Source organism: Paenibacillus sp. BAC0078 (assembly GCF_054483875.1).
In genome coordinates this window covers 343,006-400,676 of the sequence record NZ_JBTLRW010000003.1, presented here as the reverse complement: position 1 = coordinate 400,676, position 57,671 = coordinate 343,006, and the positions used below count along the sequence as shown (strand labels likewise).

Annotated in this window: 41 protein-coding genes (2 of these 41 only partly in view); 34 read left to right on the top strand and 7 right to left on the bottom strand. The window is 50.4% G+C overall.

All coding sequences use genetic code 11. The features are described from left to right. The 5 genes from ACX1DY_RS08625 to ACX1DY_RS08605 form a co-directional block, all read left to right on the top strand. A protein-coding gene (locus ACX1DY_RS08625) for an S-layer homology domain-containing protein (protein WP_458963769.1) crosses the window boundary here: on the top strand, positions 1-3,376 show its 3' portion. It extends 1,754 nt beyond the left edge of the window; 3,376 of the gene's 5,130 nt are visible here — the last part of the coding sequence; its start codon lies off the left edge, out of view; its stop codon occupies positions 3,374-3,376. Between the two features lie 37 nt (positions 3,377-3,413). Beyond that, complete coding sequence (locus ACX1DY_RS08620; protein WP_458963768.1) at positions 3,414-5,471, top strand: glycosyl hydrolase 115 family protein; 2,058 nt, start codon at positions 3,414-3,416, stop codon at positions 5,469-5,471. Positions 5,472-5,673: 202 nt separating this feature from the next. Further along, a complete protein-coding gene (locus tag ACX1DY_RS08615; protein WP_458963767.1) occupies positions 5,674-6,210 on the top strand; it encodes an RNA polymerase sigma factor in 537 nt (178 codons plus the stop codon). Further along, on the top strand, positions 6,207-7,355 hold the full coding sequence (locus ACX1DY_RS08610) for a hypothetical protein (RefSeq protein WP_458963766.1): 1,149 nt from the start codon (positions 6,207-6,209) through the stop codon (positions 7,353-7,355). Before ACX1DY_RS08615 ends, ACX1DY_RS08610 begins: the two co-directional genes overlap by 4 nt. Positions 7,356-7,515: 160 nt before the next feature. Then, the gene (locus tag ACX1DY_RS08605; RefSeq protein WP_458963926.1) at positions 7,516-8,541 is read left to right on the top strand and encodes a LacI family DNA-binding transcriptional regulator; all 1,026 of its coding nucleotides are present in this window, start codon (positions 7,516-7,518) and stop codon (positions 8,539-8,541) included. 160 nt (positions 8,542-8,701) lie between these two features. Here ACX1DY_RS08605 and ACX1DY_RS08600 read toward each other — a convergent pair whose 3' ends face one another. Next, positions 8,702-9,655 carry a sugar kinase gene (locus ACX1DY_RS08600; RefSeq protein ID WP_458963765.1) on the bottom strand — a complete coding sequence of 318 codons (954 nt, stop codon included), beginning with the start codon at positions 9,653-9,655 and terminating at the stop codon, positions 8,702-8,704. A 343-nt stretch (positions 9,656-9,998) separates the two neighbouring features. Here ACX1DY_RS08600 and ACX1DY_RS08595 point away from each other — a divergent pair, with 343 nt between their 5' ends. Next, a complete protein-coding gene (locus ACX1DY_RS08595) occupies positions 9,999-10,640 on the top strand; it encodes a bifunctional 2-keto-4-hydroxyglutarate aldolase/2-keto-3-deoxy-6-phosphogluconate aldolase (protein WP_458963764.1) in 642 nt (213 codons plus the stop codon). An 82-nt stretch (positions 10,641-10,722) separates the two neighbouring features. Here the strand turns inward: ACX1DY_RS08595 and ACX1DY_RS08590 are convergent, their stop codons facing one another. Both ACX1DY_RS08590 and ACX1DY_RS08585 read right to left on the bottom strand, forming a co-directional pair. Next, positions 10,723-12,339, bottom strand: a complete 1,617-nt coding sequence (locus ACX1DY_RS08590) for a type 2 periplasmic-binding domain-containing protein (RefSeq protein ID WP_458963763.1) — start codon at positions 12,337-12,339, stop codon at positions 10,723-10,725. Positions 12,340-12,357: 18 nt separating this feature from the next. Beyond that, positions 12,358-14,697 carry a helix-turn-helix domain-containing protein gene (locus ACX1DY_RS08585; protein ID WP_458963762.1) on the bottom strand — a complete coding sequence of 780 codons (2,340 nt, stop codon included), beginning with the start codon at positions 14,695-14,697 and terminating at the stop codon, positions 12,358-12,360. 207 nt (positions 14,698-14,904) lie between these two features. Here ACX1DY_RS08585 and ACX1DY_RS08580 point away from each other — a divergent pair, with 207 nt between their 5' ends. From ACX1DY_RS08580 to holA, 5 genes are all read left to right on the top strand, one after another. Then, on the top strand, positions 14,905-17,472 hold the full coding sequence (locus tag ACX1DY_RS08580) for an S-layer homology domain-containing protein (protein WP_458963761.1): 2,568 nt from the start codon (positions 14,905-14,907) through the stop codon (positions 17,470-17,472). Positions 17,473-17,722: 250 nt separating this feature from the next. After that, positions 17,723-17,953, top strand: coding sequence for a hypothetical protein (locus ACX1DY_RS08575; protein ID WP_458963760.1), 231 nt, complete (start codon positions 17,723-17,725; stop codon positions 17,951-17,953). Between the two features lie 215 nt (positions 17,954-18,168). Beyond that, entirely contained in the window at positions 18,169-18,717 is a 549-nt protein-coding gene (locus ACX1DY_RS08570) for an RNA polymerase sigma factor (protein WP_458963759.1), read from the top strand. After that, on the top strand, positions 18,714-19,946 hold the full coding sequence (locus tag ACX1DY_RS08565; protein WP_458963758.1) for an anti-sigma factor family protein: 1,233 nt from the start codon (positions 18,714-18,716) through the stop codon (positions 19,944-19,946). Before ACX1DY_RS08570 ends, ACX1DY_RS08565 begins: the two co-directional genes overlap by 4 nt. Before the next feature lie 243 nt (positions 19,947-20,189). Beyond that, positions 20,190-21,209, top strand: coding sequence for a DNA polymerase III subunit delta (gene holA, locus ACX1DY_RS08560; protein WP_458963757.1), 1,020 nt, complete (start codon positions 20,190-20,192; stop codon positions 21,207-21,209). Between the two features lie 385 nt (positions 21,210-21,594). Here the strand turns inward: holA and rpsT are convergent, their stop codons facing one another. After that, positions 21,595-21,867 (bottom strand): 30S ribosomal protein S20, encoded by a 273-nt coding sequence (rpsT, locus tag ACX1DY_RS08555; protein ID WP_019909173.1) that lies wholly within the window; start codon positions 21,865-21,867, stop codon positions 21,595-21,597. 179 nt (positions 21,868-22,046) lie between these two features. Here rpsT and gpr point away from each other — a divergent pair, with 179 nt between their 5' ends. The 6 genes from gpr (at position 22,047) to ACX1DY_RS08525 (ending at position 29,185) form a co-directional block, all read left to right on the top strand. Then, entirely contained in the window at positions 22,047-23,057 is a 1,011-nt protein-coding gene (gene gpr / locus ACX1DY_RS08550) for a GPR endopeptidase (RefSeq protein WP_458963756.1), read from the top strand. 189 nt (positions 23,058-23,246) lie between these two features. Further along, entirely contained in the window at positions 23,247-24,644 is a 1,398-nt protein-coding gene (locus ACX1DY_RS08545) for a stage II sporulation protein P (RefSeq protein WP_458963755.1), read from the top strand. A 32-nt stretch (positions 24,645-24,676) separates the two neighbouring features. Continuing rightward, positions 24,677-25,168, top strand: a complete 492-nt coding sequence (locus ACX1DY_RS08540; protein WP_458963754.1) for a hypothetical protein — start codon at positions 24,677-24,679, stop codon at positions 25,166-25,168. A gap of 103 nt (positions 25,169-25,271) precedes the next feature. Continuing rightward, positions 25,272-27,086 carry a translation elongation factor 4 gene (lepA, locus tag ACX1DY_RS08535; protein WP_458963753.1) on the top strand — a complete coding sequence of 605 codons (1,815 nt, stop codon included), beginning with the start codon at positions 25,272-25,274 and terminating at the stop codon, positions 27,084-27,086. Between the two features lie 342 nt (positions 27,087-27,428). After that, positions 27,429-28,601, top strand: coding sequence for a radical SAM family heme chaperone HemW (gene hemW / locus ACX1DY_RS08530; protein WP_458963752.1), 1,173 nt, complete (start codon positions 27,429-27,431; stop codon positions 28,599-28,601). 92 nt (positions 28,602-28,693) lie between these two features. Next, complete coding sequence (locus ACX1DY_RS08525) at positions 28,694-29,185, top strand: N-acetyltransferase (protein ID WP_458963925.1); 492 nt, start codon at positions 28,694-28,696, stop codon at positions 29,183-29,185. A 105-nt stretch (positions 29,186-29,290) separates the two neighbouring features. Here ACX1DY_RS08525 and ACX1DY_RS08520 read toward each other — a convergent pair whose 3' ends face one another. Then, positions 29,291-30,022 (bottom strand): hypothetical protein, encoded by a 732-nt coding sequence (locus ACX1DY_RS08520; RefSeq protein ID WP_458963751.1) that lies wholly within the window; start codon positions 30,020-30,022, stop codon positions 29,291-29,293. Positions 30,023-30,220: 198 nt separating this feature from the next. Between ACX1DY_RS08520 and hrcA the strand changes: the two genes are divergently transcribed. The 4 genes from hrcA to dnaJ all read left to right on the top strand — a co-directional run bounded on the left by hrcA (position 30,221) and on the right by dnaJ (position 35,065). Further along, on the top strand, positions 30,221-31,252 hold the full coding sequence (gene hrcA / locus ACX1DY_RS08515) for a heat-inducible transcriptional repressor HrcA (protein WP_458963750.1): 1,032 nt from the start codon (positions 30,221-30,223) through the stop codon (positions 31,250-31,252). Positions 31,253-31,300: 48 nt separating this feature from the next. Continuing rightward, positions 31,301-31,873 (top strand): nucleotide exchange factor GrpE, encoded by a 573-nt coding sequence (gene grpE, locus ACX1DY_RS08510; protein WP_458963749.1) that lies wholly within the window; start codon positions 31,301-31,303, stop codon positions 31,871-31,873. A gap of 107 nt (positions 31,874-31,980) precedes the next feature. Beyond that, positions 31,981-33,819 carry a molecular chaperone DnaK gene (dnaK, locus tag ACX1DY_RS08505; RefSeq protein ID WP_458963748.1) on the top strand — a complete coding sequence of 613 codons (1,839 nt, stop codon included), beginning with the start codon at positions 31,981-31,983 and terminating at the stop codon, positions 33,817-33,819. Positions 33,820-33,943: 124 nt separating this feature from the next. After that, positions 33,944-35,065 (top strand): molecular chaperone DnaJ, encoded by a 1,122-nt coding sequence (dnaJ, locus tag ACX1DY_RS08500; protein ID WP_458963747.1) that lies wholly within the window; start codon positions 33,944-33,946, stop codon positions 35,063-35,065. 153 nt (positions 35,066-35,218) lie between these two features. Here the strand turns inward: dnaJ and ACX1DY_RS08495 are convergent, their stop codons facing one another. Beyond that, entirely contained in the window at positions 35,219-39,319 is a 4,101-nt protein-coding gene (locus ACX1DY_RS08495) for a S8 family serine peptidase (RefSeq protein ID WP_458963746.1), read from the bottom strand. A gap of 613 nt (positions 39,320-39,932) precedes the next feature. Further along, positions 39,933-44,432: a S8 family serine peptidase gene (locus ACX1DY_RS08490; protein ID WP_458963745.1), complete on the bottom strand. Its 4,500-nt coding sequence runs from the start codon at positions 44,430-44,432 to the stop codon at positions 39,933-39,935. A 269-nt stretch (positions 44,433-44,701) separates the two neighbouring features. Between ACX1DY_RS08490 and ACX1DY_RS08485 the strand changes: the two genes are divergently transcribed. The 13 genes from ACX1DY_RS08485 to ACX1DY_RS08425 form a co-directional block, all read left to right on the top strand. Beyond that, complete coding sequence (locus tag ACX1DY_RS08485) at positions 44,702-45,073, top strand: hypothetical protein (RefSeq protein WP_458963744.1); 372 nt, start codon at positions 44,702-44,704, stop codon at positions 45,071-45,073. A 40-nt stretch (positions 45,074-45,113) separates the two neighbouring features. Further along, a complete protein-coding gene (locus ACX1DY_RS08480) occupies positions 45,114-45,293 on the top strand; it encodes a YfhD family protein (protein ID WP_019909200.1) in 180 nt (59 codons plus the stop codon). Positions 45,294-45,421: 128 nt separating this feature from the next. Beyond that, entirely contained in the window at positions 45,422-45,796 is a 375-nt protein-coding gene (locus tag ACX1DY_RS08475; protein WP_458963743.1) for a hypothetical protein, read from the top strand. 130 nt (positions 45,797-45,926) lie between these two features. Next, a complete protein-coding gene (locus ACX1DY_RS08470) occupies positions 45,927-46,742 on the top strand; it encodes a DUF2935 domain-containing protein (RefSeq protein WP_458963742.1) in 816 nt (271 codons plus the stop codon). A gap of 404 nt (positions 46,743-47,146) precedes the next feature. Then, a complete protein-coding gene (locus tag ACX1DY_RS08465) occupies positions 47,147-48,058 on the top strand; it encodes a methyl-accepting chemotaxis protein (RefSeq protein ID WP_458963741.1) in 912 nt (303 codons plus the stop codon). 381 nt (positions 48,059-48,439) lie between these two features. After that, a complete protein-coding gene (locus tag ACX1DY_RS08460; RefSeq protein ID WP_458963740.1) occupies positions 48,440-49,003 on the top strand; it encodes an RNA polymerase sigma factor in 564 nt (187 codons plus the stop codon). After that, complete coding sequence (locus ACX1DY_RS08455) at positions 48,963-50,627, top strand: DUF4179 domain-containing protein (RefSeq protein WP_458963739.1); 1,665 nt, start codon at positions 48,963-48,965, stop codon at positions 50,625-50,627. The genes ACX1DY_RS08460 and ACX1DY_RS08455 overlap by 41 nt, the downstream gene beginning before the upstream one ends. Positions 50,628-50,840: 213 nt before the next feature. Further along, complete coding sequence (locus tag ACX1DY_RS08450) at positions 50,841-51,440, top strand: DNA-3-methyladenine glycosylase I (RefSeq protein WP_458963738.1); 600 nt, start codon at positions 50,841-50,843, stop codon at positions 51,438-51,440. Between the two features lie 159 nt (positions 51,441-51,599). Beyond that, a complete protein-coding gene (gene prmA / locus ACX1DY_RS08445) occupies positions 51,600-52,652 on the top strand; it encodes a 50S ribosomal protein L11 methyltransferase (RefSeq protein WP_458963737.1) in 1,053 nt (350 codons plus the stop codon). Positions 52,653-52,654: 2 nt separating this feature from the next. Further along, the gene (locus tag ACX1DY_RS08440; RefSeq protein WP_458963736.1) at positions 52,655-53,347 is read left to right on the top strand and encodes a site-2 protease family protein; all 693 of its coding nucleotides are present in this window, start codon (positions 52,655-52,657) and stop codon (positions 53,345-53,347) included. Positions 53,348-53,491: 144 nt separating this feature from the next. Continuing rightward, positions 53,492-54,256 (top strand): RsmE family RNA methyltransferase, encoded by a 765-nt coding sequence (locus ACX1DY_RS08435; RefSeq protein ID WP_458963735.1) that lies wholly within the window; start codon positions 53,492-53,494, stop codon positions 54,254-54,256. Positions 54,257-54,259: 3 nt separating this feature from the next. After that, entirely contained in the window at positions 54,260-55,603 is a 1,344-nt protein-coding gene (gene mtaB / locus ACX1DY_RS08430; protein WP_458963734.1) for a tRNA (N(6)-L-threonylcarbamoyladenosine(37)-C(2))-methylthiotransferase MtaB, read from the top strand. Positions 55,604-56,032: 429 nt separating this feature from the next. Continuing rightward, positions 56,033-57,671: the 5' portion of an Ig-like domain-containing protein gene (locus ACX1DY_RS08425; protein WP_458963733.1), read on the top strand. Its footprint extends 608 nt past the window's final position; the window shows 1,639 of its 2,247 coding nt (coding positions 1-1,639); the start codon lies at positions 56,033-56,035; its stop codon lies beyond the right edge, outside the window.

Below are 57,671 nucleotides of genomic sequence, written 5' to 3'. Positions count from 1 at the left end.
AGGAAACGGCATGAGCGGCGTAACGGTAAGCGATTCTTCCGGCAGCGCCCTGCAAGCTGTTACAGACAGCTCTGGCTATTATGCAATACCCGGCGCAGCTGTAGGCAGTGCAATCAATCTGAAGGCGGTGAAGAACGGCTACTCTGAAAGTGAAACCGGTGTCTTCACAGTTGCGGCAGGCAACGTCATTACCCGCGATTTCCAGCTTGTTTCCAATGCGGCAACCGGTTCGGTGACTGGAAAAGTGCTGGACGGTGAATTGGCCGCGGCAGCAGGGGTCACTGTAACGCTGAGTATGGAGGGAAACGCAAGCCAGACGGCTGTGAGTGATCTTAACGGAAGCTACAGCTTCCCTGCTGTCGAACTGGGGGAGAATTATACCTTAACCGCAGTCAAGGAAGGTTATAGAGCGGCGCTGGTATCTGGAATTAAGGTGGAACCGGCGCTTGCTACTTCCGTGCCTGATCTTTATGTAGTCAGCAAACAATCCACCTTGCTTACTGCCTCCGATTACAATGAGCTGGCAACGGGAGCACAGCCCTCCGCGCCTTGGACGGTAACGGCGAACGGAGGAAGCGTTGGCGCTGCCGAGGTGCCGAGCACTGCCGACAAAAGCATTAAGCTCACCCGCAGCAGCAACAGCGGCAACACTTCAATGTCGCAGACCTTTGCTGCCGGAACACTGAAAGGCGTAGTCACCCTGTCAGCCGATGTTATGAAGCTGGACAATGCAGGTGCCACGAATTGGATCAGCTTGCCTTATGTCTACAGCAGCGCAGGAACGGCAAGTGTGAACGTTGGAGTAGCTCTGGCTTTTTCCAAAGGGCAGATCGTTGCTTACAAAGGGGGAACCTCCACAAATCTAATGCCTTACGAGGCCGGAAAATGGTACAATCTGCGGCTCGTGATGAATACCGGCTCCGGTAAATATGACCTCTATATCAATGATGTTATGGTCCTGAATCAAGCAGCTTTTCGCAATAAAATTGCCGACATCGGCCGTATTGACTATTATGCCAACAGCACCAACTATGGCACGGCTTACATCGACAATGTGCGGTTCTATCAAGGCATTCCTTATGAGCGCAATGATGCTGGACTAGCAGATTTGACGGCTGATGTTGGTCCGCTCGTCAAGCAGGGCGAAGGCTACAGTCTGGAGGTTCCTTACTTTGTGGACTCCCTGCGGCTGACAGCGACGGCAAGCAGTCCGAATGTATCTTCTCTGACGGTGAACGGAAAACCGGCCGTAAGCGGACAGCCTGGGGAAGAGATTATGCTGGCTGAAGGAGCCAATACGATTCCCGTAGTGGTTACTGCTGAGGATGGCAGTACAACCAATACGGTAAATGTAACGATTAACCGTACGCCTGCTGCACTCGATTCTACCCTGCAAAACCTGCAGGTTACGGGCAGTGGCGGTGAGGAGCTGCTGCTGTCACCGGCATTTTCTTATGATAGAGATAGTTATACGGTGACTGTGCAGGACAACGTCTACGGATTGAAGGTGACGCCGGTTGCCGGAGCACCGGGCACTGAGATTCGCGTGAACGGCACTGTTCTGGACAACGCCGAAACCTCTGTGGAGATACCCCTCAGAGAAAGCATTAGTGAAATCACTGTGGCAACGGCCTCGGCGGACGGGACAGATTACAGGACTTATTCAATTACAGTCTATTGGGAAGGAACCTATGATCCCGGGGACCCCGAAATTACCGATTCCTCGGTAAGTCCGTTAAGCGCTGTTTTTGATAAAAATCCGGCGAACAGCCAGGCTGTTGCGCTTGAAGTGCAATGGAACGGCAACAGCCTTACAGCTATTCGGAACGGTGAAGCGCAGCTTAGTGAAGCGGACTACACCGTAACAGGTAATGTGTACAGCATCGGTGTTTCTTATCTGCTTCAGCAGCCGCTGGGCGTATCCTCCCTGGTCTTTGATTTCAATCAGGGAAAGGACGCCACTGTGGACATCCAGATTAAAGATACCACGGGTGAGAGTGGTGGCACTGATCCGGGAACTGGAACTGACCCGGGAACTGGCACTGATCCTGGAACCGGCACTGATCCTGGAACTGGTACTGATCCTGGAACTGGCACTGATCCTGGAACTGGCACTGATCCTGGAACTGGTAGTTCTGGAAGCAGCGCTGTGACTGATGTGCCGTCTGTGACTGTCAGCAGCGGCAAGCTGACAGCGAACCCGCAGTCCGCTGCCGGATCGGCAGCGGTGCAGGTTGTTGTTACACAGGAAGCGCTGAATCAGGCGCTTGCTTTGGCGGCGGCACAAGGCGATGACAGCAAACGGGTAATCATTGCGGTGAATCAGGTTGCAGGTGCTGCTGCTTATGAAGTATCGCTTCCCGCAGCAGCCTTAAATGCCGCGGCAAAAGGGAAAACCCTGGAGATCCAAACGCCGGGCGGGGCGGTTGTGCTTCCCGGCGGCATGCTGACCGAAGGTCAGGCGGTTCAAGGGGGAACTGCGGTGCTGAGGATTTCTGCAGGGGATGTCACTGCCCGATCTTCGGAGATCACTTCGGCAAGCGGGGGAAGACCGGCGGTTGACCTTGGTCTTAGCATTGATGGAAAAGTTATTCATTGGCAGAATAGCTCCGTGCCGGTTCAGGTCAGCATTCCTTATACGCTCACTGCGGCTGAACTTCTCAATTCCGAGTATCTGACGGTATGGTATATTGATGAAAACGGCTTGAGTTATCCGGTAACAAGCGCTAAATATAGTAAACATACCTCGGGATCGGGGGCGGTTACCTTTACCGCGCAGCATTTCAGCACCTATGCTGTCGTGATGAACCGCAAATCGTTCACGGATGTAGGGGCTGCACACTGGGCGAGCAAGCCAGTGACGGTACTTGCTGCAAAAGGGATTTTAAATGGCGTCTCTGCAGCGTCTTTTGCTCCTACTGCGCAAATCAGCAGAGCCGATTATACCCTCATGCTGGTCCGTGCCCTTGGATTGGCCGGCCAGGCGGCGGCTTCCACATTTACAGATGTGCTGCCAGGTAGCTATTACTATGATTCTGTAAATACAGCCAAGGCACTGGGGATTACGAATGGCAACCCAGACGGAAGCTTTGACCCTAATGCATCCATTACCCGGCAGGAGATGATTGTTATGACCGAGAGGGCCATTACTCTCTCAGGTGCTTCCCTCCCTGCCGCCAGCAGCAATTTATCTGCGGGAGCAGCCGGAGCAGAGATTCGTGACCTTGCGTCTGTGGCAGATTACGCGGTGGAAGCAGTGAACCGGATGCTGCAGAGCGGATGGCTGCAGGGCTACAATGGGATGATTCACCCCGGAGGTACAGCCAGCCGCGCAGAAGCGGCGGTTCTGCTGTACAATATTTACAATGAGATGTAAAAAAATATTATAGGAGTAATAGGGAGATGGAGAGACGATGAATATAGCCAGAGAACTGACAATCTCAGCCTCAAGCCTATACGATATTCAGACTGCCTGGACACGGCCGCTCGAACATGCCTGGAGCATGATTGCAAGAGACCATGAAGCGGTGTTCGGCCAGGCACCGGTGCAAGGAACGGCAGCCTCCATCGTGGTGCGTTACGCACAGCAGGAAGATGACTGCCCGGAGTGGCCGGAGGGCTTCAGCTTTCGCTTTTCCGTCAGTGAGGCTGCTCCGGTATTGAATATTGTCGGCCGCGATGAACTTGGGGTGATCTACGGATTGCTTCATTACAGCCGATATGTACTCGGCGTAGACCCCTTCTGGTTCTGGTCGGAGCTTCTCCCAGCCAAGCAGGAATTCATCGTTTTGCCTGCTGAGAATTATGACAGTATCCAGCCGAAGGTTCGCTACCGGGGCTGGTTCGTCAATGACGAGGTTTGCCTGATCGGCTGGAAGGAGCAGTATCCTCCAGGTGAGGAGGTGTGGCAGCCGGTTTTTGAAGCGCTGCTGCGCTGCGGTGGCAATATGGTCATTCCAGGTACGGATCTGCCGCGGACCGGCATCCATCACCGGCTTGCCGTGGACATGGGGTTATGGATAACCCACCATCATGCCGAACCGCTTGGTGCGGAGATGTTCCTCCGGGCTTTTCCGGGCAAGCAAGCCAGCTACAAGGAATATCCCGAGCTGTTCGAGCAGCTCTGGCGGGAAGCCATCCAGCGCCAGAAGGACGAGAAGGTGTTGTGGGTGCTCTCCTTCCGGGGCCAGGGCGACAAGCCATTTTGGGAGAATGATCCGGGATTTGATACTCCGGCGAAGCGCGGGCGCTTGATCTCAAGTGTCGTCCGCAAGCAGTATGACATGATAAGCGAAGCTGTTAAGCAGCCGGTCTGCTGCATGGCGATGTATGGTGAGATTGCCGAGCTGTACAAGCAGGGGCACATCGAGGTTCCCCCGGGTGTAATCAAGATTTGGGCCGACAACGGTTATGGCAAAATGGTCTCGCGGCGCCACGGCAATCTGAATCTGCGTGTGCCTGCGCTGCCCGCTGCGGGCGATGAAGGGAAGAACGGAGTCTATTATCACGTAACCTTCCATGATTTGCAGGCATCGAACCATTTGACGTTGTTCCCCGCTCCAGCGGGACTGATTGTAGATGAGCTGGAGGATGCTTTTACTGCCGGGGCGGACGAATATTTGCTGGTCAACTCCGGCAACATTTTGCCGCATCTGTATACTTTGGATCTTGCGGCACAACTGTGGACACAGGGAACCGCCGACTCTGAAGGGCAGCTTCAATCCTTCGTAGAGCGGTTGTATACCACCAATCGGCAAGAGATTGCGGGCCTATACACAAGTTATGCTGAGTGTACAATCGCCTATGGACCACACGCGGATGACCGCGCCGGGGATGAATTCTATCATCATCCCGCCCGGCAGATCATGGGCCATTGGCTGAAGGGACTCGAAGCCGCAGATGAGCGGCTGAAGTGGGCCGCAGGCAGCGGAACCTTCCTGGAGCAGGTCCACTGGTTCAGAGAGAAAGCGGAAGCGGCCGCTCCCGGCTGGGAGCAGATGAGACGGCAGTGCCTGCTGCTTATGGAACGGATGCTGGAAGCTGAACGCAGCAGGCTGCACCATCAGCTGCTAGTGCAAATCGAGCTGCACTGGAGCGGCTGCCGGGGCCTGGCGGCAATCTGCAGAGCCTACGAGTGCTATCGTGAAGAGCAATATCCACAGGCCTTCATTCACGCTTCGCATGCAGTCTGGAATTACAGTGAAGGCAAACAGGCGCTTCTTAACGCAGAGAGCGGACGCTGGGAGCATTTTTACCATGCCGATTGGCTGACCAACCTGGATAATACCATTGATCACGCTAATACAGTCCGCAAATTCCTGCGGATTCAGGGAGACAGTCCCGACATGTTCCTTTGGTACAAAGAGTATTTAATGCCCGAAACCGAAAAGCATATCTATCTGGAGAATACGCATCGCAATCCGCTGCCCGATGATGAATTGGCCCGGCGCTTAGAAGCGAAACTGGGATAGCACGCATTGGATTCAAGTTTCAAGATCCCCCAAGCAGAAAGCGCTGCTTGGAGGATTTTTTGTTTGAATTAAGCAACTAACATGCGTCACGCTATGCCGTACATAATTTTTTCACTTTATTTACGTTCTAAATTGTTTATTTCTGGATTCCAAGGGAACCATTTGCGTTCTGAAGAGTCTTATTGGGCGAGAGGTGAGAGAGATGCAGAGTGAAGAATTACCCTATGCTGTGGCGTATGTTCCGGCCATGACATTGCGGGAAATGATGGAGACGTATGGCTCTGATGTGTGGAATTATGCTTTTTTTCTGACGCGCAGCCGAGAGCAGGCGGACGACATCAGCCAAGAGGTATTCCTGAAGGCTTATAAGAACATCGGCAAATACCGCGGCCACTCCACTCTGAAGACCTGGCTGCTGACGATTACACGCAATACGGCCTTCAGCTTCAGACGGAACAGCTTCTGGCGCAGATTCACTCCACTTGGAGACCGGCAAGGACCCGGACAGGCACCTTCTGCGGAAAAAGAAGCGATTGGCAACCAATATGCTAACCGGATCTGGGAGATCATCATGGCGTTGCCGGATAAGCACCGGGAGGTGCTGGTGCTTGATATCCAGCAGAGCTTGTCGATTGCGGAGATGTCCGCTCTGCTTGGCGTGGCTCAGGGGACGGTCAAGTCCCGGCTGGCCCGGGCCAGAGAGAAGGTAAGAACGGCGATGAAGGAGGAGGACTTATGACAACTGGACATGAAAGCGAAGAGAACAGTGTAATGGCTGGTGAAAAGGAATGGTATGCCAAAGCAGGCCGCAGTCCTTTTGTGGAGGATGGTTTTACTCCGGAGCTGATGGCCCGGATCGAAGCGGCCGCCGATAGTCACCGGACGGCAAAGCGCCGATTCCGTTCCGGCAAAAGCTTGGGGTTCACGTGTCTGGCTGCACTCCTGCTGTTCGGCGTTCTGGTATGGCCGCTGGACGAGTGGGGCAAAGGGGATTTCACCGGGAAGCTCTCTTCGCTGTGGCACACAAGCACTGGCGCAGCGGTTCAACCTTCAGCTTCTCCACAGACGTATAATCCGCCAATCGGGTCAGCAGAATTTGAGATCGGCGGTATGAAGTACTACATGCCTTTGCCGCTGGATCGAAATAAGGGAATGGCTAAAGCTGTTGAAACATCGGCAGGCGTCGTATGGTCACCTCCGCCGCCAATGGTTGATTACATGAAGCCGGATTATACGCACAATACAGAACCCTACACACTTTATTTGACCCCTAAAGGGCATTCGGAGTTATCGGCCGCTTCAGCCAAAAGAATATATACATTCCCGCTGTATGCAGGAGGGGCGCAGACTTATTTTTACCTAGGGGACATCTATGGTGCAGGAGATTATCTTCTCTTTATCCACAGCGCTTATACGTTGGGACCGACGAAGAAGCCTAACACAGGCAAGATTTCCGTTATAGACATCAGAAAGGCTGAGGAGGGGGAATTGATTGTTCCCAGAGAGCTCCCGGCGGTTGATTCATCTTATGGTTTGTACAAATCCTTCATGGCTATTGATCAGGACAGGGAAGAAGTGTTGTACGTTTATTACACGCAGGATGGAAAAGGTGGTTATGTGCAGCATAACAAGCTATATGACATAGCTACCGGGAAAATACAAGTGCTGAGAGGGAGCATCACTACAGAGAAAAAAGATAAGCCAGCGTTGCATTCTGGAGAAACCTTTGAAGACATCCAAATAGGTTCTGTTACAGCAATCTACGAAGTCAAAGGGGAGAAGCGCAAGGTTGATCTTACTTTTCTTCTTGGACAGCAGTGGTTCTACGATTGGTGGTATGAAGAATACGGCGAAAAGTTCGACCCGTCTACAATGAACAAATAATGGTGTCAACATAAACCTTGATTTTGATTACTAGATAATTTACTAAAAAAAAGCTATACTTTTTGATATTATCAGAAAGTATGGCTTTTCTGCGTTGACCTGTTCTTGCTGAACGTGCCGTGGAAGCCGGTGTTTTTCTGTACAGAGTGGAGCGGAAATGATGAAGAAGCTGACGATTGAAGATGTCGCCCAAAAGGCGGGAGTGTCCAAAAGCACGGTCTCGCAATTTTTGAATAAACGGTTCAAGTATATGAGCGAAGCGACTAAAAACCGCATTGCCGAGGTCATTGAGGAGCTGAATTACCAGCCGAACGGCCTGGCCCGCAGTCTGAAGCAGAACCGGACGCACATGGTTGGCATTATTGTGGCTAACATTGATTATTCACTGTCTATCCAATGCGTCAGGGCGATTGAAAATGAGCTGCAGCGGCATGGCATACAGGTGATTATCTGCAACAGCGATGAGAATGCGGACAAAGAAAACACCCACGTGGAGGCGCTTGTGGCCCGCCAGGTGGATGGACTGATCATTTTTCCGACAGGGGATCATCCGTCTCCCTACACCCGGCTGATTGAAGCAGAATATCCGCTTGTATTCATGGACCGGCTGGTAGAAGGCATTACCACTCAGAGTCTGCTGCTCGACAACGAAATGGCAGTCAAGACAGCGATTAAAGAGCTGACAGGGCAGGGGCATGAGGCGATTGCCATCCTGTCGCTGCCGCTTGGCGAGCATGCGATTACTCCCCGCAAGGAACGGATGAGCGGCTACAGAAAAGCAATGGAGGAGGCGGGGCTGGCTCTGAACGACCAGTATGTGCGCAGTGTGCCAAGAGAGGCGATTGCCTCGGCGCTTGATGTGCTGCTAAGTCTGCCGCAGCCGCCGACGGCGCTGCTCGCAGCGAACGATCTTGTGCTGGGGGAAATTCTTAAGTATGCGAACCGCCACTCCATTACCATTCCCGGCCAACTGTCTGTAATCGGGATTGACGATGCCGAATTTGCCCGGATCTATAATCCGGCTATTACGACGATCCGCCAGCCCGCCTACGAGATGGGGATGCAGGCAGCCAAAATCATGCTCTCTTTGATCGAGGATCAGGGAGCGTCCATGCCGATTACGTACCGCTTTCCGCCTTCGCTGCAGCAGGGACAATCCGTACAGGCGCCAGCTCCCAAGAAATAAAACGGTTTGGCAGATAGCCAGCTGAACAACAATGCCCTTGCGGGAAGAAAGCAAACTGCCCGCAGCAAAAAGCCCTTCACAGCCTAGTTGAGACTGTGAAGGGCTTTTTACGTGAATGCCGCTAGCTTGACGGCAGAGCGCTCTGCTATAGTTCCGCCGCCTAAACGCCCGCCTTCATGAAGGCTTCCAATCCGTCGCGGACCGGAAGTCCATCCATGTCGCCAGGCGACATGACGGCGAGTGCGCCGATGGCGTTGCCGCGCTTAACGGCTTCGGCTACAGTCAGCTTTTCCAGCAAGGCGCTGATCACGCCGACTGCAAAGCCGTCACCTGCGCCGACGGTATCGACTACCGTCTCTACTTTGAAGCCAGCGACGTACCCTTCTTCACCAGCCGCTGTTTTGTAATAAGCGCCTTCAGGTCCGAGCTTGATCACGACAAGAGAGACCCCGCGGTCCAGGTAAAAGCCGGCAATTTCCTCCGGTGTATCAAGACCGGTAAGGGTTCTGCCTTCGCTGAGTCCAGGGAGGAACCAGTCGCAGCGGGTAGCAAGATCGTTGATCGTGTTCACCATAGTCTCCTTATCCGGCCATAGCGTAGGACGCAGATTCGGGTCGAGGGAGACGGTTTTGCCGCGCTGCTTCATAAATTCCATCGCATGTACAGAAAATTCGTGACAGGTTTTCGATAATGCCGAAGAGATGCTTGTCACATGCAGATGCCCGGCGGAAGCAAAATAAGCTTCGTCGAAATCCGCCAGGCTCAGCTTGGAGGCCGCGGAATTTTTACGGAAATATTCAACCTTGGGGTCGCCGGTCAGCACCTTGGATTTGATCAGCATCCCGGTTGGGAACTCTTTAGTAAACGAAATGCTGCCGGTATCAATCTGCTCTTTGGTCAGCGCACCGACTATGAACTGGCCAAAGTTGTCTTCGCCAAGCTTCGTTACGTAGCCGGTCTTGTGTCCAAGACGCGATAACCCGGTCGCCACATTGCTCTCCGCACCGGCCAGCGCTTTGGAAAAGGAAGTAACCTCGTGCAGCGGGCCTACCTCATTGGCATAAAACATTGCCATCGGCTCCCCGAATGTAACTGCTTCCAGTTGTTTATTCATGAATAGATCCTCCTCAGGGTAATTCTATAAACCCCTGTATAAATGATTTGTAATTTGAAATTATCACATAAAACGGTTTTGTACAATAATGCATCACTCATCTGCCGAAAATAAATTTCTGCATTAATCTGGGGATCATTATATAAATCCTTTTCTAACAAGGAGTTTTTGGAGTGCTGATGAAGTTTGTTGATCTGTTCACACAAATATATATTGACTGCAAGCAACATTATTATTACTATTTTCTTATAGGTTTTCAGTATGAGGTTAGTAAATTAGATAAAATTATTTATCTAAATAAATATTCTTATTCCAAGGATTGAACCAAGAAAGGGAGTTTACGATGAAGAAGATAAAAGTATTGCAGAATATCTCTTCCGTTGGCGTAGTAGCAGTAATTCGTGCCGACAATGCCGACGATGCATTCAAAATGTCCGTTGCCTGCATTGAAGGCGGACTTAACAACATTGAGGTCACCTTTACAACTCCGGATGCGGATGTGGCGATCAAGCGGCTGGTTGCAGAATACGGAAGCCGTGCGGTTATCGGAGCCGGTACAGTACTTGACCCCCTTACTGCAAGAATCGCCATTCTGGCGGGATCGGAATTTGTAGTTAGTCCTTCTTTTGAAGAAGAAACCGCCAAAATGTGCAATCTCTACGGAATTCCGTATATGCCGGGCTGCATGACGCTGAACGAGATGAAGGAAGCGCTGAAGCTGGGCGTGGACGTGCTTAAGCTGTTCCCGGGCAGCGCCTTCGGACCGGATTATGTCAAAGCCGTCAAAGGACCTATGCCACATGTCAACATCATGCCTACCGGCGGTGTGGATTTGAACAACATGGAGAAATGGATTGCGAACGGCTGTATCGCCGTAGGCATCGGGGGCAACCTGACCGCACCGGCCAAGGAAGGCCGCTACGACCAGATCACCGAGCTGGCCGCCAAGTATGTGGCGAAATTTAAGGAAATTAAGGGCGCTTAACTAACAGCATTCCTTAGGTAACATCAAAAAGCCGCAGGACGATGAAAATCAGTCCTGCGGCTTTTTTTGTTGATGATCCATATCACTCATTCGCTTCCTTCAGCACTTCCGCACCGCCTGAGTCCATAAATTCCCGTACGAAATTATCAAATTCACTTAGGGGCTTCTCTCCGGTAATAAAGGAGATGTAGGCTTTGTTCTTCAGCTTGATCAGCTCTGGACCGTACTTGGCAAGAGAGGGGGTTGCTACCTCCAGCGCGTTGTAGATGCCGTCCTGTTCCAATCCAAGAGTGGATGCCCATTGCTCCCTTCTGCCGCTCTGCTTCAGCGGCACAGTCATGCCGATATTCGCGCCAATCTCATTTTGATAACCGAACATAGTATCATATGGCGGTAGAATGACAATGTCCCGCGGTTGGGTCTCAGTCCAGTTCCAATGCTTGCCCTTCACGCCAAAAGCCAGGGTAGCTGCTTCGTTCGGATCAGGGTTTGCGCTAACGTAATCCAAAATGCGGAGGATGGTCGCAAGCTTGCCGGGCTCCTTGACGGCATCTGCGCCGATGGCTGTGAAGCTCATTAACATATCATAGGCCTTGGAGCCGCGTTGCCCATAGGGTCCGGTAAAAGGTCTGCCAAACACCACCCGGGCGTCCGGATTCTTGGCGTTAAGTTCTTTTATGTTAAAGGTGGATTGGACCGGAGTTTCTGCGGCGTGACCGTTCTGACCGGACCTCCAGTCCAGGTAATCGCCATCCTGAATCCAGTGATAGTAATTGCCCATGGAAGTCATACCGATCCTCCCGTTAATAAAAGCATGTGACAGGTGCTTATAGCCGCCCTTATTTTCCCCGGTAATGAATTCGGGATCAATGATGCCGTCCTTGTACCATTTACGCAAATACTTCAGCGCTTCTCTCATTTCGGGTTGCAGTGCACTGATGACCTTCTTCCCATTCTTCGTGCTGAAATAGAGCTGATCAGCAAAGATGATCTGTCCGAAGGCGCCGAATACCACGTTCATCCCTTCGCTGGACAGCCCGTAGGTATCCTTGATGCCGTTGCCGTCAGGATCATCGTTGGTGAAGGCATAGATCACCTTTTCGAAATCAGCCAGCGTTTGAGGGATAGGCAAGCCCAACTTGTCCAGCCAATCCTGTCGGTAAACAACGGGAGTGCGATAAATGTTGGTCGGATTAATGACAGGGATGCCATAATACTTACCGCCGATCATCCCGGAATGCTCATAAGCGGGTGCATTCTCCCGAATTGCCCGCATCAGGTTTGGGGCATACGTGTTAAGCGTATCAACAGGAATTTCGGCCAGCACGCCTTGCTGCTGGTATTTCAGCAGGTCCTGCGGCTGACGGATGCGAAACAAATCGGGAATGGCTCCCTGAGCCAGTTTCATATCGAGGAGCGCTTCGTATTTATTATTTTCAAGATTCCATACATCCAGATCAACATCGAATTTATCTTCCACGTACTTGAGCATTTCCGCATCTTCCGGTACCGGAAGATTTTGATGCATCGTCCATGATATGTGGTAGAGCGGAGTGGCGGAAGCCGGAGTCGCCCGTTGTTTTTCCGTTGCAGCCTGCTGCCTGAGGGGCAGACTGCACCCGCTGAGGAAGCTGGTCATAACTGTTGAAATCAGCACAGCGAGAAGCACAGTAACGCGCAGCCAGCCCTTCTTTTTCATCCTGTAACCTTCCTCACTTTAAGATCCGGCTTCCGGCAGGCCCGCCGAAGCGGTATTGCGCAAATAATGCCCCGGCGTACAGCCGTACATTTCCTTGAACCGCTTAATGAAATAGGCTGTTGTTCCATAGCCCACCGAACTCGCGATCCGTTCGATGGTCATGTTGTTGTTCTCAATCAGTTCCTTGGCCCGCTCCATCCGCCGGGAGGTGACATATTCGGTGTAGGTGACACTGAGCTCCTCCTTAAAAAGCTTGCTCATATATTTGGGACTGATGAACACTTTTGCCGCTACCGCTTCCAGCGACAGATCTTCGGCCAGATTCTCCTCAATATACTGCTTTGCCAGTTCAATCGTGGTCACGGCGCGGTCACTGTTGCGTTTCTCTGTCTGTTCGATGAATGCTGTAACCGATTCCACAAGCCAGTCGCGGTAAGTCAGGATATTGTGAAGATTAATGTATTCATGGTACAGATCAGGATGTCCGAACTGAAGGGGATGCTTGTAACGGACGTTTTTCACGACATCTGAGTAAATGAATACCATATTCGCCAGCATAAAATGGCAATAATCGGCGGGGTACAGTCCTTCGCGCATCTTGTCAATAAGCTGTTCGATAGTTGCAACCGCCTCTTCGGCCTGCTTGGCATGGAGCTTGTCCCTGAATTTAGCAAGCATGGCCTGCGGAATTTCATCCAGGTTGTGCTCACGCTGGAGGATGGTTCGGTCCTTCAGTATGTCAAGCTCAGGCAGGAAATAAGCGTATTTCATTAATGCCTGCGCCTCATTGAAGCTTCTGTGCATATCGGCGAGATTCTGGACCCAGCAGCCTGACGATAAGCGGATATCCGGCTGTAATTGCTCCCGTGCCTCAGACAATAGAAGCTGGGCGAGCTTGTCCAGCAGCGGTTCAGATGCCATGTTGGTGCATAGTATGACCGCCAGCTTCTTGTCAGGCAGCTCTTCGGCAATGAGGCGGCTGTCCTGCAGGGACAGAGCTTCCAGCCCGTGAATCAGCCGGGAGATTACGGCTGGCTGGTTCTCCGAGCTAAGTCCTGTGTGGGCTGCCCCGGTATTCAGGAGCAAGCAGCAGTAGTCGTTATATTGCTGTCCAATGCCCAGAGCAGGTAGTTCCTCTGCCCACTGCCCCCGGTTATTGCCGCCTTGCAGCAGCTTGAGCACAGCTTTATGCTTGATTGCCGGGCTGCTCGCCAGCAGTGTCTCTTCAAGGTCGCTAACCTTATTGCTTAATTGGATGAAGGCACGGTCAATCAGCCGATATTCATTCGTGATATGGTTTGGTACAGGGCCGGACGTGTCCCTGATCTTGTCAACAAGGCGCTTGATCGGGCTGTAGTTGGCCCTGACCAGCACCGCAGATAGTGCAAGCCCGATGACGATGGCACTGAGGCAGATGCCGAGAATCAGCTTTTGGATCATGATGGATTGCTCATAATAAAAGCTGGCTGGCATCGCGCTGTAGATGGTCCAGCCTGTGGATGGCAGAGTTTGATAGGACACAACAAAGGACGTATCACCAATCTTATCGTCGAAGCTGCCCTTTGCACCCCCGGAATCCAGTGCCTTCGTGATACTGGCATCGTATCCGTCCTTTTGACCCAGAAGGCTTTTATTGGCATTGCTAATAGTACTGCCCGAAGGGTTAACAATAAACGTACTTGTATACTGCGAAGGCATCATATTTTCTATAATGCTACTGATTGCACTTTCCTTCACATCAATCGCAATGATCACATCCCCGGTCTTGCCACTGGACTGGATAGGATAGCTGTGGGCATATGTAAACAGGGCATTGACGTTGCTTTCTGCCAGGCTGGAGAAAATGTCCACTGGAACTTTGCGTGTAGATGTCCACAGGCTATTCTGCTTGCTGGTCAGCATGCTGTCGAGCCAGTCGGTATAATAAGCCGCACCTTCCCCTTGATCGGCGTTATACCGCAGGCCGTAAAGTGAAGATAACATCACATTCTGCTTGGGATAATACAGATGAATCGACTGGATCATGTCTGCATTGCCAGCCACCTTGGACTTGAGCAGCTCCTGGAGATCAATGACGCTGTCAAGACTACTTTGGGCAGACGGCTTAGTGAACAGACGAATATCGGCAGATTTGTCGAGCGACAGGTCCAGATAGATCTGCTGCACTCTTTGCAGCACGGTTCCTTCAATAGTTCGGACTGTATTTTCAAGAATCAGCTGATTCTTGTTCTGCAATTCTTCATTGTAACTGCGTGAGAAATAGATATAGAAAAAAGAGCACACGAGCAGCACAATGACGATTACGATGGAACCGTAGGAAAGGGCCAGACGAGCCCATGCGGAGCTCCATTTTTTCATGAGACATTCCTCCCGGGAGGATTATACACTAAATAACTTCACAAAAGTTCATGATTTATATTAAACGGATGTTAAATGTTATGAAAAGGCGATATTGCTCCAAAATTTATACAATGGGGAAATTGTTTTATTGCCGGTTAGACGAGCCGGGTGCTACATTGAGAGCGATTTATGCCAACTAAAAAACGATGGGAGAGTTGACACGATTTGAAAACGAAAGCTGCATCAAACAAGAAGAAGTTGTTCACTACTGCTCTGGGCCTGATAGTCGTATCGAGTTCCTTTACATCAGGTGCTGCGCTTGCAGCGCCAAGTGATCCTTCAATCGCACTGCCGAAGGAGCCGGCTTGGGGATATTTTGTAGATCAATATAAAAAGAATATCCCTGCTAACATGACCGTTGATACGAATCCGGCAATTGGAACCATGTCTAAGTATCTGGATCTTTGGACACCGGGCGACTCCTGGGACAACGGTACGAAGGTTAACAGCGAGGTGCTGGACTACAACATTGATTATGTAGCCAATATCGCAAAAACCCGTACCAAAGCCGAAGAGGATGCCGCATACTATACGGATCGTACCAACCAGACTTACGGGGCTGTTGACGGGTTGGGTTCACTTGCTGATGTATACCGTGAAAAATCGGGTACCTTCACTACTATTAAAAGCATCCCGGAAGACGCCACGAAAACCAAATACTCAGATGGAAATGACTCTAACAAAGCTGGAGATTCCAATTCTGAGCTGGGCAAAATGGTTGACCTGATCGGAAAAATTCGCGGTGATTATGCCTCAACATCACAAGCGAAAAACTTCTACCAATATAAGCGTCCTTTCCGCTGGAAGGATACATCTATAATCGTTCCTACCTTGGTTCCGGTCATCAGCACCAAACCGTCTTCAGACGGCGGTTTTCCAAGCGGGCATACCAATGCTTCTTATCTTGCTGCACTTGCCTTGGCGTATGCCGTGCCTGAACGATTCCAGGAGCTGGTGAGCCGTGCTTCGGAAATGGGCAACAACCGAATCATAGCCGGAATGCACTCTCCGCTTGATGTTATGGGAGGCCGTGTACTCGCAACGGCTCTGGCTGCGTCTGCCCTGGCAGACCCGGACAATCAGACCTTGAAGCAGGAGGCTTATAATCAGGCACATAGCATTCTGCTGAAGCAGACCGGCACGGCGGAAGACCGCTTCACGGACTACGAGAAGAACAAGGCAGAGTATACTCAGCGCCTGACTTACGGCTTCAAGCAGATCGGCTCCACAACAGTACCAGTATCAGTACCAAAAGGAGCAGAAGTGCTGCTCGAAACAAGACAGCCCTATCTGAGTGCAGACCAGCGCCGCGCTGTGCTGGCTACAACGGGCATAGCATCCGGTTATCCGCTGCTTGATGATCCGGAAGGCTGGGGGCGTATCAATCTGTTTGCTGCGGCAGACGGTTACGGTGCATTCAACAGTGATGTCACTGTAGTTATGGATGCCGGCAAGGGAGGCTTCAACGCGCTGGACACCTGGCGCAACAACATCTCCGGTACGGGCAAGCTGACGAAGGAAGGCAGCGGTACTCTGAAGCTGCAAGGGATCAATTCGTACTCCGGCGGTACTGAGGTTAATGCAGGCACACTGGAAAGTGACACAGCTTCCGCCTTCGGCAGCGGCAATGTAGTTAACAGTGGCGGCACAGTAACGGAGAGTGTATACGGGAAATGGAACGTTGGAGGTAAGTTCACGCAAGCTGCAGGCGGCACGCTGGAGCTTAATGTGGCTACTGCCAATGACGTGCTTGACGTTAAAGGCGTTGTGAGCACAGCGGGAACACTACGTGTGAATTTCACCAATGGTTATGTGCCTGCTCCGGGTGCAACTACGCTTGTAAGCTTTGGCGCTAATCAGCAAACCGGGACCTTTGCAACCGTTCAGGTAAATGGCCTGCCAAGCAAATATAACGCTCAGGTTGTATATGAGAGCAACCGGATTGCCCTTGTTGTAACGGATACAACCATTCAGGGACCTTCGACTGGACCAGTTGTCGCCCCTGTCGCTACACCAGCGCCTTCCGCGACAGCGAGTGCTGCTCCTAGTCCCGGCACTGTAGCCACACCTACACCTGCTGCTACACAGACTACTCCATTCAAATCAGGTGTTGTTAGTCAGGAAGCGGTTCTCAAGACAGTTAAGGAAGCCATTGCTGCAACGAAAAATGAGCAAAAGACGCTCAGCGATATCTCGGGTCATTGGGCTAACAGAAACGTTGGAGCTGCTGTGAAGCTACGCATAATTGACGGTTATGAGAACGGTTCGTTCCGGCCTAACGCTTCCGTTACCCGGGCAGAATTTACCGCAATGATTGCACGTGCGTTCGGTCTCGGCGAAAGCTCCGCATCGTCCAGCTTCAAGGATGCGCGCTCAAGCTGGGCTGCCGGTTATATCAGTACGCTGGCTGATAAGGGCATCATTAGCGGTTACGCAGACGGCAGCTTCAAGCCAAATGCGCCGATCTCCCGCGCCGAGATGGTGACAATCCTTGCACGTGTGCTTGATCTGAAGGTGCTGGCCACCGGCACACCAGCGGGCTTCAGTGATGTGAGCAGCGGCAACTGGGCTGCGGAGGCGATTGCTCAAGCTTCGTCTGCCAATCTGGTGCAGGGTCTGTCCGCCTCAGTGTTCTCGCCAAACGGCAAAGCCACTCGTGCTGAAGCTGTGACGATCATCATCCGCGCACTGGAGAGCGACAGCTCGATCAAGGCGCTTATTGAAGGGTTGTAAAAGCAAGTATACAAAATCGTACTCATAATGAATTCAAAAGGGCGAGATGGTTCGTGTAACGCGAACCCTCTCGCCCTTTTGATTGTGGACGCGATTACAGAGCTTGCGGAGGAATAAGCAGCTCCGGTGTCAGAGAATCAGTGTCTCATAGCAGCGGACATTCAGCGTTCAGTATAGAATAAAGTTAAATATAATATACTATACTATATAATAGTAGAAGCCTTTTATTATCCTGTCAGGAGTGATTGGAATGTCTGCTCATGATCATCATCTTAGCCCGGCTTCTGAATGGGATGCGCAATATGTGGAAATTGCCAGCAGGCATCATGGCTGCAAGGTGACGGAGGGCCGGATTTACAGGCTGGAGCGCAACTTTAACAACCCGCATATTTTTGATAACGGTGAAGCTTATATTGTGGATGATGAAACCAAAGACAACTACTCCATCTTTATGCTCTGTAAAACTATACTGTATAAATGATGTATTTATAGGTATTAAGGCTGCAGCCCCACGTCGTGGGGCTTTATTTATTTCATTTTTGTAATAATTTTCTGTGAAAGAGTATTTGAATGATTCGAGCTTCCCTTGTATGCTTAGTAAGGATTATGGAGTGCGTTCCAAAATATTGATTACAGGCTTGCAACAAATTCGCAGTCTTGCGCGTCAGTAAGATTGCATAGAGAGGGGGAACCTTCGTGGTGGAGCAGGGACTCATCAGAGCCGCTCAAGCGGGCGATCGCGACGCTCTAATCACCCTATTGCGAGAAATTGAAGGACAGGTGTATAAGACGGCCTTCTACATTTTGCATAATGAACAGGACGCTTTGGATGCTTCACAGGAGGCGCTTATCCGGGTGTATACCAAAATCGGTTCCTATGAGGAGAAAGCTCAGTTCAAAACATGGGTACAACGGATCGTGACCAACATTTGCATTGACAAGTTCAGAAAAACGAAACCAACAGTTTCCATGGATGAGCATGAGATGGTATTTCCGGATAAGCAGGATGTGGAGCGGGAAGTGATGTCGGGGTATATGGCGGAGGATATACGGGAGGCGATAGATCAGCTCCCGGAGCATCACCGGACGGTGATCGTGCTGCGGTATTTGCAGGATTTTTCTTACAACGAGATTGCAGACTCACTGAATCTTCCTTTGAATACGGTGAAATCCTACCTGTTCCGGGCAAGACAGCAACTGCAGAATAGACTTCAGGAGTATCAGAAAGGTGGTGTATCGGGATGAAATGCGCGGAGGTGATGGAATGGATGCACCGCTATTTGGATCATGACTTGAGCCAGGACGAGATTATAGAAATGTTCCGTCATATCGACGATTGTCCATCGTGCGCAGATGTCTTTGACCGGCTGACCTTGCTCTCCCAGCAACTGGAGCAGCTGCCGGATGTAAAGCCCCCTTTCAGTTTGGTTGATTCGATCCTGCCGCAGCTTGACAAGCTGGACCAAGGTGTTCAGGAGCAGGGTGTGACAAGTGTTGAAGATTCGAAGGTCGTTCCTTTCACACGCAAGAGTACCCATGGCAAAAAATTCAAGGGGAATTCCATAGCAGCAAGGACAGGCATAGGTGCTGTAGCGGCTGCGGTTATACTGCTTATAGCTATCTTCAATATGCCGGACAGCATGCCGGCGGCGGATGTCGATCAGGCACTGAATCAGGCGGCAGATGTAAGTTCAAGCAACCGGTCTATGGAGAAATCCGCAGCATCAGCAGGGGGCGCAATGGATACCGGCCAAGTCAGCAGCGCAGACAAAGCCAACGCGGACAGCACTGCGGCAAGTCTCCCGGAGCAGAGCAGCGCTCCAACAGACGGCAACAATAATACTTCACTTGTTGCGCCTACGAATGCTCCAACCCAGGGTTCTTCGGATACTGCACCCGCCAATAGCAAGGAACCGGTAAAGGGGAAAGGGAGATCCATTGCCAAACCTGAAAGTGCGGCTACTCCTCCGGCAGCTCAGTATAAGGGAGCTGTAGGCAGCCAGGCTCCAAGTGAAGATAACAGCTCACAGGATGCCGCGGCGAATATGCAAAACAATGCTGCTGCCGATAATTCAGACAGAGCTAAGGAGCGTGTTTCCAAAGACGAGGAAGCCGGTGCGATGGGCATTTTGCCTTCTCTGATGATGACACAATCGACATGGGCTTCACCGGACGGCCGTTTTGACGCCGAGCTTGCCGGTCAGCAGCTTGTGATCTACACCATTCAGGGGGGCGCTTCGAATAACGGACGGACGGCGCTGACCTCTCTTCCTTTGGAAGGCACATGGGTTTCCGGTTCATGGTCGGCTGACAGCCGGGAGTTCACTTATGTGACTGAGCAAGGAGAGGGTGAGGTTACGAAGGTATACACAGTTCCAGATTCAGCAGCCTCTGCGCAGCCTTCCGCTTCACCAGCGGCTTCGTCTACAGCAACACCGGCGGTTACTCCGGACGCGGCAACGTCCGCAAAATAATCGTGCGGTGGAACATTTTTAGCGGCAGTGGAATATGCTTATAGTAAGAGAACAGAATGTTTAGGATTTGCGAGAATCATCGGTATGACCGGCGGCTCGGGAAGTTTCTAGAGCTTTTCCTTCCGTCGTTTATATAGATGCGCCTCTGAAACGGAGCAACTTTGGCCATGGCTGCCGGAGTTGCTCTGTTTTTGTATGACTGATACAATGATCCAAGAATGACATGGAAAAGGAAGTGGCGGGATGGATGCTAAAACGGCGGCCAAGGACATCAGACAAGGAAAAGTTTCGCCATTCTATGTGCTGTACGGCAGCGAGAAGTTTCGGATGAATGAATTTGCAGCCTTGCTGGAGGATCAGTTGATTGCCAAAGAGGATCGTGATTTCGCGGTAATCCCTTTCGATCTCTCCGAGACGCCGGTGCAGGCGGTTGTGGAAGAAGCGGAGACTGTGCCGTTCATGGTGGAGCGGAAGCTGCTGCTGGTGCGTGACGCCTCCCTCTTCACTGCGGGAAAAGACAACGCCAAGCTTGAGCATCGCGTAGAGGTGTTAAGTGAATATATGCAGCACCCGGCCAGCTTCAGCGTGATCGTATTTCTGGTCAATAATGACAAGCTGGATGAGCGTAAAAAAATCGTCAAGACGGCAAAAGCGGCAGGAACCGTCCTGGCCTTTAACCCGCTGGGAGCGGAGGAGCTGCTGCGCTGGGTAGAAAAAGGGTTCCGTGACCGGGGCTGCGCGGCTGCTCCGGGAACGGCTGAGCTTCTTGTAACGAATGCCGGAACGGGGCTACAGGGCTTGTCGGCGGAAATGGACAAGCTGTGTCTCTTCGCCGGTAAAGGCGGTACCGTAGACGCTGCGGCTGTTGAGAGCCTGGTGCACCGGGGGACGGAGCAGAATGTGTTCACGCTGGTGGAGGACATTGCCAACCTGCGCCTCGACAAGGCGCTGAATACGCTGTATGAGCTGTTGAAGCAGCGTGAGGAGCCGATCAAGATTGCCGCGCTGATTGCCCGGCAGTTCCGGATTATTTTGCAGGTAAAGGATTTATCCGCGCAGAGCTACTCACAGGGACAGATTGCCTCGCAGCTTGGGCTTCATCCCTATGCCGTCAAGCTTGCGGGTGAGCAGGCCCACAAGTTCGAAGGCCAGCGGCTGAGACAAATTATGAGCTACCTGGCTGATCTGGACTACCAAATGAAAACAGGAGCCATCGACAAGGTGCTGGGGCTGGAGATGTTCATGCTGCGGCTGGGCGCTTGACCTAAGATTGGAAAAGCAAGAGCCTGCTTAACAGCGTCTAAACGCGCCGGGGCAGGCTATTGTATCTGGGCAATCTATATAAGTTGAACTTAAAAAAATCATAAAAAAGGTAGGAGTGCGGAGGGGAGGTTTGGAACTGTAGGAGCGATAGCGTCCGCCTTTATGTTTGGATTTCTACCGCGGCCAGCGGTTTAAATCAGGAAATTCAAACATAACAGCGGCCGGAAGTCCAAACATTCCCCGCAGTTACGACCAGACCCTAATATGAAAATCTAAAGTTCAACTTATATAGCAGGCAAGCATATAAAAGAGCACAAAAAAACCTAACCGTATGCAGCATAGCGGTCAGGTTCTTATAGTGCTCATTATGAAAGTAGCCCTTGGCTTAGGCTTGAGCCTTAAGAGCGTTCAATTTCTTCGCCAAGCGGGATTTTTTGCGGGCAGCCGCATTTTTATGAACCAGGCCTTTAGTTACAGCCTTGTCCAGCTTTTTGGAAGCAGCTTTGAAAGCAGCTTGAGCAGTTTCAACTTCAGTACCAGTCAGGGCTACATCAGCAGTTTTCACAGCTGTACGAAGCGCGGATTTCTGGGAAGCGTTCAGTGCACGGCGTTTTTCGGTCGTCTTGACGCGTTTTACCGCGGATTTGATATTTGGCATTGCATTCACCTCCTGAAAGACATTCGAAATCATCAAATGATTCACAACTTAAAATAGTTTAGCATGATGCTCAGCAAAATGCAACACTAAAAGCTTATAATTTAACCTTTTCAGCCTGTATAAACCAAGGCCTTCTCTCGCACACTATCGACAATATGCAAAAGGAGGCTGAACTAATAATGGAACTGGATCTTCAGCTATATTCGGTACGCACGGACTTGGCGCTAGAGGCCAAAGAAATGGCTCAAGGCCCGCAAAAAACGCCGATTCCCGGTGTTAACGAAGAGGTAGAGGAGGCAGACGGCATTAAGGTTACCCGCCTTGCCGTAGCTAACAGCGCAGGTTCGCAGGCTATCGGCCGTGCCATAGGAAACTACGTGACTCTGGAGGTTCCAGGGCTGCGCGGGGGCGATACCGGGCTGCAGCAGAAGGTATCCACGGTTTTTGCCCGCGAATTCGAGCAGTTCATGGACAGAATCGGCATTGGACGCAGCTCCTCTGTGCTAATTGTCGGCCTGGGCAACTGGAACGTGACCCCTGATTCGTTGGGCCCGCTTGTTGTGGAGAATGCCCTGATTACACGCCAGTTCTATGAGCTGGTTCCCGATCAGGTCTCTCCCGGCTACCGCAATGTGAGCGCGATTGCCCCCGGCGTGCTTGGCCTGACAGGCATTGAATCCAGTGAGGTGGTACAGGGAATCGTTGACCGGACGAAGCCGGACGTTATTATTGCTATTGATGCTCTGGCCTCCCGGTCGCTTGAACGGGTCAATACGACGATTCAAATTGCCGATATCGGCATTCATCCCGGTTCGGGAATCGGCAACAAACGCCGGGGGCTGACCAAGGAAATTCTCGGTATCCCCTGCATTGCTATCGGCGTTCCTACAGTATGTTATGCTTCAACGATTGTGAACAATGTGCTGGAGATGATGAGCAAGCATTTTGGACAGGTTGGAGCAGGAGCGGCTCATACCAAAGAAATTATGGGCATGCTGGACGATATCTCTGAGCAGGAGCGGCTGTCGCTGGTAAAGGAGGTACTGGAGCCGCTAGGGCATGATCTGATCGTAACTCCGAAGGAAATTGATGAGTTCATTGAGGAAATCGCCAATATCGTAGCGGGCGGACTGAATGCCGCGCTGCATGATGCCGTAGATCCCGGCAATGTCGGGGCTTATACCCACTGACCGTAAGTCAGCCATATCAGGCCTGCTCAGACTGCCGCAAGGCAGCCCCTGGGCGGGCTATTTTCGTGTGATAAAGGGTCCCGATATGTGTGTTGCCGTGTTCTCTCATTTTTGGTTCTAGCACTACTCTTTCACTCATAGATTTGGAGTATAAGAGATTACAGAGGGCTGGAGGAGGACATAACAATAATGAATAGAAAATGGTTTCAGCTATGGAATATCGGCCGGTTGCGCAGCAAGCTGCTGGATATTCTGTCGCTGGGGAGAACGATGTTGCTGCTGGCCGGAGGTTCACTTGTGTTTTTTATGCTGCTTGGAGCCGGTGGGGTGGCCGGGCAGAAGCTGAATTCTTCACCCGTTCCGTCGATGAAAGGTCTGGCTGCATCGCTCTCCAGCGGGTTTTTCATGGAGCTGCTGGGCATGGAGGTTCCGCATTTGCCGCAAGGACAAGCCCCTTCCGCATTTTCGGGCAAAAATGTAACCTCCTTCGTTTTCCGCATGCTGACCAGCGTCGATCCGGGAGACCCGAAAAGCCTGCTCTCCCGCGAGATGCCGGGTCTGGCAGCGGATGATCCTTTTCTGCTTCGGGCAGGCTCTGGCGGTGCTTCGGGCGCTCCTGCCGACTACCATCCGGGAACAGACGGAGTGGCGGCAAACGGAGCGGGCGATAAAAATGCAGCAGGGACAGACGTAACGGAGCCTGCGCATACCGATGGAGCGGACGAGCCCAGCGGTGAAGCAAGTACACCGTCACCGGAAGCTACGGCGGCACCGGATGCGGCAGGAACAGGTGAGGCGGGCGATAACAGCGACACAGGGAAAACCTCTGAACCCGGCGGCAGCCAGGATACCTCGATCAAGCGGATATTAATCTACCATTCCCATCCCCGCGAGGCTTATAATCCGCTGCTTGGAACAGAGAGCGACAATCCAAGCTCTGCTGTTCCATCCAAAAATGTAATGATGGTAGGCTCGTATATTGCCAAAAGACTGGAGCAGCGCGGGATTGGGACCGTCCATTCCCAGGAGGATTACGCAACAAAGGTGCCGGATTACAATTGGAATTTTTCCTATAAATATTCACGAATTACGGTCAAAGCAGCTTTAAGCGCCAATCAGGAAATGAGTGAGATGATTGACATTCACCGCGATTCGCAGCGGCATGGCAAAACTACCGCCGTCATTGACGGAAAAAGCTACGCCCAGGTGTATTTTATCCTCGGCCATGCGAATAAGGATTGGAAGAAGAATGAAGCATTTGCCAATAAAATTCATCAGCTGCTGGAGAAGAGCTATCCTGGGATATCCCGCGGGATCTGGGGCAAGTCATCCGGGAACGGCAACAACGGTGAATACAATCAGACCCTTTCGCCTAACAGTGTATTAATTGAAGTAGGCGGGATCGACAATTCAGCGGAGGAGCTAAAGCGGACGGCGGACATTTTGGCTGATGCCATCGCCGATGTGTACTGGAACAGTCATGACGCTGAAAAAGCGGCTGCGCCTGACTCTGGCCTAAACACTACGAAGCAGGATGAGAGCATGCAAGGCAAGACGGGAAAAGCCGCTGCGGGCGGCGCATCCTAAGATCAAGCCTACTTGATGAAGGAGTGAATGAAATGTCGCGGATCGGAAAAAAATTGGTTGTGGTAGGAATCTGGACGGGCATTGGAATACTCATAGGCATGCAGTTTGGCGGCAGTGTCGGAAGCAAGGTTGCTCGGGTGCTGCCGGGCTGGAACGGGGCAACCGGGACAGTGCAAACTGCTCCAACCTCCCAGGCGTCTGGGCTCCAAAATAATCCGGCAGCAGGTAAGGTTCAAGGCGGTCAGGCCTATGTCTACCTTCCAGTAACCGTGGACCCGGCAACCGGCGCTTACACGGTTGCTCCGGTACAAACGCAAAGTCCTGCCGACTCTCCCTCCTCCGGCAATCTGCCGCAGCAGGAAGTGAAGGATTACAGCACAAAAAGCCCCGAGCAGCTTCTAATTCCTGAGGAACAGAAGCCGACGGTAGACAAACTGGCCGACAAAACGGCGGGGCTGCTGCAGCAAGCCTCCCAGAAAAGCATCCGCTGGGTGGTCTCACTGTTCGACTCCGCTGAGGAGTAAGCTTTCGCCCTTTCTTTGCACTCCCCAGGCAACGGGATTGATGGCCGCAGCCCGTACTGCTATAATAAGAGGATTAACATTAGGCTTTCTGTGGGGGTAAGGAATGACTGACGTTCAGAAAAGACAACAACAAATCCGCAATTTCTCGATTATTGCACATATAGACCATGGCAAATCGACACTGGCTGACCGCATCCTGGAATATACAGGGGCACTCACCTCGCGTGAAATGCAGGAGCAGGTGCTCGACCAAATGGATCTGGAGCGCGAACGCGGCATTACCATTAAGCTGCAGGCTGTCCGCCTCACTTATCGTGCCGATGACGGGCAGGAATATTTGCTGAACCTGATTGATACACCGGGGCACGTCGATTTCACTTATGAGGTTTCCCGCAGCCTTGCGGCCTGTGAAGGCGCCCTGCTGGTAGTGGATGCGGCCCAGGGTATCGAAGCGCAGACATTGGCTAACGTATACCTGGCGCTGGACAACAATCTGGAGATTCTCCCTGTTATCAACAAAATTGATTTGCCGAGCGCTGACCCTGAACGGGTGAAGCAGGAGATCGAGGACGTAATCGGGCTGGATGCCAGCGAAGCAGTGCTGGCCTCCGCCAAAGCCGGCATCGGCATCAAGGAGATTTTGGAGCAGGTGGTTAAGCAGGTTCCAGCGCCAGCCGGTACTGCTGATGCCCCGCTGAAGGCGCTGATTTTTGACTCCCACTATGATCCGTACAAAGGCGTTATCGTCTATGTCCGTGTTATAGATGGAAAGATCCGCGCAGGCTCCAAGATTAAGATGATGGCTACGGACAAGGTGTTCGATGTCATTGAAGTTGGCGCATTTATGCCGCGTATGAGCATTGTGGAAGAGCTTAATATCGGGGATGTCGGCTTCATCGTTGCCGGTATCAAGCATGTCGGCGACACTCGCGTCGGTGATACCGTAACGGATGCCAAGAATCCGACGCTGGAGCCGCTGCCCGGTTACCGGAAGATTAACCCGATGGTATACTGCGGTCTCTATCCGATTGAAACCTCTGATTATAATGATTTGCGTGAAGCGCTGGAGAAGCTTCAGCTCAACGATGCTTCACTCAGCTTTGAGCCGGAAAGCTCAAGCGCGCTCGGCTTCGGCTTCCGCTGCGGCTTCCTGGGGCTTTTGCACATGGAAATTATCCAGGAGCGGATTGAGCGTGAGTTCAATCTGCCGCTGATCACCACGGCGCCAAGCGTTATTTACCGCATTAAGCTGACCAATGGCGAAACGATCCAGATCGACAACCCGTCGCACTATCCGGAGATCGGCACCATTGATTATGTGGAAGAGCCTTACGTCAAAGCCGGGATCATTGTTCCGAACGATTACGTGGGTACCGTTATGGAGCTGTGTCAGAATAAACGCGGTGAATTCGTCAATATGGAGTATCTGGATTCCAACCGGGTGACGATTACCTACCAGATCCCGCTGTCAGAAATCGTATATGATTTCTTTGACCAGTTGAAGTCCGGCACTAAGGGATATGCGTCCTTTGACTATGAAGTATCGGGCTACCGCCAGTCCAACCTTGTCAAGATGGACATCCTTCTTAACGGGGAGCAGGTCGATGCCCTGTCGTTCATCGTCCACCGCGACCGTGCCTACAACCGCGGCCGCATCATCTGCGAGAAGCTGCGCGGCATTATTCCGCGACAGATGTTCGAGGTGCCGATTCAGGCTTCTGTCGGCACGAAGATTGTGGCCCGCGAGACGGTTAAGGCGATGCGCAAGAACGTACTCGCTAAATGCTACGGCGGCGATATTTCGCGTAAGCGGAAGCTGCTCGAGAAGCAGAAGGAAGGTAAGAAGCGCATGAAGCAGGTCGGCAGCGTTGAGGTGCCGCAGGAAGCGTTCATGGCGGTGCTCAAGATTGATGAGTAGCTGCAAATGAATCTCCGCTCTATGCGAGCTGGATTTGTAAGCAGCATGTTATGCAAGGGAAGCCAGACGGCTTCCCTTTTCTGGCTAGATATCTAGATGAAATGATATATAGATTGGACTTGGGAAAATAACAAAAGGGAAAAGTGGCGGAGGGGAAGTTTGGAACTGGAGGAGCAGCGCGTCCGCCTTTATGTTTGGATTTCTACCGCAGCCAGCGGACAAAATCAGGAAATCCAAAATAACAGCGGCCGGAAGTCCAAACAATCCCCACAGTTACGACCAGACCCAATATGAAATCTATAGATCAGCTTATTCAGCTTATTTTGAACAAAGGAGACAGCTATGACAAACGTTAATAATGGCCGTCCCCCGGAGGCCGTATACATTCATATCCCGTTTTGTACGAATAAGTGTTTTTACTGCGACTTTAATTCCTATGTGCTGAAGGACCAGCCGGTCATGGATTACCTGCATGCGCTGGACCGGGAGATGGAGCTGACGGTGAAGAATACGCCGCCCGGCGTGATCAAGACGATTTTTGTGGGCGGGGGAACACCGACGGTGCTGAAACCGGATGAAATGGCTTATTTTCTGAAATCCGTGCGCACACATTTCCCACAGTGGGATGAGAATATAGAGTTCTCTATGGAGGCTAATCCCGGTACCACTGACATAGACAAACTGACAGTAATGAAGGAAGGCGGCGTCAATCGGGTCAGCTTTGGCGTCCAGGCTTTTCAGAATGAGCTGCTCAGCGGCATTGGCCGGATTCATAATGTGGATGATGTCTACCGCAGCCTGGAAAATGCACGCAGTGTCGGCCTGAACAATCTGTCGGTCGATCTGATGTTCGGCCTGCCGAATCAGACGGTTGATATGCTGAGAGAAAGCATCCGCAAGGCACTGGAGCTGAATCTGCCGCACTATTCCATCTACAGCCTCAAGGTGGAGGAGAATACGCTTTTCCACACATTATTCAATAAGAACAAGCTTCCGCTTCCTAGTGAAGAGGACGAGCTGGAGATGTACCTGCTGCTGATGTCAACAATGGAGGCTGCGGGCTACGGTCAATATGAGATCAGCAATTTCGCCAAACCTGGAATGGAGAGCCGGCACAATATTACGTACTGGCGCAATGAGGACTATTATGGTCTCGGTGCAGGTGCGCATGGATATGTGAAGCGGCAGCGGCATATGAATATCAAGGGCGTCAACCCTTATATTGAAGCTTCGCGAAGCGGTCTGCCGCGTCTGGACACGTTCATGATCTCTGAGCAGGAGGCGATGGAGGACTTCATGATGGTTGGCCTGCGCATGCGCGAAGGCGTGTCTGACCGGGCGTTCCAGGCGCAGTTTGGAAAAGCGATAGCGGATGTTTTCGCGCGGCCACTGAGCAAAATGCTGTCTGCCGGACTGCTGGAGCCAAGCGGAGACAGCTATCGTCTGAGCAAACAGGGCATCCTGTTCGGGAACGATGTATTTGGTGAATTTGTCGGTGCTTTGACAGAGGTTTAATTTTAAAATACCTCTTGAATTGTAATTCACCCTGTTGTATATTTATTCATATTAACAACGAGGGGTGAGTCAAAGTGCTTGTCAAAACGGAGATGTTCCGCCAGCCGGCTCCTGCGGGAGACCATAATGTGATATGCAGGAATGCTACAGTGGAGGATGTTGAGCCGCTGTATTTAATGATAGAGGAGTACGCCCAGCGCGGAATTATGCTGCCCCGTTCCAGGCAAGCGCTGACCCGCCAGATCGACCAGTTCGTTGTTGCCGAATTGGACGGCAAATTCATCGGCTGCGGTTCACTGTTCAGACTTGGCGCTGATCTCGTAGAGGTCCGTTCCATCGGCTTGCGTGATGAGGGCAAAGGCAAAGGCGTTGGCTCGATGATTCTGGAGAAGCTGACAGAAGAGGCCAGACGTCAGAAGATCCCCAAGATTATGGCCCTGACCTATGCGGTGGATTTCTTCCTTAGAAACGGGTTCACCGTTGTTGAGAAGGAAATTTTCCCGGAGAAGGTATGGACGGATTGCGTGAACTGCAAGAAGCAGCATGCCTGCGATGAAATCGCCGTGCTTAAGAAGCTGGATTAACCCGCAGCGGATTATATAAAATACACAAACCACTTTTCTGCAGGGCGGAGGCCATTTGCGGAAAAGTGGTTTTTTGCTAACTATTGAAGTGAATAATCGTTACTATTACTTTGCGTAAATCAGCTTGCGCTGCTTTTCCACCAGCTTGGCCAGTTCAGGCGTGGCGTAAGCCGAAGGATTAAATACAGCAAACATGGTGTTGTAGACTATGGTTCGTTTGGTGCCGTCCATCAGTTCTATTTCCAGCCAGTAATCCCCTCCAACTAATCCTTTGTTTTCTTTATAAAGCTGATTGAATGGAACATATTTAAGCTTCGGATACTCCCTTATGAACACAGCAGCCGCTTCCGGTGTAAAATCCTTAAGAGGACTCCCATCCATGCCGCTGATAAAACGGACGGTCTTGATCTTGCCTTCGATATCCAGCAGATCATTCATGGTGTGGGCGTTGGGATTATCGCTAGCCACATACAGCCTGTCCCCTGCTATTAGCCGGGCCGAGGTTTTATAGCCCTTCACTTCGTAGAGCTTCGTACCCACTTCCAGCAAGGTGGCATCTCCATCCTGCATGGGGTCCCGGGGGCAAGTATGATCAGCTTTGCGGTAGCTGGTTTCACCGACTTTTTTTCCCTTTTCCGTCTTGTCGAGGCTTCTTTCATTATAATCCGTATACATGATGCCGTTCCATTGAAAGGCAGGAATATAATCTACCTCACCGTAATAACACTTGTATGGGCCTATCTTCTCCGGCACTCCGCCCGGCATGCAGCCTGACAGCATGAGCATAGCTATTATCATGGTGAATGCGGTAAAGAGCCGTTGTTTTAGTGATGTCATTTTACACCTCCTTAAATATCAGACGAAGGAATGGGGGATTGGTTGCGGGAGGCCCGGCAGGCCTGAAAATTGGTGAAACCAAGATACTGAACTGACTTGACAATGTCAAGGTCAGTTTGGTATTTTTGTATTAGTGGTTAGCACTCATCTAACCAGAGTGCTAACGAATCGGAGCCGCAGCCGACTGGAGGGAATTATATGTTAACCGAACGCCAGAGAATGATATTGAACGCCATCGTAGATGATTACATTACTTCCGCTGAGCCGGTTGGCTCGCGCAGCATTTCCAAACGCGGGGATGTAGGTTATAGTCCTGCCACAATCCGCAACGAAATGGCCGATTTGGAGGATTTAGGCTATCTGGAGCAGCCGCACACATCGGCAGGCAGAATTCCTTCCCATAAGGGCTACCGCTATTATGTGGATCATCTGGTACCGTGGAATTCCGCTGAATCGGCAGAGCTGGGCACGATCCGGACTTTTTTTGCCGAGAAGCTTAATCAGACGGAGCAGGTTATCCAGCATGCGGCGATGATCCTTTCCAATATGACGAATTATACTTCCATCCTTTTGGGGCCGGAGGTTTTTCATACTTCATTGCGCCATTTTCAGTTGCTCCCGCTGAATGACAATACCGCCGTGGCGATTATTGTTACAAGCACCGGCCAGGTAGAGAACAAGACAGTGACTATTCCACCGGAAATTTCTTTGTCCGAGATGGAGAAGGTCGTTAATTTGCTGAACAGCAAGCTGGTAAATGTACCGCTCTACAAGCTGAAGAGCCAGCTCTATTCTGAGCTTGGAGAAGAGATGCAGCGTCATATCTCCCACTATGAAGAATTAATGAAGGTGCTGGACACGGCGCTGGAAAGCGATCATGAGCAGCGCATTTATCTCAGCGGAGCGACCAATATGCTGACCCAGCCCGAGTTCAAGGACGTCGATAAGGTCAAGACTATTCTCGATTTGCTGGAAGAAACGCCCACCCTGCTCAAAATGCTGGACCCCGTATCCGGAGGACCCGGCATGCAGGTGCGCATCGGAACAGAGAACAAGCATGAGGCTTTTGCCAACTGCAGTCTGATTACCGCCACGTATTCGCTGGATGGGAAGGCGCTTGGAAGCATTGGCATCCTGGGACCGACCCGGATGGAATACGCGCGGGTAATGGGTATACTAGGCATACTATCCCGAGATTTGACAGCAATGCTGGCTCACTGGTATAAGTGAACAGAGCGTAATTGATTTCGTGACTGATTATAAGGAGGTGAAGACAACTTGAAAGAGGAAGAAATTCAGGATCAGGCAATAAATGAGAACCAGGCGGCTGACGAGGCTGAAGCAGCGGCAGACACCGTGACAGCTAATGCGGAAGAAACCTTCGAGGAGGCTTCGGACACCGGTGAGGCGGCCAAACGCCTGCAGGAGCTTACTGAAGAGTACCAGGCGCGTGCGCTGCGCGTACAGGCTGATTTTGACAACTTCCGCCGCCGTACCCAGAAGGAGAAGGAAGAGCTGGCGCAATACGCTACCTCCAAGCTTGTAGCTGAACTGCTTCCGGTGCTCGACAACTTCGAACGCGCAATTGTCACCGCTCCGGCCGGTCCGGAGTTCGAGGCTTTTAACAAAGGCGTGAATATGATTTTCCATCAGCTTGAAGGGGTATTGAAGTCTGAAGGACTTGCGGCGATGGAATCGGTAGGACAGCCCTTTAACCCTGAATATCATCAGGCCATCATGCAGGTGGAGAGTGAGGAGCACGAGGAAGGCATCGTGACGGAAGAGGTCCAGAAGGGCTATCTCCTGAAGGATAAGGTTCTTCGTCCCGCTATGGTCAAAGTCAGCATGTAGTCCTGTCTATATAAGCTGGGGATACTTAATGATTTTCACAAGTATTATCTATCAATAAATTCAAGAGGGGCTAAGGGCTCCATAATATTTTGAGGAGGCACATTACTGTGAGTAAAGTTATCGGTATTGACTTAGGAACTACCAACTCTTGCGTTGCCGTTATGGAAGGCGGCGAAGCTGTCGTTATCCCGAATCCGGAAGGCGCGCGCACAACCCCATCGGTTGTAGGCTTCAAGAAGGACGGCGAACGTATCGTCGGCGAAACAGCCAAACGCCAGGCGATTACGAACCCTGACCGCACAATTGCTTCTATTAAACGCCACATGGGCACAAACCACAAAGAAAGCATCGACGGCAAGGATTACTCTGCACAAGAGATTTCGGCCATGATTCTGCAAAAGCTGAAATCCGACGCCGAGGCTTACCTGGGCCAGCCGGTAACACAGGCCGTTATTACGGTTCCTGCGTATTTCAATGACAGCCAGCGTCAAGCAACGAAGGATGCGGGCAAAATCGCCGGTCTCGAGGTTCTGCGTATCGTCAACGAACCAACAGCAGCGGCTCTCGCTTACGGTCTGGAAAAAGCCGAAGACCAAACGATCCTCGTCTATGACCTTGGTGGCGGTACCTTCGACGTATCCATCCTTGAGCTGGGCGACGGCTTCTTCGAAGTAAAAGCAACAAGCGGTGACAACCGTCTTGGCGGCGACGACTTTGACCAAGTAGTTATGGATTTCCTTGTAGCTGAATTCAAAAAAGAGCAGGGCATCGACCTGAGCAAAGATAAAGCAGCGGTACAACGTCTGAAGGATGCTGCGGAAAAAGCGAAAAAAGAGCTGTCCGGCGTACTGACAACTACCGTATCCCTTCCGTTCATCACAGTTGTTGACGGCGTACCTCAGCACTTGGAAGTGAACCTTACCCGCGCTAAATTCGACGAGCTGACTGCAGGTCTGGTTGAACGCACACTGGGACCTACACGCCAGGCACTGAGCGATGCAGGCATGACTCCGGCTGATCTGAACAGAATCGTGCTCGTGGGCGGTTCCACACGTATTCCTGCTGTACAGGATGCCATCAAGAAGCTTACCGGCAAAGAGCCGCACAAAGGCGTTAACCCGGATGAAGTGGTAGCCCTCGGTGCAGCTGTTCAAGCGGGTGTATTGACCGGTGACGTAAAAGACGTGGTATTGCTTGACGTAACTCCGCTGTCCCTGGGTATTGAAACTGCAGGCGGCGTATTCACGAAGATGATCGAACGCAACACTACGATCCCTACAAGCAAATCGCAGGTGTTCTCGACCTTTGCCGATAACCAGCCAAGCGTGGAAATTCACGTGCTGCAAGGTGAGCGCCAAATGGCGAACGGCAACAAGACGCTGGGACGCTTCATGCTGAACGAGATTCCACCGGCACCGCGCGGCGTACCGCAAATCGAAGTTACCTTCGATATTGACGCCAACGGTATCGTTAATGTATCTGCAACTGATAAGGGCACGAACAAGAGCCAGAAGATCACCATTACTTCCTCTAGCGGCCTGAGCGATGCAGAAGTAGAACAAATGATGAAGGATGCCGAGCTACACGCTGAGGAAGACCGCAAGCGTAAAGAATTGGTAGAAGCGAAGAACTCCGCTGACCAACTCGTGTATTCCACCGATAAAGTTATCAAAGACCTCGGCGACAAAGCGGATGCTGCTGAAGTCGACAAAGCCAATGCTGCCAAGGATAAGCTGAAAGCCGCTTTGGAAACTGACAACCTGGAAGAAATCAATGCGGCTACAGAAGCGCTGACTGAGATCGTACAGCAGTTGTCCGTGAAGCTGTATGAGCAGGCTGCACAGGCTGAGCAAGGCGCAGAAGGCGGCCAGGGAGCTCCAGAAGGCGCAAAGAAAGACAATGTGGTAGACGCCGACTATGAGGTTGTTGACGACGAGAAGAAATAAGGGTAACTTTAAACGATAAGTTATTTTGTTCGAAGGGAAGGTCAAGACCGGGGCATCCCGTGTTTTGGCTTTCCTTTTAACATGTTACAGGGATAATGAGTATTGATGTACGGAGGTGAAAGCAGTGGCAGATAAACGCGATTATTATGAGGTTCTGGGCCTCGGAAGAGATGCTTCAGACGATGAAGTAAAGAAGGCGTACCGCAAGCTGGCACGCCAGTATCATCCGGACGTCAACAAGGCGAGTGACGCGGAGGCTAAATTCAAGGAAGTGAAGGAAGCCTACGATGTGCTCAGCGACGCTCAGCAGCGCGCGCGTTATGACCAGTATGGACATATTGATCCTAACCAGGGAATGGGCGGCGGCTTTGGCGGCGGTGGAGATTTCGGAGGACTTGGCGACATCTTCGATATGTTCTTCGGCGGCGGCGGACGGCGTGATCCGAACGCACCGCAACGCGGCGGCGATTTGCAGTACACAATGACCATTGAATTCAAGGAAGCGGTATTCGGCAAAGAAACCGACATTACCATTCCACGTACGGAAACCTGCGATACCTGCTTTGGCTCCGGTGCCAAACCCGGTACCAAACCGGAGACCTGCTCCGTGTGCCACGGCAGCGGCCAACAGGAATTTGTGCAGAATACACCGCTTGGACAAATGCGTAACCGCCGTCCTTGCTCGCACTGCTCTGGTACAGGCAAGATTATTAAGGAAAAATGTACGACTTGCGCCGGACAGGGGAAAGTCAAGAAGCAGCGCAAGATTCATGTACGCATTCCCGCCGGGGTCGATGACGGCGCTCAGCTGCGCATGACTGGCGAAGGCGAAGGCGGCACACGCGGCGGTCCTTCCGGTGATCTGTACATTGTTATTCGTGTGAAGTCGCATGACTTCTTCGTGCGCGAGAACGACGATATTATGTGTGAGGTTCCCTTAACCTTTGCCCAGGCAGCGCTTGGCGACGAGATTGAGATTCCTACCCTGACGGAAAAAGTGAAGCTCAAAATCCCGGCAGGCACACAGACAGGCACCTTCTTCCGGCTTAAAGGCAAAGGTGTTCCGCATCTGCGCGGCTCCGGAACAGGCGACCAGCATGTGCGGGTCATCGTCGTTACCCCAAGCAAGCTCAGCGAAGAACAGAAAGACCTGCTCCGCCAGTTCGCCTCCTACAACGGGGAAAATACGCATGAGCAGGAGCAATCCTTTTTTGACCGTGTGAAACGCGCGTTCCGCGGGGAGTAAGTGTTGCTAATCTTATTTTTATCATATACACAGACGGCTGTGCCTCCTCAAAGGATGCGCAGCCGTTTTATTAGTTGAGCTTATGAAGCAAAAAAAGATCGTGTATGGCTTAGCCATACACGATCTTTTTGCTTTCAATCGTTCAGAGCAAGACTATTCAATCAAGCCAATCTTACTCAGCAATTCGTAGAGAGCGGCAGCAGCCGTTTCGCGTGTTGCTGGGGCAGTCGGATTGAAAGCAGTTCCTGCATCACTGCCGATGATGCCAGCTTTGGACAGGGATTGCAGACTGTCCTTGGCATAAGGTGCTACTTTGGCATTGTCGGTGTAAGTTGTGAACGAAGGATTAGCGGCCTTCAATTCTACTCCTGTTAATTTCAGTGCTCTGTCCAGAATAACAGCCAGCTCTTGACGGGTTACTTTCTGGGTTGGAGCAAATTTGCCGTTGCCAATGCCTAGAATCAGGCCGGCTTTGGAAGCGGCAGCAACATCTTTAGCATACCAGTCTGATGATTTTACATCAGTGAAGGTAACGCTGGCATCCGTACGAAGACCAAGTGCGCGAGTTAAAAGTGCAGTGAACTCAGCGCGTGTCAGGTTGTTAAGTGGTGAGAAAGTCGTTGCCGAAGTGCCTTGGATAATCAGCTTGTCGGCCAGAGTCTTAATGGCAGTGGCCGATTTCGAAGCAGCGATATCCGTGAAGGCAGCCGATGGTTTGCTTACTGCGGCGTATACCGAGAAGCCTGGACGACTTACAGTAACGATAGTTGTTCCATCAGCCTGAGGCGTGAATACGGAAGCAACTGGTGTTACCAGTCCGTTCTCTTCAAAGAGCACACCTGCGGTTTTCGGTTGGATCGCTCCCGGTACCGTGAAGGATCTCTTGATGAAAGTATTGTTTGGAACATTCAAATATGTGCTGCCTGTTGCAGTTGTCCAAGAAGCTTCGAAGGAAACCGGAGTTCCGATTACCGTTGAACCAGCTACGCTTGAAGTTAGCTTGCTGGCGGTATCAGGGGATTGCTTGATATCGAGCTTCAAGCCTTGTCCTGCCGGGGAACCAGAGAACAGAGATACCGGTAAAGATACAGCGGAACCGCTAATGCTTACAATTACAGAGCTTCCAGCAGGGAGACCGGTCAGCAGCTTCACTTGATCTGCAGTCAGGCTCAGTTGGGCAGCCTTATCAGTTGTAGAGGCTACAGAGATCACAACAGCAGTCTTGGAGGTCGCGGCATTTGCCAGCGCTGCCTTCAGATCATTGTCGGTTACTGTTACAGTAGTTACACCATCCTTAGATGCAACTGCTGGGGTTACAGTTACTTGCTTGGTACCTTCCTCTACCAGAGCTTTGGCTGTGCTTGGGATAATAGGTGTTGCTGGTGCTGCAACGCTACCGCCGCCGCCTGTTGATGGGCTTGAAGCTGTTACGAAGCGGAAAGAGGTATAGGTGCTGTAGTACTTATCATTGTTGTAATCAATCTTAATCGGCCCTTTGGTGTTGTCTTCTGCAGTGATGGCGAGAATCTCGAGCTTGTAAACGCCATCCTTAATATTTGCTACTGCAGGTTTACCGTTGGCGTCAACGATAGGATCACCGTTGCTGTCATAAGGCTGGTAGGTCGCTCCTATTACCGTGCTATAGTTGCCCGGTTCAAAGAATTTATCCGGTTTACCCGTAGTGTATACCTGGAATGAGCCTTTCTTGGCATCATCCAGACCAATCAGATTCACTTCATAGTAGTTAATATCGTCAGCTTTCAGTTTGTAAGAAAGGGTAGCTGTCGAATTGGAGTATAAGATCGGCGAGCTGATCACTGCTTCCTGTACGCCTGTGCCCCAATCAGGCTGTTCAGCCTTATCATTTACATGGACAGTAAATGGCAGATGCAGCGTCGGTTGTCCTTTGGCTGTCAGAACCACTTTACCTTGGTAATCCAGTTTTGGATCGGCGTCAGCTGCAACAGTAACATTCAACTTAAATCCAGTTGTGCCATATGCGGATGCTGTTACAGTGGTTTTGTCCAATGTAGCAGATACTTTATCCGCTTGACCATAATTCCATTCAACAGAAGCGGTGTACGCAACTTCGCTGTTGCTGACGTTCTTCAACTGCAGTGTTTTACTATCTGTGGAGCCTGGCACCATCACTCCAAAACTTGTTGAAGGATTGTAGTTGGTGATACTTTGAGATGCATAGTTCTTGTCCAGAATAGAGATAGGTTCTACAGCTTCGAGCAGTGCCGGAGTCAAAATCGCATTTTCAACATTGGCCCGTCCAGGGCCTTGAAGATACAGATCTTCTGGATTTCCTTTGTAGAAGATAGGATCTGCAGTGTTCGCTAGTGCGGCACGAACGTCAATTGGCGTATATTCCGGATGTGCCTGCTTAATCAACAGCGACAAGCCTGCGACATGCGGAGTAGCCATACTTGTACCGCTGATTCGGTTGTAAGCTTTGGAATAATCTCCGCCATATGCTGGCCATGTAGACAGCACTCCGTCACCAGGAGCTACGATGTCTGGTTTGATGCCCAGCTTGCCATCGACATTTGGCCCCAAGGAGGAGAAGGTGCTCATAGTATCCCCTGTTGTCATTTCATGGTTATATTCTGAACCAAAAGTGAAATAAGTAGGGTTGTCTCCATTAGCAATAATAGCTCTGGCTAACTTACGGCCTTTTGAGCCTTCAATGTCGAACGTAGGAATACTCTCATATCCATTGCCAAGATTCACACCGATAAAGCCGGAACGATCTGTGTAGCTCTCGTCAAGAATAGCTTCACTCTTACCATCGACCTTCTTAGCATTGCCGTTGAAAATTACGATTGCTTTGGCATGATGCGCTTTTGCATTCGCAATTTTGTCTGTAAAGGCCAAATCGCCGCGGGATACCAGAACGATGGAACCACTGATGTCCCCTTTCGGGTAATCTTCGTTAGCTCCAAGATTTGCATAAACGACCCGAGTAGGTTCTGTGCCGATAATGGTGGCGAAATCCGTTTTTGCCAACTCGTATGCCATCATGTGGAATGGATAATAGGCATCATAAGTAACCGAAGTTACAGAGTTTGCTATTTCTGCCTTGAAACTTCCAGAGTAAGCGTCAATAGGGCTGGTTACAGAACCTACAGAGATCGCCAGCTGGGATGTAGCCGGGGAACCGAGTGAAAAATATCCAGCCTCTCCATTATTACCGTTGGCGATAACTGCCACTACGCCAGACAAGACGGCGTTATTGATAGCAATCGAATCCGGGGAGTTCACATCTTTTTCGGAATCTGAACCAAGGGACAGATTGATAACATCCATGCCATCTTTCACTGCGCGTTCGATACCGTCGATGACCTGAGCTGATGAACCGGAGGATGTGCTTGGTTTGTCGAGATTGCGTCCCAGAACCTTGTACACATATAGGTCTGCGCCTGGGGCTACACCTTTCTGGGCAACTTCTCCTTTAGCGGCATATTGTCCAATGATGGTGCCGGCTACATGAGTGCCGTGATAAGTTCCGCCATAGCCTACGCCATACGGATCTTCTGCAGGGGTCAGCGGAACTTCTTCATAAGGGTCTTTATCATTATAAAATGAGTCATAGCCGCCTTTGTAAGCTGCTGCGATATCCGGATGCTTATAGTCTACACCGGTATCAATGACGCCGACTTTCAAGCCTGCACCATTAATTCCGTGGTCTGCAGCCCAGGTAGCACGAATCTGCTCGAGTGGAGCATTGTCGTTTCTGTAAGTGGCTTCAGTTACTGTCTGATCAGGAAGAGCGTACCAGGTGCTGTTCGGATAAATGGAAGTAACGCCGGAAATCTTGGCCAGCTCCGGAATCTTATTCGCCGGAATAGTGACTTCAAAGCCATTCAAAATGGTGTCATACTTGTAGTTGACGGTCAGATCGATGCCTTTGGCTTCAGCCTGGTCCAGCACATCGGCCTGCTGGCTCTTAACCGCAGCTTCAGTAGCTGTTTTGGCTAGAGCTGAGATCCCCTGCTTAGCGGCGTATTTGCCGATAGCTGCAGGCTGGCCGCTTAATTGAACAATGACCCGGACTTTACTTGAGGATTTGGTGTTGAGCTGTGGAGAAATAATAGTTTGATTTGATTGAATCAAAGATGCTAGATGATTGCTTGATGATGACGTCTGCAAGCTGCCGGCGGCGAATGCCGCACCCGGAATCATACCGGCTGTCACACCCAGTGACAAGGCTAGTACAGACAGCTTACGTGGTAGTTTTGTCCACTCCAAATGTAATCCCCTCCATGTTATGTTCTTAATACTGGCTCACATCTCTCCTGCTGCAGACAGTAGTATGGATTCTCCTTTTCTTCTCATCCAGTTTATTTCCGTCTGAAATAGTAGGAAAAATATTAAGAAGATTTTACCACCGGTAAAATGTAAAATCTACATTAAATTTCTGAAGTTTGAAGAATAATTTTCATTTGTATGATGCAATATATGACATGATCACTCTCCTTCTAAGGTCTGATCTATCAGAAATCCTCGGAAAAACACGTTTTTAAGTGAAAAAATGCGCTTAAAGGGAGAATTCCTCACATAGATTCATGCGCTGAATAAATTTTTGTTTTTATTCAGGCAGCTGCTCTAATGTACTCTTCTCTGAGTGGAAATTACATTTATTTTACAATCTAGCGGAGAAACGTTATATACTACTTTTGTACCAAATTAAGGTAATCTAACAACCGTTTGAAATGCTGTAAAAACAATGGGAAATGGGTGGTATTCAGTTATGATGACAAGAATCATTCGTCACTAATTTGCAAAACGGCTGCGTATCCTAGACAGGACACGCAGCCGTTTCTTTTAAATATATTAAATGTTGCCTTAGCTGAACTTCACATTATTTAGAGCGAAGATCCTCAAGCACCCGGTGCAGGATGGCGGCTGCCTGTGCACGGGTCAGAGTACCTTGTGGATTGAAGGTATTAGCTCCTTCTCCTTTGAGGTAGCCTTTGCTTACTGCAAATGAAATTGCATTTTTTGCATTTGCAGAGATTTTTCCGGCATCCTTGAATGTCAGTGTTGCGGAAGAAGAACTATCCGCACCCAGAGCATTAGCGAGAATGACAGCAGCCTCTTCACGTGTCAAGACATCGCGGGAGCCTGCTTCTTTAATGCGGGTTGACCAGGTGTCGCCTTTGCCGAGCAAACGGTCGAACAGGGTCAGCAGTTCAGCCTGGTTCAAGCTGTCGGAAGGCTTGAAGCTGCCGTCCGTTCCTTTTCCGGCTACAATACCATGAGCTGCAAGAATCTCGATATCTTCCTTGGCCCAATGCACGCTGAGATCAATAAAGGTAACGTTGCGTACAGCGGCGCTATAAGTGCCGTCGCCGGTAATTGTAAACTGCAGGAGGCCGTCTTTTGGAAGTGTACCTGCCTGGAAATAAGTCCATTTGCTATCCGTGGTTTGTTTATATACTCCTGCCTTACGAACGTCCTTCTTACCGGCATCATTCAGATGAATTTGCACGGTAACAGGTTTGCCTGTGGACCAGCCGTTCTTAATAGTTAACAGGGAAAACCCGAGGTCAACTGTTGCTGTGCTTCCCGATAGAGCAGCTTTGTCTTTGCTATCCACAAGGCTGACAGTCACAGCCAATCCGCTGCTTGTGATGAAGTCAGGAAGAGTACCTGCTGGAATAAGCAGTGTAAAGCCTGCTCCATTGATACTAAGTGCGTTGGCAGCGGTCTTCAGTTTCTCTGCTTGGGCAGAGGTAAGCGAAATTTTCACTTCTCCATACTTTGTGAAATCTAAGTCGCTGACACTAATGACGGCTGTGTTATTCTCTACCTTTTGTAACGCAGCGGTCAACGCTGTGTCAGAAACGGCCAATACTGCTGTTGGTTTACCGCCTGCAGGATTTGCAGTCTCAACCAACTGTCCGGCAGTCAAGGTAGTGCCCACGGCTGGAGCCGATCCTCCTGTGGAAATCGCAGGCCCGGATGGTACAGGGTTTGTGACGACTACATTTACGGTCGACAGCCCTGCCGGAACTGTAGCTGAGTAGCTGTCGCTCCAGAGCAGAACATCCGATAGTTTGAAGGTATACGTTCCGGCGGAGGCTGGTGTAAAGGTAAACTTGCCAAGTGAGCCATTACCTGTGCCGGTATAAGCCCCATCCGTTACATGCACGCCGTATTGCAGTACACTCTGTCCATCTTTCAGAGGAATAAGGTTGGTGAATTGCGGCAGCGGCTTACCAGGGAAATTGGTTTCCTGATAGGTAGCCAGTTGTACGCTTGGCACAATGGTTGGTTCATTAAGATTCTTGCTGTAATACAGGTTGAATGTGGCTCCATAAATGCCGTAGACATTGTCAGTAACAGAGAAGCCTACATCAATTGTAACCGGCTGTCCAACTACAGCTTGAATTGGAGAAGCCGCAGGAGTTACCTTGGCGCTGTTTGCATCTGTGCTGTAGCGAAGCAGCTGTGCATAATCTCCGTCTGCCGCACCGTTGCCGGCTGTATCATACACGTAGATATAGAACTGGTTCAGCCCTTCAGCGAGAGGGACTTCGATTTCAAAATATCCGGATGGATCAATAACTCCATCTGCCTGCAGCAGTTTGCCATTAGCTCCTGTAAAGACTGCAGCAGCTCCGAATAATTTGTTAGGATCTTGGCCTGCGGCTACGAGTTCCAAAAGAAGGTCATCAGCAATAAAGCCGCTAATTGTTGCACTTCTTGGCTCTTCTGCAGTTGTCCGGTCATGTTCTGTAATTGTCAAACCGGTAACTACCGGAGCGGTCCGGTCAACAACAATGGAGATTGTTTGATCATCAGGTACAGCAGTACCATTCAGAACAGGTGTAATGGAATAAATTCCATCCGGCAGTTGTAGCGGTTTTTTAGTTTTTTGATCAACGACCGTACCATCCCAATCGGTAGTTTCATAGAAACCACGATAATATTTCTCGCCAGTCGCGTATACATCACCAACAACTGTTCCAGTGAACACATCAGCTACTTCAATATGCAGACTGTTGATTGGCTCATTTACAGAGAAGGAGAAGTCGGTGTTGTCCAAATAACCGTCATTATTTGGGGAGATGATCTTTTGTCCCACATAAAGATTCGTAAGCGCATCCGGCTTGTACTTGTCACCTACTACTACACCTATAGGCAGTGTTAAGGTTTCTTGGCCTTCAACTTCCGTAAGTGTCAGTGTAGCTTCATAGAACCCTGGAGCGGCTGTAGCATCAATGGTTAGAGGAACATTGAAGTATCCTCCGGCAGTGATATCACTAAAGGCTGGGAGAGAGATTCCTTTGTGTTCCGCTGTGCGCCAGTCAACACTGACACTGTAGGTCTTAGGTGCTTTTGAAATGGGATCTACATAGACGGTCTTCGTTACGGTTCCGACAGATTGGAGACCAAAGGAAAGTGAACCCGTATCATAATTTACTGTTGGCACTGCCGGGTTCCCCGTATCGAGAACCTCGGCAACTCTGGCGAAGGAGCTGGCCGCTATTACCTTGGACAGATCAATGAGTCCTGCGCCTTGCTCATAGACACTGTAATACTTTCCTGTACGGTCCTTGATTGGAGTTGCACTGTTGGACAACAGAACTTTAACCTGATCCGGTGTCAAGTTCTTATCCCAATCCAGCAGCAGGGCTGCTGCTCCGGCTACATGCGGGCTGGCCATACTGGTGCCGTTGAGCTTGGTGTATCCATTGGAGCTTTCCCACACAGGCACTGAGGAGTTTATCCCTACGCCAGGAGCCAGGACATCCGGCTTGATATTCAGTTCCGGAAGTGCCGGTCCGCGTGAACTGAAACCGGCAAGCAAATTGCTGGTATCCCATTTAACCTCGAAATTTACTGTATTACGCCCTGCATTAATCTCTTGCTTAATCAAGGCGCCTTCAGCTTTGGTAATGCCGTAGGTAGGAACGCCGGTGGAGTCAATGGCCATGCTTAGCTCCCCATCAGCGTTATTGGCGATCAGCAGCCCGATTGCACCGGCTTTCTTGGCGTTAGCGGATTTGGATACAAAAGTATAAGTTCCGCGGTCAACGAGCGCTATCTTTCCTGCTGCACCAGCCTTGGTGTAATCCTCTACCGAGCCTCCCAGTCCGGCGTAGACGATCTCTTTTCCACTTGCTGTAAGCGCAGCGGATTCAGCAGCCTGAATGCCATAGACATTATTGACTACACCAACTTTAAATACATTAACCCAAGTTGGTGTAGTGCTGGCGCCGACCGAGATGGTTCGATGCGCACCGCCCGGAGTGCCTACAGTTTCCTGGCCAGGACCTGCATTACCCGATGCGAGTACAACAGTAACACCCGCTTTGGCGGCATTGTCCACGGCGATGGCATCCGGTGAATACTGCTGGTTCACATCGGAGCCAAGCGAGAGGTTGATGACATCAACGCCCTTAGCTACCGCCAGCTCGATGCCTTCGATGACATCGGCAGTAGATCCCGAGCCGTAAGGTCCAAGTACACGGTATACATAAATATCCGCTTTCGGAGCTACACTGTGGACGATACCGGAGACATGGGAACCGTGAGCAGTCTCATATGGCTTGCCGTCTCTTGGCAAGTAACGTGGGTCTGGCTTCGTTTCAAATGGATATTCGTCGTTATCAACGACGTCATATCCACCTTTGTAGACACCTTTGAGGTAAGGATGATCATAGTCGATACCGGTATCAATAACAGCTACTTCAATACCTTCTCCAGTAGCACCCTTGTCATATAGGGCTTTTGTATGAAAGATATCGCCGTTACCTACAGGCACTTGAGCTGATCCACCTGAAGAAGGTGGCGCTTCAAAATCTGTGGCTGTTTCCAGCGCATGAACAGTCGTGTTGGGGAATACGGCCTTTACGCCTGGCAGTGCAAGCAGCTTGTCTACCTGATTGCCTGGAAGTGTGACTTCATAGCCGTTAAAAACCTCGGTATATTCATGACCCGTTACAGCGCCGATTAGATCGGCAGCCGCTTTAAAAGCGCTGTGCTCCGTACGGAGAACGTTGTGCTGCAGTGATGGTGCAGAGCCTTTGAGAGATGGGCTTTGGCTTTCTGCAACTTTGATCGGGTCTTTCTGCAATTGGACAATGAAGGTAACAGGTGCTGAAGAAGTGCTTGTTCCGGCATAGTTTTGCGGCTTAATGGCTGAAGCTTTGTAGCTCTGGATGAATTGACTCAAGGAGTCCGAGGAGAAATCCAGCTTCGGATTCAGTTGTGGAGCCTGGTCTTGAAGATTTGGAGGCGCGGGCAGAAAGCTGCCTGCACTGGCATAAGAGGCGGAAGGAAAGAGAACTGAAACTGCTAAGCTTACACTTGCTGCGCCAATGCCAAATTTACGGATGGAGCGTGTGAACATTTACATATCCTCCCCAGTGTCAATTAGTTTACATAGTAGGAACTCACTTAACCTAACGTATCCCTCCTTGTTTCGAGTATTGTAGAGCTGAACGAATTATTAGTGAAAATTAGATATATTTTACAGGCTAATTACCAAATGTTATATCCTACTTTTGTACTATATTCAGGGGAATAGGCGTAGAAAAACGAATAAATTCTGCACCCGGAATACAGAATATGAAGGTACACAATTGCGTATGGAAATTCAGGCAGAGAGCAGGGATACACATGTCCGAAAAAAACATACTTGCATATTTCAAAAGTCCAGAAGAGGCAGAAGGGGCTTCCCGCAAACTGCAGGCACTTAGAGTGATCGATATGTCGATTGACCGTTTCAGCAAATACCCGGGGGGAGCCCGATACACAGGGAATAATCCGGTAACAGGGGATATTCCCAGTCTGGCTACCATGACGCTCAATTCAACGCTCGGCAGCCATTCAGCCGGTATACTGGCAGCTGCAGACTCCAGTGCCAGTGGGATGAGCCATGGTGGAGACGGCGGGCCAACTGGCAGGGATGTTTTGCTGACGGTTGTTCTGAATTCGGAGTATTTTGATCAGGCCATGTCGATTATCGAAGAGGCCGGCGGAATGCTCTGAAGGCTAAATTCATGTATAACGACAGGAGGCCGGATAACAGATGGATAGAGAGAACTCGAAAATTTTTTCGAAGACCGACAAGATGAAAATGCTGTATGAAGCCAAAGCAGAGGACGTAGAATTTTCTGCTGCGGAAGCGGACCAGGATGATCTGGAGGCGCAGGAGCGTTCACTGGAGGCGGACAAGCGGCAGCTTCACGAAATTTTGAAGAAGGAATAGCAAAAAAAATTGCAGAAAATGCCCCACGGCTGTGGGGTATTTTTGTGTATATATAATATAGCTGGCGTAGCCGTCCTGCTTATCAGGCGTGTATAATTATGGAGATATGCCAAGCCGGAGGGATAAACATGAACAACTATATTTTATGGGGCGGGCTGGCGCTGCTGGTTGCGCTGCTTACTTTTTTGAATCAGAAGCAGGTCTACTCTTCCAGAGTAAAACGGGCTTACCGCGAACTGCGTGAGCTTGCCGGGAAAGTCCGCAGCGGGCAGTCGGAGGCTACTGATCTGAATATCTGGGAAGCTGCGATGGCGGAGATGGACAAGCATCCCAATGAATTCAATAAGCTGGAGGCTGAAATCGGATTGCGCCGGGCATTCGTTATGTATTTGGAGCGCCATTATCCGCAGGACACGCGTCTCCCGGATCTGCAGGAAGCGGCAGCATATCAGAAGGATTCGGTCTGGGGCATTAAAATAGGAGACTACGGTTCAAAAAAGTAATATTTACTGGTCAGATCTGAATAGAAACAGGAATTGTCAGGCCTGCATAAGAGTAACGAACATAGTGGACAAAAAACCTCCATATGCTTAGAAGTAGTTGGATTTTATCTCTGCAAAGGAGGGAAATAGTTTGGATATGTTCGTTACCCGGTCATTAGATGAAATACGCTTTTGGTCGAGGATCATGAAGGAGCATTCCTTTTTTTTGTGCTTGGGATTCAGAGTGGAGGATACTCAGCTTAGACAAGAGGCGAACCAGTTTTACGCTATTTTTGAGGATATTGAGAGAAGGTCCCACGAATTTCAGAGCGACGCTGACCCTCACACGATCCGTGAGTTTAATACAGAGGTTGGTGTGGCGGCGACGCATATTTATGCGTTTAAACGAAAGGTGCTAGGGCTTATATTGCAGTGCAAGCTTCCGGGACAAACCAACTTTCCTTTGCTGGTGGATCATGTAAGCCGGGAGGCCAATTATTTCAGGAACCGCCTGGATGAGCTCAATTCAGGGACACTCGAACCGCTGCCCGATGCCATTATTGATGAGAATGTCTTTTTCTTAAAGATCATGGCCGATCACGCCAAATTTATTGGTCATCTGCTTGACCCTTCTGAACGGAAGCTGGTTGATCAAGCGCGGGAATTCAGCAATGATTTTGATAAGCTTGTGTTCCAGGCGGCTGATTTAAGTCATATGCGTCCCCAGTCTCAGACCGTTCCGCTGCTCAGTCAATTCGTTGACGAAAACCGGGTTTCTGTAAAATCATTGCGTGATTTCAAGAAAACAGCACGTGATTTAATTGATGAGTGCAGGATCAAAAGCATCATTCATCCTTTGCTGGCGGATCATGTATTCCGCGAGGCCGAGCGTTTCCTCATTATTCTGGATATGTTCGATCAATCTTTATCTGGTGCTAAAGTGAATAAGCGGGAAATTGTATACTAAAGTTTATTTAAAGGTGATGAAACCGTAAGGCTATATGCCTGCGGTTTTTAGTTTTTTTAGAGATTTCTATAAATTGTCCTTTTCTGTAATCTAAAACCGAAATTTTACCGTTATTATAGAGTAAAGTAAAACAATGAAATTAAGTAAGTTGAACTTGCAGAATTAATAAGAAGGGCGGAAGTGACGGAGTGGAAGTTTGGAACTGTAGGAGCGTCAGCGACCGCCTTTGTCTGCGGATTTCTACCCCTTTGCGGTAAAAATAAGGAAATCTGCAGACGGGCAGCGGCCGGAAGTCCAAACATTCCACGCAGTTACGACCAGACCCCAATAAATAAATCTAAAGTTGAACTTAATTAGGACAACCTCAGATATTCTAAAATCGATTCATACGGGGAGAAATTGCTATGAAGAACCTGCCAGCACAAGAAGTCACCGATGCACTGGTTGTCAAAGCTTTGGAAAAAAATCTTGCCCTCATCCGGTTTGATCTTGACCGCCGGGTGGCTTATGTCAATGAGGTATTTGCCAGCTCCATGAAATACAGCGCTGGGGAAATGTATGGAATGTACCACAAGGAGTTTTGTTTTCCTGAGTTTGCGAATAGTCCTGATTATGAAATGTTTTGGGACAATTTGATGTCCGGCAAGAGCTTTCAGGATAAAATCGTCCGCATGGACTCGGAAAGGAACCCGGTGTGGCTGGAAGCTACCTATATGCCTATTTATGATGAATTAGGCGAGCAGGTTATCGGTGTGACGAAGGTCGCAACGAATATCACCCTCAGACAGACGAATATGAGCAATGTTGTGGAACACATGCAGGGAATGGCCAGCAGTCTGAACCAGCGTGCGGAAAAAGGCATCGAGCGGAGCCGTGAGCTGCTAATGAGCATCGACAGCATCGCCGAGGTGTCGAATGAAAATAATATGACACTTACCAATCTGCAGCAGAAGGCCGGAGATATTCAAGGCGTGGTGCAGACGATCCGTGACATTGCTTCGCAGACCCATCTGCTGGCGCTTAATGCGGCGATAGAAGCGGCACATGCCGGAGAGTTCGGCCGGGGTTTTGATGTCGTAGCCAAGGAAGTCCGAAAGCTGTCCGCTATGGTACAGCATTCCATTGGCGAAGTGCGGGAGAGCGTTAAGGCGATTACGGAGGAGATTGGCAGAATGTCCGCAGGAATCGCCCAGGTTCAGGACAGTGTGGAAGAAAGCCAGCGGCAGATTGAAGTCGCCCTGCAGGATTTTACAGGGGTTTCCACTTCTGCTCAGGAGCTGGACAATCAGGCCCGCGAGGTGCTGAATATCATCTGATTTGTGCCGCAGCGTACTTAGTGCGAGATAGGAATTATTAAAAGTTGAACTAAAAAAATATAACAGGGCAGAAGTGACGGAGGGGAAGTTTGGATACTTACGGAGCGGAAGCGTCCGCCTTTGTCTTCGAATTTCATCCGCTAAGACGGTATAAATCAAGAAATTTGAAGACGGGCAGCGGCCGGAAGTCCAAACATTCCCCGCAGTTACGACCAGACCCCAATATGAAAATCTATAGTTTAACTTATATGATAAGCAGCGTGGACCTCTCGATTGGAAGGAGGGCATGCTGCTTTTTTCTTGAGCAAGACTTCTGAAATGAACCTTTTTCGAGGTTTATTTGTTGAATACATACGTAGACAAGAAAGGAGGGCACATGGATTGGTGAGCAACCGGGAATTGTTTGAAACCTACAACAAGGATGTGTACCGGACCTGTTATTACATGGTGCATAATCCGGCGGATGCCGAGGATCTGTGCCAGGAGATCTTTATTACGGTTTTCCGCAGCAATTGGCAGGGGATTGAATATCTCAAGCCCTGGATAATGAAAATCACCGTAAATGCCTGCCTGAATCACTTGAAGCGGCGGCAGAGCCTGCAGCAGAAGCTGGCAGCGCATCTGCATCTTTTTCAGGGCAGCGGCACGGAACACACGGTGGAGCGGCTGGTCGAGCAGAAGGAAACCTCACAGGAGTGGATGATCCATCTGTCAGGCCTCCCCGTGAAAATCCGGGCGGTGCTGACCCTGAGATACATGCATGACCTTAGTCTGGCCGAAGTGTCGGACGTGCTGTCCATTCCGCTCGGAACAACCAAATCAAGACTGCACAAAGGACTGAAGCTGATGAAGAATGTGCTGCTGGAGACAGGAATGCCGGAAGCCGCATGGAAGGGAGAAAGCTATGAACAAGCTGGAGCGTGCACTCAAGCATCAATTAAATAATGATGAGAACGTGCCTTACCCGGATTTCGAGGGAATGTGGAAGCGGATGGAGGATTCCGGTCACACCGCGACGGCTGAGAGTGATACAGTGAAGCCGGTCATCCTCCGGCGGTCCAAAAATTGGAGCAGAATTGCCGGAATTGCTGCGCTCAGCGCCCTGCTGGCTGCGGCTCCTGTATATGCGGCGATTCATTATAACTGGGATAATCTTCTGCACAGCAGGGAGGGAATTCAGTCGGCCCTGGACCAGAATCTTGGTCAGCAGCTCGGGCAATCCATCACCAAGGATGGGGTGACGTTTACGCTGCATACGGCGATTGTGGATGAGAACCGCACGGTCATTCTCTACAGTCTGGATGTTGGTAAGCGTAAGAACACCGATTTTTGGAATGTGAAGGGAATGACGATAAAGGGGACAAAGGATAGCTATAAGCTTGGGGAGACGAATCATCAGCAATGGGATGAGCAGAACCAGCGGTATAACGGTTATTTCGAGAGTGATTGGACCCCTCAGCAGGATACCGAGAAGGTTATTTTAACCGCAGACGGAATTGATTTGAAGACAGTTCAGTCCGAGGAGATCCCCTTGAATCCTGCATCGCCTGAAGTGCAGAGCTTTAACATCGGCCGGGAAGGCATGCAAAAAATAGACGTTCAGCCGTTGGCTCAAAGCAAGGATAAACTGCTGCTCTTAGGGGAAGTTACCTTCGATGATCCGTCGGCTAAGGAGTGGGCCTATCCGCAGATTGCCGCATACAATGGTACAACTATGGTCAAAGAGCTGCCTGGCGGTACCTTTGGTGAACCGGGAGATCACGGGGAATACAAGCTGAAGCATTTTTTAAAGGCGGATGAAATTACCCCAGGGCAAACCAGCTTTAAGCTGCAATACTGGAAGCAGGAGCGTAACATTGCCGGGCCGTGGTCATTTGAGCTGGAATTAAGCAAAAAGCAGATGGAAAGCGGGACGATAAAGAAGACGCTGAATGTACCGCTGGAACCTGGAGCGACCAACAATACGATCGAGAAAATGGTGATTACTCCTACACAGATCCGCCTTACTTTGAGAAATGAAGGGAAGGGATTCAAGGACCAAATGCCTTATAAGAAATCCTATCTGCTGGTGAACGGCAGAACACTTGAGGGAGGATTTTATGAATCCTCCAGTGTCGATCATCGTATGGTCACGGTGCGTTTTGAACGTCCTTCAGACCTTGTAATTGACGGGCAAACCCCTATCATTTATGTAGGCAAATATAAGGTCACTGTGCATGATGATGATAAAGCTCCAATTATTTTAAATAATATATCTGCAGAAAAACAGACCTTTATCCGGGAAACTGGTGGTTATCCTGTTCAATGGACGTATTACATGCAAGGAAAAGATCTGTTCATTGAAACTGGCAGCGAAGACCCGCATTTTGGCGGGATCAACCAGACCAATATGGGGGGGAAATACAACGATCCGCTCGGCAAACCTGTAACCTCTAACTTTGACGGAGACGGAAATAATAAAGCTATTGATGTCTATAAGAATTTCAAAGGCACTGAGGCTTCTGTCTATATGTACTACTACACCACTGACGATCCAGATAAAGAAACACGGGTGACGCTGCAGCCTTAATGCCAAAGTTATTATTTTTAAAAATAAGAGAATAGTGCACAAGTAATAGAGGTGTCCAAAATCCCTTGAGGGTGTGGGCGCCTCTTTATGTTGCCGCGAATCCCCCTGCGTAAGTACTTAAGCAAATGCCTCCAGCCGGATTGCCGCCACCGCAACAAATTTGGTACGATTACCAAAGTGTATATACGAATGATGTAAAATAACTGCCTGCACATGGAAAAAGGAGAGAGCCGCTTGAAAATTACACGCTGTGCCTGGGTCAACCAAGACCCGCTGTATATAGCTTATCATGATGAAGAATGGGGAAAACCGCTGTACGACGATCGGAAGCTGTTCGAGCTGCTGATGCTAGAGGGCATGCAGGCAGGACTAAGCTGGTACACTATTTTGAAGAAAAGGGAGCATTACCGGCAAGTGTTCGACGGATTCGATCCGCAGAAAATTGTCCATTATGATGAAGCGAAGATTGAAGCGCTAATGCAGGACACGGGGATTATCCGCAACCGCTTGAAGATCAATGCCATTATTAACAATGCGATTGTGTTCCTGCAGATTTGCCAGGAGGAGGGAAGCTTTGCGGATTATTTGTGGAGCTTCGCCGGAGGGGCCCCGGTTATTAATGAGTGGAAAAGCATCTCTGAGGTTCCGGCTGTCACCACTCAGTCCGATCAGATGAGCAAGTCGCTGAAGAAGAAGGGCATGAAGTTTGTCGGCTCTACGATTTGTTATGCCTTTATGCAGGCCTCGGGCATGGTGGATGACCATACCACGGACTGCTTTTGCCACAAGAAAATTCCCGGTTCCGGGAGATGAAGCGGCAGTTTGGCGCTGCGCATGTAAGTAATGGTATACTGTTAAATGTCCAAATGTTACATAAAACGGGCACAAAACTTAAGAATATGCTTCCGAAACGAGTTATACGAAGTGGATATAGGAAGTGTATGCTACAAAACTTTTAGGAGGACCCATAGTATGTTATGGCACGAACTGACGGTACATACAACAGAAGAAGCGCAGGAGATGGTATCCAATCTGCTGTATGAAGCCGGAGCAGGCGGTGTTTCTATTGAAGAATCAGGGACGCTGAATAAGACACGGGACACCCGTTACGGTGAATTATATGACGAGCCGCTGAATGACATCCCTGAAGGGGAAGCGGTGATAAAAGGCTATTATGCGGAATCGGTCTCCATGGAGGAGATTATACAAGAAATCGCTCCCCGGGTGGAGGAGCTTCGCGAGTTCGGTATTGATCCGGGCAAAGGGCAGCTTTCCTGGAAAACGGTGGACGAGAACGATTGGGCACATGCCTGGAAGCAATACTTCAAGCCGCTGCGTGTATCGGAGCGTCTGACCATTAGACCGACCTGGGAGGAGTATACGCCCGCCAGCCCGGATGAAAAGATTATTGAACTCGATCCCGGCATGGCCTTCGGAACAGGTACTCATCCCACTACTGCGCTGTGTCTGCGGGCTCTGGAAAAGCATATCAGCGGCGGGGAAGAGGTTATCGACGTTGGAACAGGCTCCGGCATTCTCGCTGTAGGCGCGGTCCTGCTGGGAGCAAAGTCTGTGCTGGCGCTCGACCTGGACCCGGTGGCGGTGGACAGTGCCCGTGAGAATGTGGCGCTGAACCGGCTGCAGGAAGCCATTACAGTCAAAGAGAGCGATCTGCTGTCGCTGCTCGGCGGTGAAGGAGCTGCAGATACGGCTGCGGGAGAAATGTGGCCTTCGGCCAGACCGAACCATACCGGGGCTGATGAAGCTGCTGAGCCGGGAAGCGAAGCGGGGCTTGGGGTTACACTTCCGGTAAAAATTGTAGTAGCGAATATTTTGGCGGAGATTATTGTGCTGTTCACGGATGATGTCTACCGTGCGCTCCAGCCGGGCGGGATCTATATCACCTCCGGCATTTATAAGGATAAGGAAGAGCTGGTGGCAAAAGCGCTGGCGGCTTCCGGTTTTGAGATTATGGAAGTATCCCGCGAAGAAGATTGGGTGGCGTTTACAGCCGGAAAGAGGTAAAGATGAATTTCCTGGATCAAGTTTTAGTATATCCTTTGCAACAGCTCCCTTTTTTTCTGATTACAATTGTTATTGCATTTACGGTGCATGAATTCAGCCATGCTTATTTTGCTAACAAATTTGGTGATCCGACAGCGCGGCTGCTGGGACGTATGACGCTTAACCCTGCTGTTCACTTTGACCTGTTCGGCATTATACTGCTGCTTATCGCTGGCTTCGGCTGGGCGCGTCCGGTTCCTGTGAACCGCGATAACTTCAGTCGCCCTCGCCTGATGGGCGTGATTGTCTCGGCAGCCGGCCCAGTCAGCAACCTGCTGTTGGGCATTCTCGGAGCAATTATCTTCGCTGCTCTGAATGCAAGCGGGGTCATTGGGTCCATCAATAACGTACATCTATTTCAGGCAGTACACTGGTTCTTTAATATGTTCATTCCATTTAATTTCTTCCTTTTCCTGTTCAATCTGATTCCACTGCCGCCGCTGGATGGCTACCGTATTCTGGAGGATATGGCACCGCGTCCGATTCGCGGAAGAATGCAGCAATATGAGCAGTGGGCAGTCTTCCTCTTTTTACTAATTATTTTTATTCCCGGACTGCAGCACTACACCATTCAACCCCTGAACGATTGGGCAATGCAAATCGGGAAAGACTTTTTTCTGATGTTCTACAAGCTGTTTGGAGGCAAAGTCCTTTAACCGGGACTGTTCACAGGCAGGCAAACGTTGTATGATGTAATGTGGTATTTTTGGAAGGATAGATGCAAGTAGAGCAGCGGCAGGGAACCTGGAGAGCAGGAACGCTGCCGCTTTCATGCTGAATAAGAACAGGATGATGAGAATATGCAGCGTTATTTCGTAACACCGGAGCAGTTCGGGCCGGATACAGTAAGGATTGATGGCGAGGACGCCCGTCATATTGCCAAGGTCATGCGCGGCAAGGCCGGTGACAAGCTGATTGTCAGCGACGGTGTATCCCGCGAGGCGCTGGTGGAGATCGCTTCAATTGAAATTGGAGAAGTAACAGTTAGCATACTGGAAATGCTGGAAATGACCCATGAGCCGCGGATCAAGATCACGGTGGCCCAGAGTCTGCCCAAGGGAGATAAGCTGGAGACGGTGATTCAAAAATGCACCGAAATCGGTGCAGTGGCCTTTGCCCCCTTCCTCTCGGAGCGCACGATTGTGCAGTACGACGAGCGGAAGGAGAGCAAGCGGGTAGAGCGCTGGCGCAAAATCTGCAAAGAGGCCGCTGAGCAGGCGCACCGGAACATCGTTCCTGCTGTAAATTCGCCGCTTAGCTGGAAGCTGCTGCTGAAGAGCTTCAGCGAATATGACGCCGTATATTTCTGTTATGAGAAAGAAGAAGGGCTGCAGCTCCGCAGCGCAGCCGCCCCGTGGCTGTCTGCCTTGCCGCCGCAGGCATCCGGCAAGGTAATGATTGTGGTCGGGCCTGAAGGCGGCTTCAGCCCTGAGGAATGCCGCGCGGCCGAAGAGGCCGGGGCAGTTTCCGTCGGGCTTGGACGGCGCATCCTACGCTGCGAGACGGCGGGCATGGTAGCCGCAGCTTGTATTTTGTACGAATCCGGAGAAATGGGGGGAGCTTGAAGAATGCCATCCGTAGCATTTTATACTTTAGGTTGTAAGGTTAATTTCTATGACACTGAAGCCATCTGGCAGCTTTTCAAAAATGAAGGTTACGAGCAAGTGGATTTCGAGGGACCCGCTGATGTCTATTTGATCAACACTTGTACTGTAACAAATACTGGCGACAAAAAAAGCCGCCAAATGATCCGCCGCGCCGTACGCCGCAATCCCGAGGCTATTGTTGCCGTAACCGGATGTTATGCGCAGACCTCGCCCGGCGAGATTCTCGATATTCCCGGTGTCGATCTTGTTATCGGCAACCAGGACCGTGAGCACATCATGACCCATGTGAAAAATATTCAGGAATCGCGCCAGCCGGTGAATGCCGTGCGCAATATTATGAAAACACGCGAATTCGAGGAGCTGGATGTGCCGGGTTTTGCTGACCGGACGCGGGCTTTTATGAAAATCCAGGATGGCTGCAACAACTTCTGCACCTTCTGCATTATTCCGTGGTCGCGCGGACTGTCGCGCAGCCGTGATCCGAAGTCGATTGTAGCCCAGGCGCATCAGCTGGTGGAAGCCGGATATAAGGAATTTGTTCTGACCGGCATTCATACCGGGGGCTACGGGGATGATCTGGAGAATTACCGGCTCGCTGATCTGCTGTGGGAACTGGACAAGGTAGATGGACTGGAACGGGTTCGCATCAGCTCAATTGAAGCCAGCCAGATTGACGAGAAGCTGCTTGAGGTGCTGAACCGCAGCTCCAAAATGTGCCGTCATCTGCATATTCCGCTGCAGGCCGGACACAACGAAGTTCTTAAGGCAATGCGCCGTAAGTATACGACAGAGGAGTATTACGCAAAAATGCAGCTCATCCGCCAGGCGATGCCGGATGTGGGCATTACCACCGACGTTATTGTCGGCTTCCCGGGTGAAACCGAGGAAATGTTCCGTGCCGGTTATGATTTCATGAAGGCCGTCAACTACTCCGAGATGCATGTGTTCCCGTATTCCAAACGGACAGGCACTCCGGCGGCGCGGATGCTGAACCAGGTCGATGAAGAGATCAAGAACGCCCGTGTTCAGGAGCTGATTGACCTCTCCGAGGACATGCAGCTTGCCTATGCGCGTAAGTTCGTCGGCAAGACGTTGCCCGTCATTGCCGAGCGGTCGGCCAAAGATGCGCCGCAGCGCAGCACACAGCACGGCTTCAGCGACAACTACCTGCAGGTGTTCTTTGACGGCGATGATTCGCTGCAGGGAGAGCTCTGCCAGGTGAAGATCACAGAAGCGGGAGTAAATGAATGCCGGGGCGAGCTGGTCAGTGTTAGCCGGAGCGGGCTTCGTGAGAGCGTCATATAGCGTATAACATAGCCTTCATTGGCCTAATGAATTTGCAGATTTATCTACGATAGGTGGAATTAGTACAACTAATCTGCTGAAATCCTTGCCGCAGCGGGGTTTAGTGGGAATTAGTCCACTTATTTCGGAGAAAATTGCGTGTTTATGGCCCGTTTGCTCCGATTAGGTTTACTTTTTCCAACTAATGAGTTTTTGAACGCCGCACGAGGCTGATTAGGTTTACTTTTTCCACTCCGGTATATAGTTGATCTACGGCCCCACTTTTGTGGGGCTGTTTTGGTTGTGGGGGAATATAGTTACAAAGTCCCGAATTGAGCTGGAGCTGAAAATAAACTGAAAATGGGGTAAAGACTCAGGTCGAAATAACCGATATAGTGGAAGAGTGTGGAAAAAAAGTATCCATAATTTTACTGCCTAAGGAGAGAAACGATGACTGTGTACAGGAAAATGACGAAAATGCTCCTCATAATGATGTTGCTGACTGTTGTAGCTTTTCCGGTAAACGTCTTTGCAGCTACTGGCGACACTATTTCTATTGAATTCGACAGTTCGGCAAAAGTAGACCTTACCGTTGGGCAGACACCCAAGCAGCTTAAGGTGTATGCCAATCTGGAAGGCACTTCTTCCAAAAGAGATGTAACGGCTGCAGCCTTGTGGATTTCTTCCAAGACTGATGTGGTTAAGGTTGTTAACGGGTTGCTGACACCAGTAAACACCGGTACGTCAATGATTACAGCAACTTATAATAATGCAGTTGCATCTATCGAAGTGTCTGTTACATATCCATATAAGGATCTAACACTGGAGAAAAGCTCCGAGGGCGATTATAAATTAGGCGACAGCGAAGCGTCGCTGGTTGTGAAAGCGAAGGTTACCGGCGGCGAGTCGGCTGCTTCCGTGAAGGAAGTTACTGCTGATGCTGAATGGAGCAGCTCTAATGCTAACGTGCTCACCATTGCCAGCGGCAAAATTACCCTTGTGGGCGAAGGTACGGCGACGGTTACTGCCAAATACAAAGGCTTGACCGCCACCTTCAAAGCTGTGGTGAAACTGCCTTATTCAGCTATTGTGCTGAAGGATAAGAAGACTAATACGGCTGTTAAGGAGCTTGAAATGCTGGTCGGAGACAGTCCGTTACAATTGACTGCGATGACCAAAGCACTTGAGGACAGTGCCGAGAATGATATTGCCAGCAAGGCCACCTGGACAAGCTCAAATGAGAGTATTGCCAAGGTAAAAACCGGAGAGATTACGGTGCTGGGCGCCGGCAAGGTGGCCATTACAGCGAGCTACCTCGGTGTTTCCAAATCAATTGATGTCTATGTGCGTGCGCCTTATGAGGCGTTGCTGCTGAATCCAGGCGGCGATCAATCGCTTTTCCTCGGGGAAAGCCTGAAGGTTAAATCGTCTGTGCGGGATGCTGTGAACTCAACCAAAAATCAATCTGCGGGTACGGTATGGAGCTCCGACAACCAGCTTACAGCAACGGTTACGGCTGACACGGTAGCTTCAGAGGACGCTGCGGCTACTGTAACTGCCAAAGCGGTAGGTACAGCAGTGATCAAAGGGGATTACCTGGGAGTCAATAAGACGTTTAAGCTGACAGTGTATCCTAACCTTACAGACCTGACTATTGAAAAGAAAGAACAGGAGCTGTACACAGCGGACACTGCAAGCCTGCCGAAGGTAAGCGGAACAAAATATGACGGAACCAAGCTGGACATCAGTGATGAAATCGCCTGGACATCCGCAAACGAAGAAATTGCTTCGATTAAGGATGGCAAGCTTGTCGGCGGCAAAGCAGGCACAGTAACCCTTACCGGCAAAATTAAAGAAAGCCCTGTTGCATCACCTGCCTCAGCCATCCGCAGCAAAACTGTTGAGCTGAAAGTAACAGTTCTGAATAAAGTGCTTGTTCTGATCGGGCCGGAAAATCCATTTGGTCTCGTTATTGGTGAAGATAAGGCATTGCCTGCTGTGCAGGCGGTGCTGGAGAACGGCGATGAGCTGGATGTTTCCTCGTTGATTAAATGGGAGGTTACCGGCAGCAACGCGGTGATCAAGCAAA

Bases quoted from the DNA above. Each gene is read 5' to 3' on its own strand.
- ACX1DY_RS08620 (WP_458963768.1), top strand. From the start codon at position 3,414: ATGAATATAGCCAGAGAACTGACAATCTCAGCCTCAAGCCTATACGAT.
- ACX1DY_RS08615 (WP_458963767.1), top strand. From the start codon at position 5,674: ATGCAGAGTGAAGAATTACCCTATGCTGTGGCGTATGTTCCGGCCATG.
- ACX1DY_RS08610 (WP_458963766.1), top strand. From the start codon at position 6,207: ATGACAACTGGACATGAAAGCGAAGAGAACAGTGTAATGGCTGGTGAA.
- ACX1DY_RS08605 (WP_458963926.1), top strand. From the start codon at position 7,516: ATGAAGAAGCTGACGATTGAAGATGTCGCCCAAAAGGCGGGAGTGTCC.
- ACX1DY_RS08600 (WP_458963765.1), bottom strand. From the start codon at position 9,655: ATGAATAAACAACTGGAAGCAGTTACATTCGGGGAGCCGATGGCAATG.
- ACX1DY_RS08595 (WP_458963764.1), top strand. From the start codon at position 9,999: ATGAAGAAGATAAAAGTATTGCAGAATATCTCTTCCGTTGGCGTAGTA.
- ACX1DY_RS08590 (WP_458963763.1), bottom strand. From the start codon at position 12,339: ATGAAAAAGAAGGGCTGGCTGCGCGTTACTGTGCTTCTCGCTGTGCTG.
- ACX1DY_RS08585 (WP_458963762.1), bottom strand. From the start codon at position 14,697: ATGAAAAAATGGAGCTCCGCATGGGCTCGTCTGGCCCTTTCCTACGGT.
- ACX1DY_RS08575 (WP_458963760.1), top strand. From the start codon at position 17,723: ATGTCTGCTCATGATCATCATCTTAGCCCGGCTTCTGAATGGGATGCG.
- ACX1DY_RS08565 (WP_458963758.1), top strand. From the start codon at position 18,714: ATGAAATGCGCGGAGGTGATGGAATGGATGCACCGCTATTTGGATCAT.
- holA (WP_458963757.1), top strand. From the start codon at position 20,190: ATGGATGCTAAAACGGCGGCCAAGGACATCAGACAAGGAAAAGTTTCG.
- rpsT (WP_019909173.1), bottom strand. From the start codon at position 21,867: ATGCCAAATATCAAATCCGCGGTAAAACGCGTCAAGACGACCGAAAAA.
- gpr (WP_458963756.1), top strand. From the start codon at position 22,047: ATGGAACTGGATCTTCAGCTATATTCGGTACGCACGGACTTGGCGCTA.
- ACX1DY_RS08545 (WP_458963755.1), top strand. From the start codon at position 23,247: ATGAATAGAAAATGGTTTCAGCTATGGAATATCGGCCGGTTGCGCAGC.
- ACX1DY_RS08540 (WP_458963754.1), top strand. From the start codon at position 24,677: ATGTCGCGGATCGGAAAAAAATTGGTTGTGGTAGGAATCTGGACGGGC.
- lepA (WP_458963753.1), top strand. From the start codon at position 25,272: ATGACTGACGTTCAGAAAAGACAACAACAAATCCGCAATTTCTCGATT.
- hemW (WP_458963752.1), top strand. From the start codon at position 27,429: ATGACAAACGTTAATAATGGCCGTCCCCCGGAGGCCGTATACATTCAT.
- ACX1DY_RS08525 (WP_458963925.1), top strand. From the start codon at position 28,694: ATGTTCCGCCAGCCGGCTCCTGCGGGAGACCATAATGTGATATGCAGG.
- ACX1DY_RS08520 (WP_458963751.1), bottom strand. From the start codon at position 30,022: ATGACATCACTAAAACAACGGCTCTTTACCGCATTCACCATGATAATA.
- hrcA (WP_458963750.1), top strand. From the start codon at position 30,221: ATGTTAACCGAACGCCAGAGAATGATATTGAACGCCATCGTAGATGAT.
- ACX1DY_RS08490 (WP_458963745.1), bottom strand. From the start codon at position 44,432: ATGTTCACACGCTCCATCCGTAAATTTGGCATTGGCGCAGCAAGTGTA.
- ACX1DY_RS08485 (WP_458963744.1), top strand. From the start codon at position 44,702: ATGTCCGAAAAAAACATACTTGCATATTTCAAAAGTCCAGAAGAGGCA.
- ACX1DY_RS08480 (WP_019909200.1), top strand. From the start codon at position 45,114: ATGGATAGAGAGAACTCGAAAATTTTTTCGAAGACCGACAAGATGAAA.
- ACX1DY_RS08475 (WP_458963743.1), top strand. From the start codon at position 45,422: ATGAACAACTATATTTTATGGGGCGGGCTGGCGCTGCTGGTTGCGCTG.
- ACX1DY_RS08465 (WP_458963741.1), top strand. From the start codon at position 47,147: ATGAAGAACCTGCCAGCACAAGAAGTCACCGATGCACTGGTTGTCAAA.
- ACX1DY_RS08455 (WP_458963739.1), top strand. From the start codon at position 48,963: ATGAACAAGCTGGAGCGTGCACTCAAGCATCAATTAAATAATGATGAG.
- ACX1DY_RS08450 (WP_458963738.1), top strand. From the start codon at position 50,841: ATGGAAAAAGGAGAGAGCCGCTTGAAAATTACACGCTGTGCCTGGGTC.
- prmA (WP_458963737.1), top strand. From the start codon at position 51,600: ATGTTATGGCACGAACTGACGGTACATACAACAGAAGAAGCGCAGGAG.
- ACX1DY_RS08440 (WP_458963736.1), top strand. From the start codon at position 52,655: ATGAATTTCCTGGATCAAGTTTTAGTATATCCTTTGCAACAGCTCCCT.
- ACX1DY_RS08435 (WP_458963735.1), top strand. From the start codon at position 53,492: ATGCAGCGTTATTTCGTAACACCGGAGCAGTTCGGGCCGGATACAGTA.
- mtaB (WP_458963734.1), top strand. From the start codon at position 54,260: ATGCCATCCGTAGCATTTTATACTTTAGGTTGTAAGGTTAATTTCTAT.